Genomic DNA, 57671 nt, shown 5'->3' on the forward strand with positions numbered 1-57671 from the left:
GTCGGCCGCTCCGGTCGGCTCGAAGAGGGGTGGGCTCCCCGAAGCGGATGCTGCCGATTGGGGGTCCGAAGGCGCCTCCTTATCGGCGAGGGCGGACGTCAATGCGGCGAGGAGGGCCCGGCTGCGCGCGAGAAGCGCGGCCTTGTCGGCCTCGGCGCGGCGGACGGCGTCGGCGGCGGCCTCGCGGGCGCGGCGCCGCTCGTGCCAGGCGCGATAGTCGAGCGGCGGGAGGGCGATGCCGACGCTCCGCAAGCGCTCCGCCCAAGCCGTGGCGAGGCGCTCGTGTTCGGCGGCGAGAGCATCGCGCCGCACTGTGCGGCGGGCGACGAGGTGTTCGGCGGCGGCGACGTCGTCGGCCGCACGACGGGCCTCGATCAGCGCTTCGACATGGAGGAAGCGCTCGTCGGCGATCCCGTCGGCGCTCGCGACCGCCGCCTCGAAGGGGCCGCCAGCTTCTGCGAGCGGCCGGCCGGCACGGATCTCCTGCCAGATCGCATCGCGCTCGGCGCGGGCGGCGGCCAGGACCTCCGGCGTCGGGATGTCGGCGGACGTCGCCCGCAAGGTGCGTTGGGCGGCGACAAGGCTCTCCTGCGCCTCCGCGAGGCGTTCTTCCGCAGTGTTCTTCTCGCGCAGCGCTTCGGCGATGGCGGCTTCGGCGGCGCCGCCCTCCTCGGCGGCGGGCGGCGCCGTGGTGGCGACGGGATCGCCCTCTGTCGCCGCTGCGGCGGCGGCAAGGGCGCGGCGGGCCTCGGTGAGGGCGGCGTCGGCGGCCTCGAAGAGGGGCCGTGGCGCCCCGGCCGCCTGCGCCGCGGCGATCGCCTCCCGCAGCGCCTCCGATGGGCCCGCGACGAGCGGCGGAGGCGAGGCCGGACGCTCGGCGAGGGCGTCGACGGCGCGATCGAGCGCGGCCTCGCGCTCGCCCCGCTCCCCGGCGTGGCGCAGCATCGCCTTACGCTCGATCGCCGGCGGCAGGAGGCGGTCGAGCGGCGTCGTGCGATCGGCGGCGAGGCCGAGGCTCGCGGCCTCCTGCCATGCGAGATCCTCCGCCGCACTCCGATTGGCGAGGAGCGTGCGGCGGGTGTCGTGCTTCTCGTCGAGCCGGGCGAGGGCGGGGACGAGCCGCTCGATGTCGGGTGCGAGAGCGAGCACATCCTCGTCGAGGACGAGGCCTTGCAGGCGTTCTTCGGCGGCTCTCACGCGCGCCTCCGCCTGACGGGCGCGCTCGGCGATCACCGGCTCCTCCCGCGCCACGCCCAGCCGCTCCACCGCGCCGTCGGCGAGGCGGGGCCCGGACGGGGCGGCGAGCCGCTCTTCGCGCTCCTCGATCGTCGCGAGCAGCGGGACGGCGGCGATCAGCTTGTCGAGCTCGGCGGCCGCGGCGCCGGCCTCCTGGAGTTTGCGCCGCTGCTCGTCGAGGGCGTCCTTCGCGTCCTTGGCGGCGCGCTGCAGCCGGGTGTGGGTGGCGGAGGAAAGCTCGGCCGTGTCGTAGCGCTCGCCGGCCTGCTGCCAGAGCTTTTCGAGCTTCAGATATTCGACGTTGTTGGCGCGGCGGCGGTCGCGGTCGAAGAGTTCGCCCGCCTCCTTGCGCACGGTGTTGAGGAGGGCGACGGCGTGGGAGAGGCCGCCCGCATCGTGCATCAGCACCTCACGTAGCTCGCCGCGGCTGCGGTAGAGCATGTCGGCATGGGCGCGCATCTCGTCGTGGGAGAAGGCCTGGGTTGCGAGAAAGGTGTCGCGCGACATGTCGCCGAGCGCCGCGGCGAGCCGGGCGGCCGCCTCCTGCGGCACGAGGCCGGCGCTGCCCGTGGTGCGCTCCAGGCGCAGCGTCTCGCCGCCGAGCTCGATCTCCGCCTCGATGGCGATCTGCCGGCGCTGGTAGCGGAACGTATAGGGCGAACCGCGCGCGATGCCGAAGAGGAAGTCTACGAGCGCGCTCTTCAGCGTCGTCTTGCCGGCTTCGTTGGAACCGACCACGAGGTGAAGGTCGACGTCGCCCCGCCGGGGAAAGGCGAAGGCCGCCTCCTCGAACTGGCCATAGCGGGAGAGGGTGAGGGAGGCGAAGCGCATCACTCCTCCTCGCCGCCGGCAAGGGCGGTGACGGCCTCGGCGGCGTCGGCGAGAAGCGGCTCGATGCTGCCGGTCTCGTCAAAGGGGAGGAGGAGGGGCATGCGCGCCAGCACCTTCGCCTTGACGGGACCGGGCAGCAGCGACAGCACCTCGCGCACCTCGGCGGCGGCCTTCTGGGCGACCTCCTCGCTCGCGGCGGCGCGGGCGATGACCGCCTCGAAATTGTGCGGCAGGTGCGGGGCGGGGCGATCGACGGGAGGGCGCGTCTGAAGGTTCACCTCCTCGATGAGGAGGCGGTCGTCGATGCCGGCGGCGATCTGGCGGGCGGTGTCGGTGAGGGCGCGCAGCGAGTTGGCGAGGCTGAAGTGGCGCGCCGTCTCGCCGGTCACGCGCACGCGGATCACGGCGCAGCGCAGCGCCGGCGCAAGGCCCTCGGCGACGCGGCCGACGGCGCGGCGGATTGCCGGCTCGGGCGCCTCGCCGCGCGAGAGATCCGCCTCGGCCACGAACCAGGCGGCATGCGGCAGATCGATGGGCCGGAGGTGAGGCCCGTTCTCGTCGATGTGGCCGAGATAGGCGCCCTTCGGCCCGCTCTCGCCGATGTGGCGGCCTTGCAGCACGCCGCAGAAGGCGACCACACCGCCGTCGGCCGCCCGCCGCTCCTGCAGGATGCGGCGCTCATGGACGTGGCCGAGGGCCCAGTAGTCGTACTGGCGGGCGGCGAGGTCGGCGAGGGTGCAGGGCGCATAGCGGCCGTGGCCGAAGGAGCCGTCGAGGGCGGTGTGGAGGAGGCCGACATTGATCCGCCCCGGCCAGGCGCGCGGATAGCGGGCGGCGAGGTTTTCGGTGGTCGCCGCCTCGCGGTAGCTCTGGCCGTGGATCACGGCCGGGCCGCACTCCACCGAACTCGGGGCGTCGCTGCTGAAGAGGTGGAGCGCGTCGAGATGGCGGATGCGATCTGTGACGCGGCTTTCCGCATCGTGGTTGCCGAGGATCGCGAAGGTGCGGACGCCGGCCTTGGCGAGGCGGCTGGTCTCGGCCTGCATGAAGAGGCCGGCGGAGAGATCGCGCCAGTCCCCGTCCCACAGATCGCCGGCGATCAGCATCGCGTCGACGCGCTCTTCGATGGCGAGATCGACGAGATCGCGAAAGGCGGCGCGGCCGGCGCCGGCGACGATCTTCGCCTTGTCGCCGTCCTCGCCCTGATGCGCCGAAAGGCCGGTGAGGGGGCTGTCGAGGTGCAGATCGCCGGTGTGGATGAAGGTGAAGGCCATCGTTCGTCCCTTGGGCGGCGAGCCTCGCCCATGGCGTGCGAGGAGGAAAGGGGCGCGGCGGAGCGCTCAACAGCTCGGGCATCCCCGTCTGCGATAGGGCGTGCTAACACGCATGGCGCCGCAAGCGGGAGGGGATCATGCCGAGAGGCCGGTGGATGATGGGGCTCGCCGTGGTCGCGATGGTCCTCACGACCGCGACGGCGCGCGCCCAGACGCCGCTCGAGGGCACCTTCGTGGCAGGGGCGGAATGTCCCGCGCTCCAGTCGATCCGCCGCGGCACCAACCCGGGTGGCGTTGCGACCGAGCCCGGGTGGGCCTACCCGCTCGTGGGCGTCAACGGCGAGCGGGCGACCCATTATCAGATCGTGGTGGCGGAGGCCCCGGCGCCGCAGCGGCGCTGGGTTGCGATCGACTGCGGCACGCGCGCGGACGCCGCGGCCCGCTCGGCGCCGGCCGCACGGGCCGCGACCTCCACGCGCAACGTGTTGGCGCTGAGCTGGCAGCCGGCCTTCTGCGAGGTCCGGCCCGGCGTGCCGGAGTGCCGCCGCCTCAACGGCCCGGGCGGCGCGCGACTACCCGCAGCCCAGGCCTTCTCGCTCCACGGCCTCTGGCCGCAGCCGCACTCGCGCGAGTTCTGCGGCGTCGACGGCCGCGTGCGCGAGAGCGACGAGCGCGGCCGCTGGAGCGCGCTGCCGGCGCCGCGGGTCGACCGGGAGACCGCCGCGGCGCTCGACGTCGCGATGCCCGGCACGCGCTCCGCCCTCGACCGGCACGAGTGGATCCGCCACGGCACCTGCTACGGCGCATCCGCCGATGCCTATTTCGACGACAGCCTGTTTCTGCTCGAGGCGGTGAACGCGTCGGCCGTGCGCGCGCTCTTCGCTCGCTCGATCGGCCGCCGCCTCTCCGCGCAGGACGTGCGCGACGCCTTCGACGAGGCTTTCGGAGAGGGCGCCGGGCGGGCCGTGGAGCTCGGCTGCGAGGGGGGCAACATCACCGAGCTGAAACTTCATTTGAACGGCCGCATCGTGGTGGGCGAGAGCCGGCTCGGTGCGCTCCTGCGAGCCGCGGGTTCGGCGCCGCGCGGTTGCCGTGGGGGACGTGTGGACGCGGCGGGACGCTGACCCCGAGCTGACGCGCCGGAGGGGAAAAATCACCCTTCCTTTGTAATTGGCGTGGAACTTGTTAGTCTTCAAAAGAAAGGTGGCGAAGCAATTTGCATCGTGTGGATGTGTGCGCCGCCGGTGGCCGCGGCATCGGTCCAAGGAGGGGTGAGCCCGTAAGAGGGGCAGACGTGGGGCGCGTTTCGGTGGCCTGGAAGGGGCGGCAGATGAACGTCGTGAGCGACACGAAGGAGCGGGAGGCGCGCGGCTTGGCGACGCATGCGACGGCTTCATCCCACGGCCCACGGCGCCGCCGCTATCCGATCGCGGGTTACGACGGCCCGGTCGGGCCCCGCCGCTACGCCGCGCTCGATCTCGGCACCAACAACTGCCGTCTGCTCATCGCCGAGGCGCGTGGCTCCGGCTTCCGCGTGGTCGACGGCTACTCGCGCATCGTCCGCCTCGGCGAGCGCCTGGCGCGCGACGGCGTCTTGTCGGACGCCGCCATGGATCGCGCCATCGACGCGCTCAAGGTGTGCGCGCGCAAGCTCGACATGGCCGGCGTCGCGCGCGCCCGCCTGATCGCCACCGAAGCCTGCCGGGCTGCCCGGAACGGCGCCTCCTTCACCCGGCGCGTTCAAGAGGAGACCGGCCTCGATCTGGAGGTGGTCGACCGCGAGACCGAGGCGCGCCTCGCCGTCGCCGGCTGCGCCCCCCTCGTCGACGACGCGGCCGAGGGCGTCCTTCTCTTCGACATCGGCGGCGGCTCGTCGGAGATCGTCTGGCTCGACCTCACGAGCCGGTATCGCCTCGAGGGCACGGCGCTGGTGCGCTGCATCCGCGCCTGGACGTCGCTCCCTGTCGGGGTGGTGACGCTCGCCGAGCGCCACGGCGGCACCGACGTCGACGAGAACGTGTTCGCCGCCATGGTGGCCGACGTCCTGTCGCTGCTCGAGAAGATCGACCGTCGCGGCACGCTGAGCGAGGCGGTGGCGCGCGGACGTGTCCACCTTTTGGGCACGTCCGGTACGGTGACGACGCTCGCGGGCGTCTCGCTCGGCCTGAAGCGCTACGATCGGCGCCAGGTGGACGGCACCTGGCTGGAGCAGCAGCAGGTCGACATGCTGATCGCCCAGCTTCTCGGCATGGGGTTCGAGGAGCGTGTGGCGAACCCCTGCATCGGGGCGGAGCGGGCCGATCTGGTGCTCGCCGGCTGCGCGATCCTGGAGGCGATCCGCCAGCGCTGGCCGTGCGAACGCCTGCGTGTCGCCGATCGCGGGTTGCGCGAGGGCATGCTGATGGAGCTTATCGAGGGCGACAGGCTCGCCCGATCGCGGCGGCGCCACCAACGGGCCGCCGAACATGGCGCGCCCACGCACGCCTGAGGCGAGGATGACGAACACCAAGGGACGGGGGCCGGGCGGCGGCACCCGTGGCGGCGGCGGCAGGAAGCCGCGTGGCGACTCGGGCCGGGGCGGCACCCGCGGCCTCACTCAGCGGGTGAAGACGGCGAAGGGGCGCAAGCTCTCCTCCACGCGCTGGATCGAGCGCCAGCTCAACGATCCCTACGTGCACAAGGCGCGCGCCGCGGGCTACCGCTCCCGTGCCGCCTACAAACTGATCGAGATCGACGAGCGCTATCCGATCCTGAAGCGCGGCCAGACGGTGGTGGACCTCGGCGCGGCGCCGGGCGGCTGGAGCCAGGTGGCGGCGCAGCGGATCGGCGCCACCGACGGCGCGCCGGTGGTGGCGATCGACATCCTGCCGATGGACCCCTTGCCCGGGGTGCGCATCCTCCATCAGGACTTCTTCGAGGAGAGCGCCCCCGAGGCGCTGATCGAGGCGCTCGGCGGCCGGCGCCCGGACGTCGTCCTCAGCGATCTCGCGCCGGAGACCACCGGCCATCGGGCGACGGACCATCTGCGCATCGTCAATCTGGTGGAGATGGCGGCGGAGTTCGCGCGGGCGACCCTGGCGCCGGGCGGCACCTTCCTCGCCAAGGTCTATCAGGGGGGGACGGAAGGGGAGATCCTGACCGCGCTGCGCCGGGACTTCGCGCAGGTGCGGCACGTGAAGCCGCCGGCCTCCCGCCCCGAATCACCCGAGACCTACGTGCTCGCGACGGGCTTCCGCGGCACCGGCTGATCGCGCTGCGCCATCTCCGCCCCCGCGTCGGGCGACAGACGGACGTAGAAGAGGAGGCCCGCGACGGAGATCGCCCCGACCACGGCGAAGGCGATCACGAAATCGCCGGCCTCGATGATGTGGCCGGTTCTGAGTTCGCGCTGGAGCTCCACCACCGCCGCGGCGATGGCGACCCCCGCCGCTAGCGACACCTGCTGGGAGACGCTGTAGAGGCTCGTCGCGAGACTCATGCGCGGCTGCTCCACCTCGGCGTAGGCGAGGGAGTTGAGGCAGGTGAACTGGAGCGAGCGGAAGAAGCCGCCGAAGAGCAGCAGCGAGACGATGAGGATCGCCGGCGGGTCGTAGGCGAAGAGTGCCATCGCGGTGAGCGTGGCGCTGGAGACGACGCCGTTCCAGATCAGCGTGGCGCGGAAGCCGAAGCGGTGCACGATGGGCTGCGCCGTCGCCTTCATGAGGAGCGCGCCGACGGCGGAGAAGAACACGAGGCCGCCCGCCTGGAAGGCGTTCATGCCGAGGCCGACCTGCAGGGTGAGCGGCAGGAGAAAGGGCACCGATCCGGCGCCGACGCGAAACAGCGAGCCGCCGACGACGCCGGTGAAGAAGGTGGGAAGGCGCAACAGGGTGAGGTCGAGGAGCGGCTCGGAGACGCGCTTGGCGTGGACGAGATAGAGGCCGATCGACACCGCGCCCCCCGCCACCATCGCCAGCGTGACGGGGAAGGGAAGCATGTTCTGCCCCATCACCGACAGGCCGAAGACGAGGCCGGAGAGGCCGACGCCGGACAAGAGAAAGCCGAGCTTGTCGAGGGTACGGGGCGTCTCGCTGCGCACGTCGTCGATGAAGATGGTGACGAGCAGGATGCCGAGCGCACCCACCGGAATGTTGATCCAGAAGATCCACCGCCAGTCGATGTAGGTGGTGATGAAGCCGCCGAGGGGTGGGCCGATCAGTGGGCCGACGAGGGCCGGCACGGTGAGCCAGGCCATGGCGCTCAGAAGCTGCGCCTTGGGCGTGGTGCGCAACAGGACGAGGCGCCCCACGGGCGTCATCATCGCCCCGCCCGCGCCCTGCACGATGCGGGCGACAACGAAGTCGCCCAGCGTATCGGCCATCGAGCACAGGATGGAGCCGACGATGAAGACCGCGATGGCGGTGCGGAACACGAGGCGCGCGCCGAGCCGGTCGGCCGCCCAGCCGGAGATCGGGATGAACGTCGCCAGGCTGAGGAGGTAGGCCGTGAGGGCGAGCTTCAGGCGGATCGGATCGGACCCGATGTCGCCCGCGATCGTCGGCAGCGACGTCGCGATGACGGTCGAATCCATGTTCTCCATGAACAGCGCGGAGGCGACGATGAGCGCCGTCAGCTGGGGTCGTGTCACGAGGACTCGCTTTGGACTGACCGTCGGCGACGGCCGGGAAGGGTAGGATGCATTGGTATGCTGAAACAGAACTTAGCGCACCGTCGGCGTCGACCAGGGCACCCCGTTTCGCAAGTCTGCAATGCAGATCGTGGAGGGTGAGCCGACCGACATTGAAGTCCTATGCCGCACTGCGATATGACGCCCCACGGCGGACGGCCCGCCGGACCCGACGACTCCGCGTCGGGGAAGGGGGAACACCATGGCTGAATTCGTGAGCCTGTCGACGACGGAAGCGCTAACCTTCGACGACGTTCTGCTAACTCCCGGACATTCTGAGGTTCTGCCGGCCGAGACGACGATCGCGACGCGTCTGACCCGCGACCTTTCGCTCAACATCCCGATTCTGTCGGCGGCGATGGACACGGTGACGGAAGCGCGGCTCGCCATCGCGATGGCGCAGTGCGGCGGCATCGGCGTGATCCACCGCAACATGACGCCGGCGGAGCAGGCCGCCGAAGTGCGCAAGGTGAAGAAGTTCGAGAGCGGCATGATCGTCGACCCGGTGGTGATCGGCCCTGACGCGACGCTGCACGACACGCTGGCGCTGATGGAGCGCTACGGGATCTCAGGCATTCCGGTGGTGGAAAATGGCGAGCTCGGCGGTCACGTACGGGGCAAGCTGATCGGCATCGTGACCAACCGCGACGTGCGCTTCGCCTCCGACCCGAAGACGCCGGTGCGCGAGTTGATGACGAGCGAGCTCGTGACGGTGCGCGACGGGGCCGAGCAGGAAGAGGCGAAGCGCCTCCTCCACCAGCACCGGATCGAGAAGCTTCTCGTGGTCGACGAGGCGGGCAACTGCACCGGCCTCATCACCGTCAAGGACATGGAGAAGGCGAGGGCCTATCCGAACGCGGTGAAGGATGCGCAGGGGCGCCTTCGCGTCGCCGCCGCCACCAGCGTGGCCGACGCCACCAGCGAGCGGATGGAGCGGGTCGAGGCGCTGGTCGACGCCGGCGTCGACCTCATCGTGGTCGACACCGCGCACGGCCATTCCTCGCGCGTGCTCGACACCGTGTCGCGGGTGAAGCGGCTGTCGAACCAGGTTCAGGTGCTCGCCGGCAACGTCGCCACCGCCGACGGCACCAAGGCGCTGATCGACGCGGGCGCCGATGCGGTGAAGGTCGGCATCGGCCCCGGCTCCATCTGCACCACGCGCGTGGTGGCCGGCGTCGGCATGCCGCAGCTCACCGCGGTGATGGAGGCGGCGAAGGCGGCGTCGGGCTCCGATACGCCGGTCGTCGCCGACGGCGGCGTGAAGTTCTCCGGCGATCTCGCCAAGGCGCTCGCCGCCGGCGCCTCCTGCGCCATGGTGGGCTCGCTGCTCGCCGGCACCGAGGAAGCCCCGGGCGAGGTCTATCTGCACCAGGGTCGCAGCTATAAATCCTACCGCGGCATGGGCTCCATCGGCGCCATGGCCCGCGGCTCGGCCGACCGCTATTTCCAGGCCGAGGTGCGCGACACCATGAAGCTCGTGCCCGAGGGCATCGAGGGGCAGGTGCCCTTCCGCGGGCCCGTCAGCGGAATTCTCCACCAGCTCACCGGCGGTCTGCGCTCCGCGATGGGCTATGTCGGGGCGAAGAACCTGGAGGAGCTGCGGGACAAGGCCCGCTTCGTGCGCATCACCAACGCGGGCCTCGCCGAAAGCCACGTCCACGACGTCGCCATCGTGCGCGAGAGCCCCAACTACCCGTCCGCACGCTGAGCGTGACCGGACGGCGGGGGGCGAGGCGCTAGTGCGCGCGGCGGGACGGATCGCCGCCGCCATCGAGGTGCTGGGGGACGTGACCGCCCGGCACCGGCCGGTGGCGGACGCGCTGAAGGACTGGGGCCTCTCCCACCGTTTCGCCGGTTCGGGGGACCGGGCGGCCATCGGCAACCTCGTCTACGATGCGCTGCGCTGGCGCCGCTCGTCCGCCTTCCGGGCGGGTGAGGACACGCCGCGTGCGCTGACGCTCGCGACGCTGCGCTTCCGCTGGGGGGTGGGCGTCGCCGACCTCGAGGCGATGGGCGAGGAGCGCTTCGGTCCGGGTCCGCTGAGCGAGGCGGAGCGGGCGGCGCTCGCCGTCGACCGGCTCGGCGAGGCGCCCGCCGACGTCGTCGCCGACATTCCCGACTGGCTCGAGGAGGCGTTCGAGGCGAACTTTGCCGACGAGTGGATCGAGGAGGCGGAGGCGCTCGCCGCGCGCGCGCCGGTCGATCTGCGCGTCAACACGCTGAAGAGCGACCGGGCGCGGGTGCTGAAGGCGCTGTCGCGCCATGGGGCTACAGCGACGCCGATCAGCCCGGTGGGCGTACGGCTGCCGGCGCGGGCGGGCTGGGAGCGGGCGCCCAATATCTTGCGCGAGGAGATCTACCAGCGCGGCCACGTGGAAGTGCAGGACGAGGCGAGCCAAGTGGCCGCGCTCCTGCTGTTCGCCCGCCCCGGCGAGCAGGTGCTCGACATGTGCGCCGGCGCCGGCGGCAAGACGCTGGCGATCGCCGCCCACATGGAGAACCGGGGTCAGATCCACGCCACCGACGCCGACGCCGGCCAGCTCGCGCCGATCTATGAGCGGCTGAAGCGGGCCGGGGTGCGCAACGTCCAGGTCCACGGCGCGAGGAGCGACCTTTCCGCGCTCAAAGGGCGGATGGACCGGGTGCTGGTGGATGCGCCGTGCTCGGGCAGCGGAGTGTGGCGACGGCGGCCGGAGACCAAGTGGCGCCTGTCGCCGGAGGCGCTGGCACGGCGGGTGGAGGAGCAGGCCGCCTGCCTCGACGAGGCGCGCAGCTTCGTGCGGCCGGGCGGCTACGTCGTCTACGTGACCTGCTCTGTGCTGCCGCAGGAGAACGAGGCGCAGGTGGACGACTTCCTCTCCCGCGCTCCCGATTTCGCCCCCGTTTCGGCGGGGGAGGCGTGGGAGGAGCTCTTCGGCGTCGACGGGCCCAAGCCGTGGAGCGCCGACGGGATGAGCCTCACCATGAGCCCCGCCGCCACCGGCACCGACGGCTTCTTCGTCGCCGTGCTGGAACGCATGGCCGACTGACCGCCCCCCTCGTTGCCCGCGCCGGAGCATGGCCGGCGCGGGCGAGCGGTCAGGCGACGAGAATGTCGATCTCCGGGTTGAACAGCGTGGTCGCGTTGCGCACGACCAACGTCTGAATGTCACCGTCGACGTCGACGGTGATGACGGCGTCGTTTCCGTCCATCGTCGTCGAGATGTCGTCTTCCTCGATACCGTCGGTGAAGATGATCTGGTCGAAGTTCAGCTCGAAGTCGGTGATGACGTCGTTGCCGAACGCGCCAGAGAAGGCGAACGAGTCGATGGCGAAGTCGCCGCCGCCGCCGATGTCGTTGCCGGAGAGGGTGTCATCGCCGGCGCCGCCGTTGACGAGATCGGCGCCGGTGCTGGCGCGGATGATGTCGTTGTCGTCGCCGCCGTAGAGCTCGTCGGTGTCGGTGCCACCCACGATCGTGTCGTCGCCGGCGCCGCCGAAGAGGTAGTTCACGCCGCTGCCACCGGTGATCTGGTCGTTGCCGTCGCCGCCGTCGATGTCGTCGTCGTCGTCCTCGCCGAACAGCTTGTCGTGCCCCGCGCCACCGAGGATGGTGTCTTCGCCGGTCCCGCCGCGGATGCTGTCGGCGCCGTTGCCGCCGTCGAGAATGTCCGAATCGCTGTCGCCCCGGAGCCAGTCGACGCCGTCACCGCCCAAAATCGTGTCGGAGCCCTGGTTGCCGCGCAGCTGATCGTTGCCGTCACCGCCGATGATCAGGTCGTCGCCGGTGCCACCGGCGACCGAATCGTTGCCGGCGCCCGCATCGACGAAGTCGGAATCGCCGCCGGCGGCGATCTTGTCGTTACCGCCGCCGCCCTCGATGATGTCGGACCCGGAGCGGCCGAGGAGATGGTCGCTCGCCGCCCCGCCCTGAAGGAGATCGTCGCCCTCGTCGCCGATCAGCGTGTCGTGGCCGCCATCGCCGATCAGCGTATCGGGGCCGTCGAGGCCGTTGAAGAAGTCGTCACCACCGTAGCCCCGCGCGCTGTCGGCGAACGATCCCTCGATGTAGAAGTCTTCGCGGTCGGCGCCCACGTACGTATACTGGAGCGGAATGACGAGGAGCTCGCTGAATTTGACGTCGGGGTCCGAGGCAAGCGTATTCAGGCGATCGAGACTGGTCGACAGGCCCGTGAAGGTCCAGCGCTCGTCCGGCGTGTCCTTATAGAAGCCGACATAGGATGTGACGATGCCGGTGAGGCGGCCATTGGCATCGTATCCGAAGCCCTCGCCGGTAACGACCTGAACGATCGTCCGATCCGAGTGGAAGCCGGCCTGGAATTTGAGAACCGCCTTCGTATCGGAAATGATCTCGTATTCATTCGTCTGCTTCGCGAGACCGTTGACGAAGTCAGGTCCGTAGAAATAGTTCTCGATCGTAACGGTGACTTCTCGAAGATTGGTGCCGCTTGCCATGGTCTTCTCCAGAATGTGTCTTTTTTGGGGCGTATCGGTCAAAGGCTGCCCGCGGAAATTAGATCCTCTTCGGACGATTTGTAAAGCTATTGAAATTGAATATTTATCCGGAATGGCGATCAGTTCAAACGACTTGCTGATTGAAGAAACTATACTCGGCCGGCCATGTTAAAATAGGGCAAAAATGCGGCGGAAGGTGAGGCGGCGTCGTCACGACCCGCTCGAGCGTATCATTTCGTCTCGGTATGATTCGATCGGGCTTTGCGAAATTGATCTTCCCGTCGAAGGCGTTAGATCGGCCGCGACTTGGAGTGTTCGGCGCGGACCGAGGTCCGCGAGCGCGGCTTGCACCTCGGACGGTACGGCATCGCCGCCGTGTCGGGGCACCCTCCATCGCTCAAGTTCTTCAGAGGCGTAGACCTGATGGTCCGTCGCACCGGGGCGAGGAGCGTCGGGAACGGCCCAGCGGGCGGGCGTGGGTCCGGCGCGGTCCGCGGCGTCGCTTGCACGGACATATGGATAGGCGTCGGCTCACATTGGCGTGATGCGGTGCCGCATTGGCGTGACGCGGTGCCGCGACGGTCGGTCGATGCCACGCGCCAAGATGTGTGTCATGCGCGCGCGGGGCTCGCCTCCAACGGCGCCCTGTGGCAAGAGGCGACATGACGCACGACACCATCCTCATCGTCGATTTCGGCAGCCAAGTGACCCAGCTCATCGCGCGCCGCGTGCGCGAGGCGGGGGTCTTCAGCGTGGTCGCTCCGTTCCACGAGGCGGAGGCGGCCTTCAACGAGCATCGGCCCGTGGGCGTGATCTTCTCCGGCGGGCCCGCCTCCACCCACACCGAAGGCTCGCCGCGCGCCCCCCAGGCGCTGATCGACGCCGACGTTCCCAAGCTCGGCATCTGCTACGGCCAGATGGTGATGACCACCCAGATGGGCGGCCGCGCCGAGGCCGACGATCATCGCGAGTTCGGCCGCGCCGAGGTGGAGGTCGTCGCCGGCAGTCCGCTCCTCGACGGCATCTGGGCCCCGGGCGAGCGGCATACCGTGTGGATGAGCCACGGTGACCGCGTGGTGGAGCCGGCGCCGGGCTTCAAGGTGATCGCCCGCTCGCCCGGTGCGCCCTTCGCCATCCTCGCCAACGAGTCAAAGCGTGCCTACGGTCTGATGTTCCATCCCGAGGTGGTGCACACACCGGACGGTGCGCGGCTGATCGAAGCCTTCGTCCGTCGCATCGCCGGCGCCAGGGGCGATTGGACGATGGCCACCTTCCGCGACGAGGCGATCGCTTCGATCCGCGCCCAGGTGGGGGAGGGGCGCGTGATCTGCGGCCTCTCGGGCGGCGTCGATTCCACCGTCACCGCCGTGCTCCTCGCCGAGGCGATCGGCGATCGGCTCACCTGCATCTTCGTCGATCACGGCCTGTTGCGCCAGAACGAGGCGGCGGACGTCGAGGCGATGTTCGCCGGCCGCAACGACGTGATCTTCAACAAGGTGGACGCGGCCGACCTCTTCCTCGAGGCGCTCGACGGCGTTTCCGACCCGGAAGCCAAGCGCAAGACCATCGGCCGCCTCTTCGTGGAGGTGTTCGAGAAGGAGGCGCGCCGGGTGAACGGCGACTTCCTCGCCCAGGGCACGCTCTATCCCGACGTGATCGAGAGCGTGTCGGCGACGGGCGGCCCCTCCGTCACCATCAAGAGCCACCACAATGTGGGTGGGCTGCCGGAGCGCATGGGGCTGAAGCTCGTGGAGCCGCTGCGCCTGCTGTTCAAGGACGAGGTGAGGGCGCTCGGGCGCGAGCTCGGCCTGTCGGAGCTTCTGGTGGGCCGCCACCCCTTCCCGGGGCCCGGTCTTGCGATCCGCCACCCCGGCCCGGTGACGAGGGAGGGGCTCGACGTTCTGCGCAAGGCCGACGCGATCTACATCGAGGAGATCCGCGCGGCCGGCCTCTACAACGCCATCTGGCAGGCCTTCGCGGTGCTTCTGCCGGTGCAGACGGTGGGGGTGATGGGCGACGCGCGCACCTACGAGCGGGTGCTGGCGCTGCGCGCCGTCACCTCCACCGACGGCATGACGGCCGACATCTACCCCTTCGACATCAACTTCCTCGGCCGCGTCGCCGCCCGCATCGTCAACGAGGTACGCGGCGTCAACCGCGTCGTCTACGACGTCACCTCCAAGCCCCCGGGCACGATCGAGTGGGAGTAGCTTAGCGCATGTGATCACATATCGTGATGACTTTTGCGTCAACCTGAGCTACCACGCTCCCGCGGGGCTCGGTCGGGGCTGCCGGTGGGGGTGGGAAGAGGTCGATGGCCGATCTGCTGCTGAAGAACGCCAACATCCTCGACGTCGTCGAAGGTCGGCTCGTCGGCGAGCACGACGTCCTCGTGTCGGGCGGGCGGATCGTCGAGATCGACCGGACCATCACCTACCCTTCGGCGGACCGGCTCGACCTCGCCGGCCGGACCCTGATGCCCGGCCTGTGCGACGCCCACGTCCACGCCGCCGCGCCCATGAACTCCTTCGCCGAGCTCGAGTGGCTGCCGCCCTCCTACGTCGCCGTCCGCAGTGCCGCGGTGCTGGAAGGCATGCTGCAGCGCGGCTTCACGACGGTGCGCGACGGCGGCGGCGCGGACTTCGGCCTCGCCCGCGCCATCGAGGAGGGCTTCATCAAGGGCCCGCGGCTCCTTTATTGCGGCAAGGCCCTGTCGCAGACCGGCGGGCACGGCGACATGCGCCAGCCCGGGCGGACGCTCGCCGATCAGCATCCCTACGTGCCCGGTCTCGGCCAGATCTGCGACGGCGTCGATGCCGTCCGTCGGGCAGCTCGCGACGAGATCCGGCGCGGCGCCCACCACATCAAGCTGATGGTCGGCGGTGGGATCGCCTCGCCGTCCGACCCGATCGACCAGGACCAATATTCCGAGGACGAGATTCGCGCCGCGGTCGAGGAGGCCGCCAGCGCGAACCGCTACGTCATGGTCCACTCCTACACCAACCGCTCGGTCGCCCGGGCGGTCAGATGCGGGGCCCGCTCGATCGAGCACGCCAACTTCCTCGACGATGAGACGGCTCAGCTCATCCTCGCCCACGATGCCCGCGTCGTGCCCACCTTGGCGATCTTCCACACCATGGCGACGGAGGGGCTCGAGATGGGCATCTCGCCCCGCGTGCACGGGCTAAACAAGGAGATGCTGGCGCACGGCATGAGGGCGCTGGAGGTGGCGCGCCGCAACGCCGTGCCGCTCGCCTATGGCACCGATCTGAGCGGCAAGCTGCATCGTCATCAGTCGATCGAGTTCTCGTTGCGGGCGGAGGTGTTCTCGCCGGCGGAGCTGGTGCGCCAAGCCACCGTCGCCGCGGCCGAGCTCTTCCAGATGGGTGAACGCATCGGCCGCGTCGCGGTGGGGCTCGAGGCCGATCTGATCGCGATCGACGGCAACCCGCTGGAGCGGATCGACCTGCTGCAGGATCAGGGGCGGCACATCGACCTCATCCTGAAGGGCGGAGCGGTAATCAAGGCCGCGCTGGGCTGACCCCGCCGCCGGCGCTCCCCCGGGTCGGCGCGGTCGCCTCTCAGCGGACGGCGGCGAGCGCCTGGGCGACGGGCGTCACGTCGGGCATCGCGGCGATCGCCTCGAGGTCGCCGAGGAAGCGCTCCGCGGCCGACCCGTCCATGTGTCCGCTCGCGCAGTCGAGAAACTTGTCGCGGCGGGCGCCGTCGTCGAAGGGCTCGGCGATGGTGCCCTTCTGCATCAGCCGCTCGGCGGCGAGCGTGCGGCCGTCGGCGAGGCGGATCGCCACCTTGTGCGGCAGGTCCCGCGTCTCGCGCTCTTCGTCGGCGGTATAGGCGCACATCGTCACCCGCGGCATCAGGCGCTGGATGTCGGGGGCGAGCACGGTGTCGCGGGTGAAGTCGCCCACCCGCAGCTTGCCTTGGCGAAGGGCGAGGGCGACGCAGAAGTTCATCGAGAAGCGCGCCTGCGTCTCGTCGACCGGGCTCGTATAGGGCAGGTTGCCGGCGTTGATCGAACCGACCAGCGCGTCGACCGCCACCACCGCGTCCGCCGGGAAGTGGTGGACGGCCGCAAGGTCGAGCACCATGTCGAGCACCTTGTGGGTAGCGGCGCAGCAGGGGAAGCGCTTGGGCGTCAGCCCGACGGTCTCGATCGCCGGGGCGCCGCCGATCGCGGCGAGGATGGGGGCGGCGGGGGTGTCGTTGCCGGCGTAGAGGCGGCGGAAGCCGAAGTTGTGCTCCACGATGTCGCTGCGCCCGGTGAGCCCTGCGGCGGCCATCAGCGCGGCCTCGACGGCGTTGCACGCGCAGAGGCCGGCGTGGAGGGGCTTCGCGGGCGTGCCGAACTGGCCCTTGATGCCGCTCGTCATGCTGCAGGCGAGGCTCATGGCGCGGCCGATCCCGGCGCCGTCGAGCCCCAGCATGTGCGCAACCCCGGCCGCGGCGCCGACGAGGCCGACCGTGGAGGTGGCGTGCCAGCCCGCCGCGTAGTGGTCGGGGTTCATGAGTGCGCCGACTGTCGCCTGGGCTTCGAGGCCGACGACGTAGCCGTCGAGGAGGCGGCTGCCGGCGATCCCACGATGCTCGGCGGCGGCGAGGAGGGCCGGCACCAGCACGGCGGACGCGTGCCCCATCAGCGGGCGGAAGGTGTCGTCGAAATCCAAGGCATGCGCCGACGTCGCGTTGACGAGGGCGGCGTGCCCCGGCGCGGCGGTGCACCCGCCGACGACGGCGTGGCGACCGCTCTCGCCGCCGAAGGTGTCGCGGACCATGGCGGTTGCCGGCTCGGCGGCCCCTGCGACGATGCAGCCCACCGTGTCGACGACGGCGTCCCGTGCCCGCTGCCGCGCGAGGGGGCCGAAGGCGCGGGTCGCGTCGGCCCAGGCGGCGAGAGCGGAAATCACCGTTGGGCGGCCTGCGAGGGTATCGGCCATCATTCTCTCCTGCGAGGCGGGGCGCCGGACTGCGGCTCGGCGGGCCGCATTCTGCGCGGCGGCGGCGCGGTTGCGCTGCACCGGCGGGCCCGCCCAAGCAGCGGCGCCGTCGCAAGGGAGCGGGGTGTCGGGGTCGGGTCAATCTTGATTCGGAGAATCAATCCATCCGGCCGCGGCGGGGGCGCGAGTGGTGATCGTCATCTATTGATCACTAATCGTGATCACGATATGGTCGGAAGAACGGCGGAATAGAGGAGCGCCGCCTTACGACCATCAAGAACGGACAAGGGAACTCCGAATGATCGACAATCCGGGCTGCGCGTGCCGCCGGCAACGCATCCTCATTGGCCTTTCGTCTCTGTCGGCGCGTCCGGCGCGAAGCGAGCGGTTCGGAACTCGTTGCGGCGGCCGTGCGGGTCGGGTCGCAGGGGCGGACCGTTGATCGAGCAGAGCCAGTCTACGCCGAGCCGCGGCGTTTCGCTTCGGCTGACGGACGTCGATGTCGATTATGGCGCCGGCAACGTGATGTCGGGCTTCTCCCTCGCGGTTCATCCGGGCGAGTTCTTCGGCCTGCTCGGCCCCTCGGGGTGCGGCAAGTCGACGACGCTCGGGGTCATCGCGGGCTTCGTGGAGCCGAGCCGCGGCAAGGTGCTCCTCGACGAGCGCGACGTGACCGCGGCCTCGCCACAGCGGCGCGGGGTCGGCGTCGTCTTCCAGAGCTATGCTCTCTTTCCGCACATGACGGTCACCGAGAATGTGGGCTACGGCCTGCGGGTCGCGGGCAAGCCCGCCGACTATCGGCAGCGCGTCGCGAGCCTCCTCGAACTCGTCCGCCTCGACGGCAAGGGTCACCGCCTTCCCCGCGAGCTTTCGGGGGGCGAGCAGCAGCGCGTCGCGATCGCCCGCGCGCTCGCCGTCCAACCCGAGCTGCTGCTTCTCGACGAGCCGCTATCCAACCTCGACGCCCGCCTGCGCGCTGACATGCAGGCGGAGCTTCGGCGGATCCAGCGCGAGGCCAACGTCACCACCATCTTCGTGACCCACGACCAGGAGGAGGCGTTCGGGATCTGCGACCGCGTCGCCGTGATGAACCGCGGCCGGATCGAGCAGATCGGCAATGCGCGCGAGATCTACAAGCGGCCGGCGAGCCGCTTCGTCGCCCGCTTCGTGGGGCGGACCAATCATCTGACCGGCGAGGGGACCGGCGACCGAGCGATCCTGGTGGGCGGCCATCGGATCGCCGTTCCCGAGGCGGTCGCCGCCGGCAAGAGCTACGACCTCTTCGTGCGGCCGGAGGAGGTGATGCTCGCCGAGACGGCGGGGGAGGGCAACTCGCTCCCGGCCAAGGTGGTGTCCATCCAGGAGGCGGGACCGCACCGCTATTATCGGGTGGAGACGGCCATCGGCGTCCTCGAGGCCTGCCGCTCGTCGAAGGCGGACGTGGATTTCGGCTCCGACGACGTCTACGCGAGCTGGCTGCCGGAGGCCTCGACTCTGTTGGACGCGCCCCATGGCTAAGGCGCACCGCACGTCCCTTCTCATCACCCACGCGGCGATGCTGCTGCCGCTCCTCGTCATCCTGGGCTTCTTCTTCGTCCTGCCGCTCGGCATCGTGGCGACGACGAGCCTCAAGGAGGAGCAGACCTTCCCCTCGCTCGCCCAGTATCTGTCGATCTTCACCGACGGCTTCTATCTGGAGGTGATGGTGCGCACCCTGGTCATCGGCCTGGTGACCACCGTCGCGGCGCTCCTCGCCGGCTATCCGGCGGCGCTGCTCCTCGTCTTTTCGAGCAGCCGGTGGCGGCGCGTGTTCCTCTTCATCATCATCTCGCCGCTCTTCGTCAGCGTGATCGTGCGCACCTACGGGTGGATCGTGCTCCTTGGACCGACGGGGCCCATCGCCTCGCTGTTTCCCCCCGACATCCGCCCGCGGATGCTGAAGACGGAAGGCGCGATCGTCATCGGCCTGATGCACATCTACATCCCCTACATGGTCCTCTCCATCAACTCGGCGATGGCCAAGATCGACGTCCGTCTGCTGCGCGCCGCGGCGACGCTGCGGGCGAGCCGATGGCAGATCTTCAAGGACATCATCCTGCCGCTCAGCGCGCCGGGGGTTGTCGCCGGCTCCGCCATCGTCTTCTCGCTGTCGATGACCGCCTTCAGCACGCCCGTGCTCCTCGGCGGGGCGCGCAACAAGACCATGCCCTTCCTCATCTATCAGGAGAATCTCGTGCTCGGTGACTGGCAGTCGGGCAGCGCGCTGGCGATCGTGCTCTTGGCGATCACGACCACCGTCCTCGCCGTGGTGACGATCGCGAGCAGCCGCATCGTCAACAAGGTGGGCGGCTGATCATGGCGCGCCGGAACACTCTCGCCCGGGTCGGGCGTATCTATGGCGTGCTCTTCTCCGCCTTCATGCTGGCGCCGATGGTCGTGGTGCTCGCCGCTTCGTTCACCGGGGAGGGCTACATCAGCTTTCCGCCGGCGAGCCTCAGCACCCGGTGGTACGTGGAGGTGCTGCAGAACAACACCTTCATGAACGCGCTGAGCTTCAGCCTGCAGATCGCGGCGATCACCGCCACGGCGTCGGGGCTCGTCGGCGTGCTGAGCGCCGTCGTCCTCGTCAAGCCGAGCTTTCCGGGGCGCACCTTTCTGGTGTCGCTCGCGATGATGCCGCTCACCTTGCCGCACATCGTCCTCGCCATCGCTCTGCTGCAGCTCTTCGGCAGCCTCGCCATCCCGAGCGCGCCCTACGCGCTGCTCATGGGGCACATCCTCATTACCGTGCCGTACGTGCTGCGCCTCACCATGACGAGCCTCGGCGGTCTCGATCCGCGGCTCGAGCTCGCGAGCTTCACGCTCGGCGCGTCGCGCAGCTACACGCTCCGGCACGTCGTGCTGCCGCTCGGGCTGCGCGGCATTCTCGCCGGCATCCTCTTCGCCTTCCTCCTCTCCTTCGACGAGATCACCATCTCGCTGTTCACAGCGCTCCCCGGCAAGATGACGCTGCCGGCCGAGATCTTCAGCTACGCCTCGCAGGGCTCAGACCCGGTGATCGCCGCCGCGAGCGGGCTGATGATCATCATCAGCGCCGTCGTTGTGATCATCATCGAATGGTGGTTCGGGCTGCTCCGCCTGATCCTCGGCGATGAGCCGGCCAAGCGGGGGTCCCGGCCGGCCGGCGAGTAGACCGCCCGTATGCGGCCGCCCTCGCGCGGCCACGACGCAAGCCTGAACGGCCCGCGGCAGCGCTGTCGCGGGCCGTTTGCCGTCGATGCCCGGCGCGACGGCGCGGCGGCATGGCCATCCGGGCCCGCGGATCGGCGCATCGCCGCCGCACCGTGGAGAGGGGCGAGGAGGCGAGTTTCCCGGCTATTTCTGTATTGATCTCAAAATGTGATCACGATATTGTCGCACGCATGGAAGCACCGTGACATTCGCCTTGTCACTTCCTCAGCCCCGCGTGGGGCCCTCCAACCAGCCAGGGGACAACGTATGAGACGCTCGGACTTCCCTAAGTTCGCGATGAATCGACGGAAAATGGTCGCTCTCGGGCTCGGGGCGCTCGCCAGCCCCGCCGTTCTTTCGCGCCGATCCTGGGCGGATGCCGCCGGCGGCGTTGCCACGGGGCCGCTCGAGGACGAGCTGATCTTCGCCTGCACCGGCGGCGTCATGCAGAAGATCATGGAAGAGGACATCATCCCCCCGTTCGCCGAAAAGCACGGGGTGAACATCATCTACGTGCCGAGCCCGTCGTCGCAGAACCTCGCGAAGCTGCGCACGCAGCGCAGCAGTCCGTCGATCGACGTGATCTGGCTCGCCGGCGCCACCACCTTTCAGGCGATCGACGACGACGTCCTCGCCGACTACGATCCCGAGCGGATCCCGAACGCGGCGAACGTCTACCCCAACCTGGCGACCGAGTCGAAGGTGCTTCCCGTCGGCCAGAACGTCATCGGTCTCCTCTACAATGGAGACATCCTGAGCGAGAAGGGGTTCGACGCGCCCACCTCGTGGTGGGACATGTGGGATCCGAAGTACAAGCAGCACACCGGGATGCTGAACATCAACAGCACCAGCACGATCGGAACGGTGTCGCTGATCGCCAAGATCCTGTCGGGCGATCCCTACGACTTCGACGCGGCCTTCGCGAAGTTCGCCGAGCTCATGCCGAACGTCTACGACTTCTTCAGCGCGTCGGGCGAGATGGACGCCCTCGCCCAGGAGGGGCTGCTGTGGGTGTGGTCCCACGCCGCCGGCCGGGCGATGTTCCACCGGAAATCCGGCTTCCCGGTGCGCTTCGTGGCGCCGAAAGAGGGGGCCGTCGGCTATTCGAGCTCCGTCGCCGTCGTGAAGAACGGGCCGCATCCCAACGTGGCGCACGCGTGGGTGAACTACCTCCTCTCGACCGACGTGCAGGAGAAGATCGCGCTGAAGGCCGGCTATGCGCCGGTGGTGCCGGGCGTCACGATCCCCGCCGACGTCAAGGAGTTCTTCCCCGACCTCGATACGATCTTCTTCCCGGACTACCGAAAGCTGACCGCGGTGCTTCCTGAACTCGTGGATCGGTGGAATCGGGAAGTCGAGCGGTGAGCTTCTAATCATCGCCGACAACGGGAGCACCGACCGCTCCCGCGTCGCGTGCCGCCGGACCCCCGCCCGGCGGCACGCTTATGGGGACGCGTGGGCAATCATCATCGACCACGATCGCGGGCGCGCAGCATTCGAGCGAGTTGCGACCGTATGTGACAAGTCGTTGAAAAGTGACCATCGTGCGGAAAGCGTTCGACGTTCGTTTTCGCGTATGTTGATTGCCACTATCTATGTTGACCGGCGCCGGCTCGCCGCGGTTTTGTTGAGCGAAACAAACCAAAGTGTCACATGATGTCTGTCCAGCCCGTCTCCGCTTCCGTCGCGGACCCCGACCCGTTACCGCCGGAACGGTTCCGCACCATCGCCGCCGCGTGGCCGAGCGGGGTGGCCGTCGTCACCACCGTCGACCGGCACGGCCGGCCCAAGGGCCTCACGATGACCGCCGTCACGGCGCTGTCGCTGGAGCCGCAGCAGTTTCTGATCTGCGTCGACGACGGCTCCTCGACGCTCGCGCCACTCCTCGATGCCGGGCGCTTCTGCATCAACTTTCTCGGCAAGGGGCAGGAGGACGTGGCGCGCCTCTTCGCCTCCAAGCGCGAGGACAAGTTCGGCGCACTCGGCTGGTCGCTCGACGCGATCGGCATGCCGGCGATCCACGGCGCCGTCGCGCAGGCCGGCTGCGACGTCGTCGCCGTCCATGACGGCGGGGACCACCGCATCATCATCGGCGGCCTGCGCGCGGCGGCCATCAGCGGCGGCGCGCCGCTTCTCTACCATTCGGGAAGATTTCTCGACGTGAACCAGGGGCAGTAAGACAATGGACGTCACCCGAAAAATGCGTCTCGGCCTGTCGATGCGAGGCGTCGGATATCATCCGAGCGCGTGGCTCGATCCGGCCGTTCCGGCGGACGGGGCGATCAACTTCCCCTACTATCTGGAGGTCGCCCAGAAGGCCGAATCCGGGCTGCTCGATCTGGTATTCCTCGCCGATCAGAGCGCCATCACCGTCTCCGACGAGCCGCGCGGGGCGTTCGGCCGCACCCCGGTGGGGGCGGAGTTCGAGCCGATCACGCTCCTCTCCGCGCTCAGCCAGTTCACCACCCACATCGGCCTCGTGGCGACGGCCTCCACCACGCTTCACCAGCCCTTTCAGCTGGCGCGTCAGTTCGGCTCGCTCGACCATCTGAGCGGGGGGCGCGCGGGGTGGAACGTCGTCACCTCCTCACGCGACAGCGAGGCGCAGAACTTCAGCGAGGAGAGGATCCTCCCCAAGGATCAGCGCTACCGGCGGGCGCGCGAGGCCCTCGATGTCGCCTTCGGCCTCTGGCAGAGCTGGGAGGAGGACGCGTTCGTACGCGACCGGGCGCGCGGCGTGTTCGTGGAGCCCGCCAAGATGCACCCGATCGATCATGTCGGCGAGTTCTTCCGCGTGAAGGGGCCGCTGAACCAGCCGCCCACGCCGCAGGGCCGGCCGGTGATCGTGCAGGCCGGCGCCTCGGCCGACGGCATGGACTTCGCCGCGCGCTACGCCGAGGTGGTCTATGCGGTGCAGAACCGCTTGGCGGACGCCCAGACCTTCTACGCCGCGATGAAGGCGCGGGTCGCCGCCAGCGGCCGCAACCCCGACGACGTGAAGATCATGCCCGGCATCCTCCCCGTCATCGGCCAGACCCACGCCGAGGCGGAGGATCGCTACCGCGCGATGCAGAACGAGATCGACCCGCTCGTGGGCCTCGAGAAGCTCGTCCGCTTCTTCGGCGACCTCAGCGACCGCGACCTCGACGGGCCGCCGCCGGAGCTGCGGACGGACATGCCGGTGATCAGCCGCGGCGAGCTTCTTCTCAACCTCGCGCGGGAGAACGGCTGGTCGATCCGTCAGCTCTACCAGTACACCTCGATCGGTAACGCCCACCACGTCGTCGTGGGCACGCCGTCCGAGATCGTCGACGTCATGGAGACGTGGTTCACCGAGGGCGCGGCCGACGGCTTCAACGTGCTCCCGGCGAAGCAGCCGGCCGACATCCACGGCTTCGTCGACCACATCGTGCCGGAGCTGCAGAACCGCGGCCTCTTCCGCACCGAATATGAGGGCAAGACGTTGCGCGGCAATCTCGGCCTTCCAGCGGTCGCGTCGCGCCACAAGCACCCGCAGGAGATGGCCGCGCAGCCAGCCTGACCCGCGCTTTCCGTTGCCGAGGGGCCGCCGTTCGGCGGAACCCTCGGCGGTGTGGACGAGTCCCACGAATGCGTTGGAATGGAGCCGGCGCGGGCGACGAGGGCGCCTGCGCCGGCGCTCCTATGCGCCGCGCACCTTGCGAAGCAGGCCGTCCCGGTCGAGGCCGGCGATGCCCATCGCCTCCGCCGTGCGGCCGTGGACGCGGTAGTCGACGCCGACGGCGGCCTCGGCGAGCGTCAGCAGCGAGCGGGCGACCGGCGTCTCGACGCCCGCGATCTCCGCGAGGGCGAGGAAGGGGAGGACGCCGTGCCCGAAGTCCTCTCGATAGTAGCGGTGGGTCAGCGAATCGGGCGCCTTGATGTTCTTGTTGGCGCCGCCGCCGGCGACCGCCGCGGCGTAGTCCGTCGGGTCGGCGTCGGGCTCGACCGTCCCGATGAGCTTCATCTCCTCGATGAGGTGGGGCATCTCGTGGCCGAACGCCCGTGCGACGCGGCAGCGCTCCTCGTCGAGCGCCTGCATGGTTCGAGCGACGCCGGGCGTCATCGCGTCGACGTAGAAGGTGAAGTCGCCCTGGCGTGCCTCCACCCAGGCCGCGGCGAGGACCGAGCCGGGGGGGTGCAGCACCAGATTGGCGTTCGCGAGCGAGGAGCAGAGAACGTCCGGCACGGCGGTCGCGCCGGGAAACAGCGCCACCGCGGCCTCGAGAGCGGCATCGCCGCCGGGGAGGGCGGCGGCGCGCACGCTCTTGGCGCGGCAGGTGACGGTCACCGTCTCCGGCGCGTACTTGCGCGCCACGTAGGTGAGCGTCGAGAGCTCGGCGACGGGCGGCGCCTGCCGCCCCGTCCGCGCGAAGGCGGTCGCGAACTCCAGCGCCCCGCCGGTGTGGCCCGGATTGAGGACCACCGGCTTGTCCGACGGCCAGTCCGCCTCGGCGAGGAGCTTTGCGACCGGGGCGTGCGAGAATGTCGGCAGGCACACGACGGCGACGTCGGCGGAGCGGATCGCCTCGGCGATGCTGCCCGTGATCATCGGCAGCTCGACGAAGCCCTCGCCGATCACGCCGCTGAAGCGCACCCCGCTCTGGGCCTTGAGCGGCGCCAGCGTCGCCTCCGAGCGGTTCCAGAGAGCGACGTCGTGGCCGGCGGTGGAGAGCTCGGCGACGGCGGCGATGCCACCCGCCCCGGCGCCCAGGACCGCAACGCTCATGTTCATCGGAACGAGGTGCCCGGCCAGAGTCTGACCTGGAGGGGAAAGCCGCATGGGGTCCATCGTGCTCAGAAGTAATGAATCACATTTTGTGATCACAATTGCCGACTGTCAAGCATACGAGACCCGGCGGAGCCGGCGGTCGGCCGGCATTCGCTGTGGGGCTTGCGGGCTGGATGGGGGCGTGGATCGGCGCGGCTCGAAGCGGGGGCGTCGGCCCGGCGGCGTGGGGTCTCTCGGCGGCGAGGCTCAGAGGCCGCGGTCGAGGCGGAAGGCGTTGGAGAGCGACGCGAAGGGGCCCGTTTCCGGCTCCCTCTGGGCCTCGGCGATCAGATAGGCGCCGGTCTTCATGATGTCGTCGACCATCGCCGTCTCCGCGGCGCCGGTGTCCTTGGCGCGGAACGCGTCGAGGAGGCGCAGGTGCATCGAGGTGTCCCACAGGTTGCGGGGCGAGTTCATCGAGAAATACATCGTCGGCCCGCAGCGCAGCCACAACGACTCGATGAGCGGCATCAGGATATCGGAGTTCGCCGCGCGATAGATGGCGAAGTGGAACTCCTTGTTGGCGATCAGCACCTGGCCCATGTCGTTCTGCGCATGGGCGGCGAGAAGGCGATCGTTGATCTCGCCGAGCTCTTCGATCAGCTCGTCGGTGACCCTCTCGCATGCGACGCGGGCTGCCATGCCCTCGATGAGGGTGCGCACCTCGAAGAGCTCGATGAGACCCCTCGCGGAGAGCTTCGGCACGCGGACGGTGCGGTTCGGCAGCTCTTCCAGCGCATGGGCCGCCACGAGCCGGCTCACGCTCTCGCGCACGGGCATCAGGCTGGTGTCGAGGTTCGCCGCGATCTTGCGCAGGCTGAGCACCTGGCCGGGCAGGAAGAAGCCGGACATCAAGCCGTATTGGAGGCTCGCCAGCACCTTGTCGTGCATCGTCACCCGACCGCCTTTGCCGGGAGTGGAGGAGGCACCTTTAGGTTGCTCGTCTTCCTTGTCGTTCTTGTCCATCTTGGCTCTCGAGACCGTTGCGGTGGTGGCGTCACCGTAGTGTGATGACATTACGTGATCAACTTTGGGTCCTAGCAGGCGCGCCGTGCTCCGCCCAGCCTCGCGACGGCTCGGGTCGCATCCGCGAACAACTTTCCCGATACCGAGTGTACACGATCGACCCGCCGCGATGGGGCGTCAAAGGTCGCTCTGCGGGCCGGTGTAGCGGGCGCGCGGGCGGATCGGGCGGTCGCTCGCCTGCTGCTCCAATGCGTGCGAGATCCAGCCGACGCAGCGGCCGAGGAGAAACAGCGTGATGGCCGCGTCGGGCGGGAGGGAGAGCGTCCGCCGCATCGCGACGAGCGCGATGTTGAGGTTCGGGTGCTTGCCGAGATGCCCCGCCATGGCGTCGACGACGGCGAGGCAAGGGGAGCCCGATGGCAGGCGCTCCAGGATCGCGCGGGCCCGCGGGTCACCGTCCTCGTGGAGCTGCAGACCGAAGATGGGCGGCGCCTCGCTCCGTTCCAGCCGCACCCGGAGCGCGCCGGCGTCATCTTCGGTCTCGGCCTCCTCGAACACGCGTTCGATCAGCGCCATCTGCCCGGCGTGGAACGGCGAGCCGTAGGCGGCGAGGCCGGCGCACACGCAGGCGGCCAGCGAGGCGCCGGTGGAGGCGACGACGCGCACGCCGAAGGTCGCCGTGTTGAGCTCGTAGTCGGCGGAGAGGGAGAGGGCGAGGCGGCAGAGATCGGCGGCGTCGGCCCCGAGCCCCCAGTGCTCGCTCAATTGCATGTGGACGGGCCGCGCGTCCGCCCGCCGCCCCAAGACGACCGCGAGCATCGTGCGAAGCACCGCGGCCGCGTCCGCGAGATCGGATTGCCGCGCATGCGGATGATCGGCCGGGGCGTTCGCCGCGAGCCGCGCCATCGCCACGAGACAGCGTCGCTCGACCCGGCCCTCGCGCAGCGCGCCGACGCGCGGGGCGGGCTCGGGCCCGTGTGGCGCGGCGAAGATGTCGGCGGTGCAGTCCCACAGCAGCGCCGCCGTCTCCTCGAGCGTCGCCCCGGCGGACCACGCCACGATGTCGTGCCCCCGATAGAGGATGCGCCGCTCGTCGATCGCGGAGATCTCCGACGACATCACCGGCAGGCCGAAGTCGAGCGCCGAGATGGCGGCCTCGTTGGGGCGCTTCGCGAGCCGCTTGCGGCGCACGAGCGCCTCGAGGTCCTTCAGGTTGTAGGTGCGCTTGCGCGGGTCGGCCGGATCCGTGCGCGTGCGCACCAGGCCACGGCTCACATAGGCGTAGAGCGTGGCGCTGCGCACGCCGAGAATCTCGATGGCGAGCGCCGACGACACGTACGGCTCGCGCGCGGGGAGGGGAGGCTCGCGCGGGGGGACAGGCGCCATCGCATGCGGATCCACATCAACGCGTGTGCCGGATTGACACCCCATAAGTGTGATGACAATTTGTGATCAAATCAAGCGTAGAAAGCAGGTTGCCTTGTCCGCCAGAGCGCCCGTCAACGTGGACGACTATCGATCGATGGCGCGCCGCGTCCTCCCGCGCATGCTCTACGACTTCGTCGACGGCGGCGCCCTCGATGAGCGGACCTCGGCGCGCAATCGCGAGGGCTTCGCGTCGTGGTGGCTGCGGGGCCGGAGCTTTCGCTCGTCGAGCGAGATCGACACCAGCCTCACCCTGCTCGGCACGCCGTGCTCGATGCCGGTGCTCACCGCGCCGACCGGGGCGAGCGGGCTCCTGTGGCCGCACGGCGAGGAGGCGACGGCCGCCGCGGCCGCCTCGCGCGGCATCATCATGGAGGTGAGCGCCGGCTCGCTCGCTCCGATGGAGGAGATCGCCGCCGCGAGCAGCGGTCCCAAGTGGCTGCAGCTCTTTCTCTACAAGGATCGCGGCTTGACGCTCGAGTTCCTCCAGCGGGCGAAGGCCGCCGGCTACACCGCCGTCTGCGTCACGACCGACTGCCCGGTCCACGGTCGGCGGGAGAGGGACGAGCGCAACGGCTTCACCATCAACCAGACGCTCGGGCTGACGACGATCCTCGATGCGGCCTTCCATTGGCGCTGGTGGCGGCGCATGGCCGGCAGCGGCCGCTTCTCGATGCGCAATTTCGAGGGGAGGGCGACGGGCGGCATGAGCGACATGGCCGCCTACATCGCGAGCGTGCTCGATCCCTCGGTCGGCTGGGACGATCTCTCCTGGCTGCGCACCAACTGGGACGGTCCGCTGGTGGTGAAGGGCATCTGCGATCCCGACGACGCCGACGAGGCGATCGCGCGCGGTGCCGACGCCATCCAGATCTCCAACCACGGCGGCCGTCAGCTCGACGGCACGCTCGCCAGCATCGACGCCCTGCCGGGCGTCGCCGAGCGCGTCGCCGGCCGCGTCCCCGTCCTGCTCGACGGTGGCGTGCGGCGAGGCACCGACGTCATGAAGGCTCTCGCGCTCGGGGCGACCGCCTGCGTCATCGGTCGCAGCCACCTCTGGGGCCTCGCCGTGAACGGCCAGGCCGGCGTTGAGGCCGTCCTCGACATCATCCGCGCCGAGCTCGTCAACGCCATGACGATCGGCGGCTGGGCCTCGCTCGACGCGCTCGACCACACCGCCGTCCGGCGCCTCTAGCCCACTTTCCGCCTCGACGATGCCGCGGGTCGCTCGCGGCATCTTGACGTCCAATCATATGTCATCACAATAAGTGATCACATAATCGGAATGAGCCACTGATGGTCCAAATCGCATCCATCGAAACAATGCTGGTCCGCCTCCCCACCCGGCGGGTGCACAAATGGACCGGACTGACCGAGCCCATCGGCCAGTATCTCCTGGTGAAGATGACCGGCAGCGACGGTTCGGTGGGCTGGGGCGAGGCGCCTGCGCTGAAGGATTGGGGCGGCGAGTTCGGCCGCTACTTCGGCGAGAGTGCCGCGGTCGTGGAGCTCGTCATCGAGCGCTATCTCGCGCCGACCATCGAGGGTCTCGAGATCGCGCGCCCGGCGGAGCTCCACCGGCGGATGGACGCCATGGTGAAGGGCTATCCCTACGCCAAGGCGGCGCTCGACTTCGCCTACTACGACCTGACCGGAAAGGTGCTCGGACTGCCGGTGCACGCGCTCCTCGGTGGGCTCCTGCGCGAGAACGTCGCCGTCACCCACTCCATCGGCCTTCTCGGCGTCGACGAGGCCGTCTCGGAGGTGAAGCAGGTGGTGGCGGACGGCATCCGCACCATCAAGATCAAGGTCGGCGTCGATCCCGACCGCGACGTCGCCATCGTCACCGCGATCCGCGAGGCCGTCGGCCCCGACGTCAATCTCTGCGTCGACGCCAACGAGGGCTACAAGACGCCCGGCCAGGCGATCCAGACCATTCGGCGCATCGAAGAGTGCGGCCTCATCTACGTCGAGCAGCCGGTGATGGGGATCGAGCGGATCGCCCGCGTCGCCGAAGCGATCGACATTCCCGTGATGGCCGACGAGTCGGCGTGGAACGCCCACGACGTGATCCAGATCGTGGCGCAGAAGGCCGCCCAGATCGTCTCGATCTACACGACGAAGCCCGGCGGCCTTTATAAGGCCATGCAGGTCTCGGCCGTGTGCGAGGCGGCCGGCATCATCTGCAACGTCAACGGCTCCGTGGAGACCGGCGTCGGCAACCTCGCCAACGTGCATCTCGCCGCCGCGGCGCCCGCCGCCGTCTTGTCGAACGTCATTCCCGTGTCGGTGCCGGCCGAGCACCTCAACGGGCGGATCGGCGGCATCTACTACGCCGACGACCTTCTCGCCGAGCCGATGACGTTCGCCGACGGCGGGGTGCGCGTTCCCACCGGCCCCGGCATGGGGATCGCGGTGGACGAGGCCAAGGTCGCGAAATACCGGATCAATCTCTGAGGAGCCGCCGATGCGCACGCCAATTGTGGAGCGGATGACGGGGCTCCTGGCCCGCAAGGGGCTCGACGCGATCGTCACGAGCTCGCCGGAGAATTTCGCCTATCTCACGGGCTTCGTCGTGCCGACGCAGCCGTTGATCCGGCACCGCCACGCGATGGCGATCGTGACCGCGTCGGGCGAAGAGGCCGTGTTCGCGGTGGACATGGAGGAGAGCACCGTTCGCGGGAAGCTGCCCGAGACGCCGCTCTCGGTCTGGCGCGAGTTCCACGACGACCCGATGGAGGTGCTCGCCGAGACGCTCAAGGGGCTGGGCCTTGCCGCCGCATCGATCGGCCTCGAGTTCGATTATCTCCCGGCCGGCGACTACGCCCGCCTCGTGGGGTTCATGCCCGACGCGCGCTTCGTGCCGGTGGAGAAGGACATCGCGCTGCTGCGCCAGATCAAGACGCCGGACGAGGTCGCCCTCATCCACCGCCTCGCGCGCATCGCCGACGAGGCGATCTGCGACAGCTTCGCCGCGGTGAAGGCCGGCGACACCGAAATGGACATCGCCGCGGTGCTGACGCGGCGGATCTACGAGCTCGGCGCCGAGGACTTCAAGCTGCTCATCGTGGCGACCGGCGAGCGCAGCCAGCTGCCCAATGTCGGTCCCTCGCTGCGTATCCTGCAGCGGGGCGACGTCTGCCGGGTCGAGATCTTCGCCGTCATCGCGGGCTATCAGGCGGGCGTCTGCCGCACCGCCTACGTGCAGGAGCCGCCGCCGATGGCGGAGGAGATCTGGAAGCTGATGGTCGAGTGCAAGTACGCGATCCTCGACCAGATCCGCCCCGGCGCGAGCTGCCTCGCCGTCTACAACGACTTCATCCGCCGCCTGGCGACGATGAACCTGCCGCCCATCTCGTTCGTCGGCCATGGCATCGGCCTGCACCTTCACGAGGACCCTTATATCGGGGCGACGCCGATCCTCGGCTCGCCGGCCGGCGATGCCACGATCGAGGCGGACATGGTGCTCGGCTTCGAGCCGCTCTGCTACCGCACCGGCTACGGCTTCGGCGTCCAGAACAAGGACGTGCTGCACGTCACCGCGAACGGCTCCGTCCTCCTGTCGGACAAGGCCGATACCGACACCATGATCCGCATCGCCTGAGGGGCTAAGCGCCATGACACAGCAGCCACCGGCCTGCGACATCCTCCTTCTCGGCACCGGCTTCTTCGCCGAGGTGATGCTGACGGACCTTTCCGCCACCGCGACGACACCGCTGCGCGTGGTGGTGGGCGGGCGCAACGCGGCGCGCATGGGATGGCTCGTCGACGCCTGCCGCTCGCGCGCCGTCATCCACGACACGCCGATCCGCTTCGACTGGCGGGAGGTCGACTTCACGTCGGCAGAGACGCTCGCCGAGGCGATCGGTGCGCTGCGGCCGAAGGTGGTGGTGCAGGCGGCGTCGCTCCAGTCGCCGTGGAAGGTGGACATCGGCGACAGCGCGTGGAGCCACCTCGTGGCCCGTGCCGGCTTCGGCACCACCATCGCCTTCAACGCGATGCTCGCCTGGCGGGCGGCGGAAGCGGTCCGCCTCCTCGGCGATCGCTGCCATTTCGTCAATACCTGCTACCCGGACGGGGTGAACCCACTCCTCGAGGCGGCGGGCCTTCCGATCACCACCGGTGTCGGCAATATCGGGATCTTCCCGGGCCTCATCGGTGGCCGTCTCCCCGCCGAAGACCTTGCGGACTTCCGCGTGCTCGCCCACCACCGCCATCTGGTCGAGTGGCGCAAGCCGGGGCCGGAGCGGGCGGGCGCGCCGGTGCGCGCCTGGTGTGGAGCAAAGGAGCTTGAGGGCATCAACGCCATGACCCTCGACATCCAGCTTCCCTACCGCGATCTCAATCTGATCTCGGCGGCGAGCGCCGTGCCGGTGCTCCTCGCTCTCGCCGGGGAGGGGGCGCGGCGCTGCCACGTGCCAGGCCCCTATGGCCTCCCGGGCGGCTATCCGGCGACGGTCGACGAGACGGGCCTCCGTCTCGACCTGCCGCCGGGGCTTTCCGAAGCGGAAGCGATCGCCTGGAACCGGCAGTTCGAGGAGGCCGACGGCGTGTCGGTGCGCGACGGGCGCGTCACCTACTCGGCGAACGCGCGGGCGGCCCTCGCCGAGCACAGCGTCGAGATCGCCGAGGGCTTCGCCGCCGCCGACCTCGAGGACGCCTTTGCCGCGGTCACGGCGCTGCGGGAACGGCTCGGCGGCTGATCGCGTCCGGCCCGGCGGGTCGCCTCAAGGCTCGCCGGCGGGGTGGGGCGACGTCAGCCTCGCCGGAAGAGGCGGCTCAGCCAGTCCTTGACGGCGGACAGGAGGAGGGCGCCCGCGCTCAGTTCGCCGGCGCCTTCGGCCGGGGTGCGGCCGGCGAGGGCGGCGTCGAGATTCTCGGCGAAGGCGCGGGTGAGGCGGGCGGCGAGGTCGCGGGCGATGCCGCCGCGGCTCACCTGCGCCAGCGCGCCCACGAGCATATATTCCACCGCCACCGAAACGCGCGTCGTGCCCGGCGCAGGCTCGCTCAGCGTGTAGACCACGCGGCCCGACGCGCGGGTGGCGCTGCCCTGGTCGGTGCCGCGCCCGGTGATGGTGCCGGTGTGGGTGGCGGCGTCGTTCGCGATCTCGCCCTCGCCGGCGAAGCGGGCGCCCATCGGGCCGAGGCGAATGCGCATCTCGCCCTCGAAATGGTCGTCCGACAGCGCGGTGAGGTGCGCGCCCGGCATCGCGGCGACGACCTTGCGCGGATCCTCGAAGAAGGCCCACACGCGGGCCCGCGGAAAGGCCACGGTGAAGGCCTGGTTGATGCGCGTCGCCCCGTTCTCCGCCTCCTCGAAGGTGATCGGCTCGAGGCGCGCGGTGGAGGCGGGGCCCGCCTCGTCGGCGAGCGTCACCGCGAGCGGGCGAGCGGGGCTCACGAGCGGGGCGAGGGTCACGGGATCGTTGGCGGCGGCCTCGGCGCAGGTCGCCTCGATCGCCTTCACGATGCCCACATAGCCGGTGCAGCGGCACAGGTTGCCGGCGAGCTCCTTGCGGATGGTGGCCGCGTCCGCCCCGGGCAGGCGCATGACGATGTCGCGCGCCATCATCATCATGCCCGGCGTGCAGTAGCCGCACTGCAGCGCGTGCTCGCGGGAGAAGGCCTCGCGCAGCTTGACCGCCACCGGGTCGGCGTCGATCCCCTCGATGGTGGTGATCTCGGCGCCCTCGAGCGTCGCCGGAAAGGTGATGCAGGAGCGCGCCGGCACGCCGTCGATGAGCACGGTGCAGGCGCCGCAGATGCCGTGCTCGCAGCCGATGTGGGTACCGGTCAGGAGCTGCTGCTCCCGCAGGAAGTCGGCGAGGTGCGTGCGCGGCTCCACCTCGCAGGAGACGGGCGCGCCGTTCACGGTGAGGTTGACGAGCGTCATGCGGCAATTCCTGTCGTCGCCTCGGCCATCGCGCGGCGGGCGGCGGTCCTGTGGAGGCGCTGGCGCACCGGATCGGCGCCGAGATCGAGGGTGGCGAGGCGGGCGTCGAGGTCGGCGAAGTCGCCCTCGAGGAGCTGCGGCGGTGCCTCGGTGGCGCCCACGGCGAGGCGGGTGACGCCGGTGTCGGGGTCGTGGAAGGCGGCGGCCATCGCCTCGGCGAACTCGCCCACCTTGCGGCAGAACTTCACGTAGCCGAAGCGGGCGGCGGCGGACGCCTTGGGCACCTCCACGGCGACGATCACCTCGCCCTCGCCGAGCGCCGGGGCGAAGGCGCCCCGCACGAAGCCTGCGACGGGTGCGCGCCGCACGCCGCGGGGGCCGGCGACGCGCACCTTGGCGCCGAGCGCGGTGAGGGCGGTGGGCCAGTCGGCGGCGGGGTCGGCGTGGGCGAGGCTGCCGCCGATGGTGCCGCGATTGCGCACCGCGCGGTAGGCGATGCCGCTCGCAACGCGGGCAAGAGCGCCGCCCGCCGCGTCGGGCACCCTGCCGTCCTCGATGGCCGCGTGGGTGACGGCGGCGCCGTAGACCACCATGTCGGCCGTCTCCTCCACCGCCGACAGCTCCGGGATGCGGGTGAGATTGACGATCAGCCGGGGCTGGGCGAGGCGCAGGTTCAGCATCGGGCCGAGCGACTGGAAACCGCTCGCCGCCTTGGCGTCCTCCGTCTGCAGCGCCTTGACCGCCTCGCCGACGTCCTTGGCGAGGAGGAGATCGAAGCGGCCGGCCTTCATCGGGCGGCCTCCGTCTCCGCCGCCATGATGGCCGAGAGCAGACGGTGCGGCGTGATCGGCGACACCGTCATCTCCACGCCGCTCTCCTTCAGCGCGTCGTTGATCGCGTTGGCGATCGCCGCGGGCGGGGCGATGGCGCCGCCCTCGCCGATGCCCTTCTGGCCGAAGCGCGTGTTGGGGGAGGGGGTCTCCATGTGACCGACGCGCACCGCGGGCACCTCGCCGGCGCCGGGCAGGATGTAGTCGGCGAGGGTCGAGGCGAGGGGCTGGCCGTTCTTATCGAACGGCATCTCCTCGTAGAGGGCGGTGCCGATCCCCTGGGCGGTGCCGCCGTAGATCTGGCCGTCGACCACCATCGGGTTGATGAGAACGCCGCCGTCCTCCACCACCACGTAATCGAGGATCTCGACGAAGCCGGTGTCGGTGTCGACCGCCACGAGCGCGGCGTGGGTCGCATAGGAGAAGGTGCCGGTGTCGACCTTCGGGCGATAGCCGGCGGTGAGCTCCAGCCCGTCCGGGTTGACGTCGCCGGGCAGATGCTGCGGTGCCAGATACCAGGTGGCGGCGATCTCCTTGAGCGTCACCGCGCCCGTCTCGCTGCGCACCTCTCCCTCGCCGATCCTCACGTGGTCGGGGCTCGTCTGGAGGAGATGGGCGCCGATGTGCTTCACCCGCTCGGCGAGCTTCTCGCACGAGGCGGCGACCGCGCCGCCCACCATCACCGCCGAGCGCGAGCCCCACGTGCCCGTGGAATAGGGCGACATCGCGGTGTCGCCATGGATCACGTTCACCTTCTCCGGGTCGACGCCGAGCACCTCATTGGCGACCTGCGCCAGGGTGGTCTCGAGCGACTGGCCATGGCTCTGGTTGCCGACGCGCACCTCCAGCGTGCCGTCGGGCGTCAGCCGCACCTGGGACTGCTCGAAGCCCGGCACCATCGGGATGCCCCAGCCGTGATAGACCGACGTGCCGTGCGCGCCCTGCTCGCAATAGGTGCTGTAGCCGAGGCCGACCTTGCGCCCGTCGGCCTCCGCGCTCTTCTGGCGCTCGCGGATCCGGTCGTGCCCGATCATCTCGGCGGCGCGGCGCAGGCTCTCCGGATAGTCGCCCATGTCAAAGTCCTTCCCGGTGATGTTGCGGAAGGGCATCTGCTCGGGCTTCACGAGGTTGATGCGGCGGACCTCCATGGGATCGAGGCCGGCCGCGCGGGCGACGGCGTCGATCATCAGCTCCATGGCGAAGCACACGCCGGTGCGCGCCACGCCGCGATAGGGCAGGATCGGAGCCTTGTTGGTGCACACCGCGTAGGTCTTGCAGCGGTAGGCGCCGAAATCGTAGGGGCCGGGGAGAATCGACCCCACCTGCGCGGCTTCGAGGCACGCGGAGAAGGGGTAGACGGAGTAGGCGCCCGAATCGACGTGGGCGACGGCGTCGAGACCCAACAGCCGCCCGTCCTCGGTGGCGTAGGCGGTGAGCTCGTAGTGGTGCTCGCGGCAGTTGGAGGCGGCGACGAGGTGCTCGCGCCGGTCCTCCAGATATTTCACCGGCCGGTCGAGGTGCATCGCGAGCCAGCTGACGCACACCTCCTCGGGCTGCAGCATGCCCTTCCAGCCGAAGCCGCCGCCGACGTCGGGCGCAACGACGCGGATCTGCCGCTGATCCATCCCCAAGGTGTCGGCGAGGCCGTTGCGCACGATGTGCGGCATCTGCGTGGCGGTCCACAGGTGGAGCTGTTCGAGCTGGCGGTCCCACACGCCGATGCAGCCCTTGCCCTCGATGGGTGCCATGCACTGGCGGCTCGTCGACACCGTGCGCGACACCTTGATCGCGGCCTCTTCCATGGCGTCGAAATTCTTGTCGACGAGGCCTTCCAGGAAGGCGTTGTCGGGCCACTCGTCGTGGACGAGCGGGGCGCCGGGCTTCATCGCCTCGCGCATGTCGTAGTTCGCCGGCAGCTCCTCGATGTCGAGCGATACGGTGGCGGCGATGTCCTCCGCCTCGGCCCGCGTCGCGGCGTAGACCATGGCGACGGGCTCGCCGGCGAAGCGCACCTTGTCCTTGGCGAGGGGGAATTGCTTGGAGATCTTGAAGCCGGGGATGCCGCACTTGGCGAGGATGCCGTCGCAGCCCGTCATGTCCTCCATGGCGAACACGTGGTCCCGGAATTCCTCCGGGGCGGTGACGGAGCGGATGCGGCCGTGGGCGACGGGGCTGCGGACGAAGGCGACCTCCACCTGCCCGGTGAAGCGCATGTCGCCGATGAACCGGCCGCGGCCGCGCAGCAGGCGGTCGTCCTCCTTGCGGCGGATCGAGGCGCCGACACCCTTGCCACTCATTGCGCCGCGTCCTCGCGGGCTCGTGCCCTGTAGACAGTCATGGTCCTAAACGCTTGTCCAGGCTGAAGAAGCTTTCGAAGTGGTTCTAACGTCGCACAGATAGGATCTTCAAGGAAGGCGGTCCCTCCGGAAGGCCTCGCCGTGCGGCGGCGATCTTAGGGGCTCGGCCGGTCGATGGGAGAGGGGCGTCATCGGCGTAGGCGCTGCTCCACGTCGAGAAGGATCGCCGCCAGCGCCTCGGGGGCCGACAGGAAGGGCGAATGGTCGGTATCCATCGGAAACACCGCCTCGCACGGCGTCGCGGCGATCATCGCGTCCTGATAGGTGGGCGAGACGGCATTGTCGCGCAGTCCCTTCACGTAGAAGCGGCGGACGCTGCCGAACCGTTCCGCCGTCAGCGCCAGTGGCTCACCGTAGACCTTCGTCGCCTGCGGCCGCAAATGGCCTGCGGCCCAGGCGGCGTCCTCGGTGGTAGAGGTGTTGTAGAACACCTCGGCCGCCTTCTCCTCGGGGAAGGTGGCGCTGCGCCCGTCGGCGGCGACCTCCATGTTCTTCAGGACGAGATCCTCGACCGCGAGGCTTGCCGCCGCACCGTCGAGGAAGCTTGCGAGCGACTGGCCGTCCGCGAGCATCAGCCCGCAGATGTAGACGACGCCCTTGAGCGCCTCCGGCATCGCTTCGGCGAGGCTCGAGGAGACGAGCCCGCCCATCGAATGGCCGACGAGGACGACGGGCTCGCCCGCCGCCGCCACCGCCTCGCCGACGCGGGCGGTGTAGCTTGCGAGGTCGGCCGCTTCGAGCGGCGCGGGATCGTCGCCGCTCGCCGGCAGGTTGGGGGCGACGACCCGGTGGCCCGCGGCGTCGAGATGGGGGATCAGCTTCTCCCAGCACCAGGCGCCGTGGAAGGAGCCGTGCACGAGAACGAATGTCGCCATGAAGGATCTCCGGAAGGCTCGGGCCGTCGGGGTCGGGTATCGGGGGGGCGCGGCGGGGCGCCGCCGCCCCGCCCGCCGGACGGCGTCAGATGGCGGCCTTCGCCAGCACCGTATGAATGCCTTTGTTGCCGTCAACGAGCTGCGTCACGCGCATGTCGGCGGCGAGGCTGCACAGCATGTAGGCGTCTTCCCGGCTCATCCCGTGCTCGCTGGCGAGCAGGGCGATCATGTCGCGCAGCGCCGTCTTCGCCGCGTCGTCGAGATCGGGGTCGAAGGCCATGGTGATGAGCTCGCTCGCCGATTCGGCGCGCGGCCGGGTGAGGCTCATGTCCTTGCGCACGATCAGCTCGAAGGTGCCTGAAAGGGCGGTCTCGAGCGCGGTGAGGCAGACCTCGCCGTCGCCCTGCACGCCGTGTCCGTCGCCGACGGAGAAGAGGGCGCCCTCGTTGAAGACGGGGAGATAGAGGGTGGTGCCCGCGACGAGCTCCTTGTTGTCCATGTTGCCGCCATGCTCGCGTGGCTCGACGGAGGAGACGCGGCCCCATGCGGGCGGCGGGGCGACGCCCATCACGCCGAAGAAGGGCTTCAGCGCCAGCGTCGTGCCCCACGGTGGCGTGCAGGTGCCGGCCTCGATGTCGATGGGGATGTGGACGATCTTGTGTTCGGGGAAGTCCTCCGGCAGCGTGCCGAGGAGGGGGGCGATGAGCGTCCACCCCCAGTTCTGCCGCGGCACGATGCGCTTGATGCGCACCTCCAGCACGTCGCCCGGCTCGGCGCCTTCCACGAACACCGGCCCGGTCATGAAGTGGGGGCCGAGGCTCTTGCCGTCGTGGGCGTGGACGTCGAGATGCTCGGGCAGCACCTCGAGCTCGGGCCGGCCGTGCGGCATATCGGCCGGCTCGCCGGACAGGGTGTCGATGGTGACGGTGTCGCCCGAGGCGACCCTGAGAAGCGGCGCGCGGGTGGGGTCGAAGTAGCCCCAGTGCACCGTTTCCGGCATTGCCGCGAGATAATGCTCTGCCATCCGACTATCCTTTCACTGCACCCATGGTGAGGCCGCGCACGATGTGACGCTGCAGCACGAAGACGACGATCATCACCGGGATCGTGCCGACCATGCCGATGATCGCCATCTCGCCCCAGCGCACCCCTTGCGTGGTGATGAGGCTCGGGATCGCGACCGGCAGCGTCTTCACATTCTGCCCGCCGAGGAGAAAGGCGTACATGAACTCGTTCCACGCGAAGATGAAGCACAGCACGGCGGTGGCGGTGATGCCGGGGCGCAGCAGCGGCAGCAGCACCTTGAGGAAGGCGCCGAGGCGCGAGTAGCCGTCGGTCATCGCCGCCTCTTCGAGCTCCAGCGGCAGATCGCGGCAGAAGCTCGACAGCACCCAGACGTAGAAGGACAGGTTGAACGTCAGATAGACGATGACGAGGCCCGCATAGGTGTCGAGCATCCCGAGCTTCGAATAGATCAGATAGAACGGGATGACGAGGCAGACCGGCGGCGCCATGCGCGTGGCGAGCACGAAGAGGAAGAGATCGTCGCGTCCCTTCATCTTGTAGCGCGCGAAGGCGTAGGCGGCGGGCGTGCCGAGGACGATCACGAGCAGCGTCGACAGCCCCGACACGATGATCGAGTTGATCAGATAGTGGTGGAAGCCGTTGTCGATCAGGTAGCGGAAGTGGTCGAGGGTCGGCTCGAACAGCCACACCGTCGGCCGCGCGAACATGACGGTCTCCGGCTTGAAGGCGAGGAGCCACATCCAGAAGACCGGAAACAGGATGAGGATCGCGTAGCAGATCACGAGCAGCGTGAAGGTCGGGCTGTAGCGACGCTTGGGCTTGGTCTTGGGGGCCGGCAGCGGCGCGGTGACGGTTGCGTTCATGGGAATTCCCTCGCCGTCAGAAGACGTTCAGCCGCTTCTTCGCGACCTGATAGAAGATGTTGCAGAAGATGAAGAAAATCAGCCAGATGACCACGGCGAGGGCCGACGACTGGCCGATGTTCCAGAAGTCGAACGTATACTTATAGCCGAGCACCGACGGGCTCTCGGTGGCCGTGCCCGGCCCGCCGTTGGTGAGGATGAAGATGGTGTCGTAGACCTTGAAGGCGTCGATGAGGCGCAACAGGCCGATGACGAAGAGCAGCGGTGCCAGCATCGGCAGCGTCAGCTTGAAGAAGATCTGCACCGGATTGGCCCCGTCGACGGCGGCAGCCCAATAGGGGTTCACCGGAAGCGCCTGCATGCCGGCGAAGAAGGTCAGCATCATGAACGGCGTCCACTCCCAGATGTCCACGAAGATGATGCCGTAGAGCGCCAGATCGGGAGACGCGAAGATCGAGGTTTCCTTCAGGATGCCGAAGTTCTCGAGGATGTTGTAGGAGACGAAGCCCCAGGATCCCGCGAGCATGGTCTTCCAGACGAGGCCGACGATGATCGGCGCCATCATCGAGGGGATGAACAGCAGGGGGATGAGGACGTTGCGGAAGCGGATCTTCTGGCTGAGCAGCAGCGCGCCGATGAGGCCGAGCATGAATTCGATCGGCACCGCGATGCAGACGAACACCAGCGCCACCCACATCGAGTTCCAGAAGCGCGGGTCGGCGAGCAGGGTGGCGAAGTTCTGGAACCAGATGAAGTCGCGCAGCTGCCCGTATCGCGCCTCGTGCAGGCTGATGTAGCCCATGTAGAGGAACGGGATCAGCGCCACCACGGTGAGGGTGATCATCGTCGGCGCGATGAGGGCGTAGGGGTACCACCGCGACTCGCGATGGTGGGCGAGGCGAGGAGGCGAGGCCGAGGCGGCGCCGGCGGGGGGAGTGTCGGTGGCGGTCATCGCATCACTTCGGTGGCTTTGGACAACGCGGCGGCCGGCGCCCCGGAGCGGAGCGCCGGCCGAGCCCGTCGCGGGCTTACTGCAGGAAGCAGGGGTTGCAGATGGCGGAGACGCCGGCCTGCATCGCCTTCGCGCCCTCTTCGGGCGTCATCTGGCCGAGGCCGACCTGCTGGGCGTTGCGGTTGAAGACGTCGAGGATCTCGAGCATGCGCGGGGCCTTCGGCGCCGCCGTCACGCCCTCCAGGGATCCCTTCATCGCCTCATAGAGGGGGGCGAGACGGTTGTCCGGCGTGATGAGCTGATCCCAGGAGGAGTCGCGGATCGGCACGCCGATGCCGCCCGACAGGAACGTCTTCTGGGTCATCTTGTCGATGGCCCACTGGAAGAACAGGAAGGTGGCTTCCGGGTTCTTGCTGGCGGAGCTGATCACGTAGGCGGAGGGCTCGCCGGCCGAGGAGTAGGTGCCGTCGCCGGTGCCCGGAGGGGCGGCGTAGAGGAAGGAGCCGGAGAGCGCCGAGGCGCCGGGCTGGTCGATGCCGAGCACGAAGTCGCTCCACGCGATGGTCTGCGCGGCGATGCCGTTGCCCATCACGGTCGGCACGTCGATCAGCGAGTATTCGGCCTGGCCCGGAGGGGCGAACTTCCACAGCGCCGACCACTGCTTGAGGCCTTCGATCACCTCCGGCGTATCGAAGGTGGGCACGCCCGCCTCGTCGAAGATGTTGCCGCCGAGGTTGCGGATGAACACGTACCAGAGCGGCGCATAGGTGGTGCCGCCGTTGATGCCCTCGAGCACGATGCCGTAGAAGTCGTCCGCCAGCGTCTCGCCAGCGAGCGTCTCGCCGGCCGAGCGGGTGAAGAACTCGGAGATGTCGTAGAGTTCCGACAGCGTCGTCGCCGGGGCGAGGGGGTAGCCGTACTTCTCCTCGAACGCGGCCTTCTCGGCGTCGTTGCCGAGCAGATCCTGCCGCGCCCAGTAGACCATGTTGTAGTTCCACAGGAGGAAGCCGTAGAGCTTGCCGTCGAACTTCGACAGCGACTCGAAGGCCGGGCTGATCAGGTCGTCCAGGTCGAGATCGGGATTCATCAGCGCCGCGTCGGCCATCATGTCGTCGATCGGCTCGATCACGCCGGCGTCGAGGAGCAGACCGTACTGCACGCCGTGCGCCATCACGGCGTCATACTCGCCACGGCCCGACAGCATGTCGGCCTGGCCGCGGTTGATCACCTCGAAGTGGTTGAGGAGCTGGTAGTTCACCTTGATGCCCGTCTCTTCGGTGAACTGGGGGATGATCGTGGCGAAGATCTCCTGCAGCGGCGTCACCTCGTCGAGGATCGAGATGGTGGTGCCCTTGTAGGGCTCGGCGGCCTCCTTGTAGGACCACGCGGCGGCCGGCGTGACGGCGGCGCCATAGAGGGCGGCGCCAACGGCGAGCGCCGAAGCCGAAGCTCGGACGTCCCGCAACGGACTGGAAATGACGGTCTTCATGTGTCGCTCTCTCTCTTGAGGGTCGTTGTCGCGCGCGCCGCCCGGAGCCGGCACACGGGTTGCGGGGAGGCGGTCAGAGCGACCGCCGGGTGGTGCCGTCGAAGACGACGAGCGAGGTCGGGTCGAGGGTCACCGCGATCGGCTGGTTCGCGGCGAAGCGCTCGGTGCGATGGGTCTTGATGCGCACCAGATCCTCGCCGAGCTTGGCCGTCACGATGGCGTACTTGCCGAAGGGCTCCCAGGCGTAGACGCTCATCTGAAGGGTGCCCGGCCCGCCGCCGTCGCGAATGTCCATGGCATTCGGGCGCACGCCGAGATAGAGGCCGTGCCCCATCACCGGCTCGATGCGCTTGGCGATCGGCTGGGGCAGCGCCAGCGACACGCCCTCCCGCTCGAAGAAGAGCGCTCCCTCGCGCGCGGCGACGGCGCCCGGCAGCAGGTTCATGGCCGGGTCGCCCACGAGGCGGGCGACGGAGGTGGTGGCGGGGGAGAAGTAGATCTCCTCGGGCGTGCCGAGCTGCTCGATCCGCCCGTCGATGAGGACGGCGACGCGGTCGCCGATCGACAGGGCCTCCATGGCGTCGGGCGTCGACCACAGGGTGGGGGCGTCGACCTTGGTCTGGCGGCGGCGGATGTGGCCGCGCAGCTCGTTGCGCAGCTTGGCGTCGAGGTGGGAGATCGGCTCGTCGAGGAGGTAGCAGGCGGCGTCCTGCGCCAGCGCGCGGCAGAGGGCAACGCGCTGTTTCTGGCCGCCCGACAGCGCGCCGGGCAGGCGGTGCCGCAGATGCTCGATCTGGGTGAGACGGGTGAGCTCGACCACCTTCGCCTCCACGTCCGCCCGCTTGTAGCGCCGGTTGCGGGCGGGCGAGGTGAGCGGAAAGGCGATGTTCTGCGCCACGTTGAGGTGCGGGTAGAGCGCGTAGGACTCGAACATGTGCGCCACGTGCCGCTTGGAGGCCGGCAGCGCGGTGAGCTGGGTGTCGCCGAGGAAGATCTCGCCCTCGTCCGGCATCTCGAGGCCGGAGACGAGGCGGCACGTGGTGGTCTTGCCGGCGCCGGACGGGCCGGTGATGGCGAGGATCTCGCCCGGCGTCACCGCGAGCGAGATGTCGTGCAGCACGCGGGTGCCGAGAAAGTCCTTGGCGATGGACTGGAGATGGAGGCCGCTCGTCATGCCGCCCTCGCGGTCAGGAGGTTGGTGCCGGTCTCGGCGTCGAACAGGCTGAGGCGGCGGTCGTCGAAGGCGAGGGCGACAGACGCGCCCTCGCGCAGCGCCGTCGGACCGGCGATGTCGGCCGACACGCGCGCGGTCGTCCCGTCCGCGGCGATGTCGACGAGGAGCACGTCGGTATCGCCACGGTGCTCGCGGAAGAACACCTCGCCACGCATCACCGCCTGATGCTCGAGGGGCGTCTCGGGGGCGAGGGCGATGTGCTCCGGCCGCAGCCCCATGATGACGTCGGTGGTGTTGGTCGCCGTGAGGGCGGCGCCCTTTTGCGCCGAAAGGGGAAGGGTGAAACCGGTGCCTTCGAGGAACAGCACGTCGCTCTTGCGGGCGAGGCGGGCCGGCAGGAGGTTCATCGGCGGCTCGCCGATGAAGGTGGCGACGAAGGTGTTCGCCGGCGTCTCGTAGAGCTCCTGCGGCGAGCCCACCTGCTGGAGCACCCCGTGGTCCATCACCGCGATGGCGTCGGACATCGCGATCGCCTCGGTCTGGTCGTGGGTCACGAGGATCGAGGTGAGGCCCTGGGTCTGCTGCAGCCGCTTGATCTCGGTGCGCAGCTGCACCTTCTGATCAGCGTCGAGATGGCTCAGCGGCTCGTCGAACAGGATCACGTCCGGGTCGCGCACCAGGGCGCGGCCGATGGCGACGCGCTGCTGGGCGCCGCCGGAGAGCTTGCGCACCTTCTCGTCGCGGATGTCGCCGAGGCGCAGGAGGTCGAGCATTCCCTCCACCCGCTCCTCGATCACCCTCTTCGGCAGATGACGCAGGCGCAGCGGAAAGGCGATGTTCTCGAAAACGGAGAGGTGGGCGTAGAGGGCATAGTCCTCGAACACCATGGCGATGTTGCGCGCCCCCGGCGGCAGCGCCGAGACGGGGCGATCGCCGAACCAGATCTCGCCCGTCGTCACCTCTTCGATGCCGGCGATCATCTTGAGCGTGGTGCTCTTGCCGCAGCCCGACGGGCCGAGCAGCGCCAGCATCTGGCCGGTCGGGCACTTGAGGTCGAGCTCGCGCACCGCGACGACCTCGCCGCCATAGGTCTTCGATACCCCGTTGAGAAAGATGCTCATCGCTCGCCTTCGGTCCGCTGCCCAGGCGAGGCGAGCATGGTTCTATGTGATGGTGGTACCATAGTCCGACCTATTCGGGGTGTATCGGGAAGCTCGCAGGGCTCCGGAGCTCCGCGGCCGGTCTCGGCCTGAGTGACAGGGAATGGCGACGTCTCGCCGTTTGCCGAGCGCAAATGCAAGTCCGTTGCCAACGGTCGAGGGGACAGCGGAGGGCGTGGTCGAATGCGATGGGGGCGGGCGCAACGGCGCGGCGCACGGGATCTGCGGCGACATGGGTGTGACGAGACGCCCCACCATCGCCGGACGGGGGACGGGCAGCCGGTCTGACGACGGCGGCGTCGAGCGTGCCGCGCGATTGCGCAGATGGTGCTCGTTAACTGGTGATTGTATCGGTGGCGGGCGCGCAGCGGCCCGCGGGCACGCCACCTTAGGCGGCGGCCCGGAGCTCGGTCAACCCGGTCGCGGGGCCGGGGAGAGCGGGGGCAAGGTCCACCACGCGGATCTGGGGCCTTGCCTCGATGAGCGATCGCGTCGCCTCGGTCTCGCGGGCGAGGATGATCATGTCGACGTCGCAGAGCGCGTCCGCGGCGGTCGGCCGGATGATCTCGTCGAGCACGAAGGCGAGGGCGCGCAGGTCGCGGCTCGAGTGCTTCATCACCGCGATTTCCCGCGCGAGGGCACGCGTGTCGGTCACCGCGGGGTCGTGCGCTGCAACGAGAATGCCGGCACCGCGCAGTTCGGCGATGATGTCGAGAACCGCCGCCATCCTGAGGTCGTCGAGCCGATTGGCGAAGTCGAGCCCGAGCACCGCGACCTTGCGCGGGCGGGCGGCCTTCACTTCCGCGATCACGTCGAGAAGCCGCACCTCGCTGAGCGGAACGAGCGTGTCGTAGAGGTCGCAGCCGTTGGCGCAGTCCTCGTGCGAGGGGGCGAGATGGGGCGGCGGCGACACGCTCGGGCTGAGATAGGCGGCGAGGACGGCCGTCAGGGGGCGCGCCGGCGGCCCTTCCGCCGGCGTTGTCGACGAGTGCGCGGCCGGGACCTTGGTGAACCACTCGGCGGTCGCCTCGCGCATCGATTCGGCCGCGTCGAGGCTCGTGATCATCGGCGTCGTATCGATGGCGGAGAAGAGCCGGCGCATGATCTGCTCGCTGCGCGGGTCGCTCACGCCGATGACGGTCTCGAACGGGCGCAGCATGCTCTCCACCGCCTTGCCGCAGACCATGAAGTCCGGCATCACGCAGATCCCGAAGTCCACCCCGGCGCGCTTGCCGGAGGCTCGCTCGATTGCGGGAACGATGATCGCTTCCGTGGTGCCTCGCGGCACGGCGCTGCGCAGGGCGATCACGTGGAAGCCGGCGGTCTCGCGCAGGCCGATGCCGATCTCGCGGGCGACGGCGCGGATCGGCCCGCCGTCGTAGCCCCCGTCGTCGCGCAGCGGAGTGCCGATGGCGATGATCGTGACGTCGGTGTCGGCCACCGCGTCGGCGATGACGGTGGTGGTGTCGATCCGGCCGGCGGCGATGCCCTCGCCGAGGAGCGCGTCGAGGGAGGGCTCGTAGAAGCTGGCATGGCCGTGGGTGAAGCTGGCGATCTTGGCGACGTTGCAGTCGACGGCCATCACCCGATGGCCGAGGCTCGCGAGGCAGGCGGCGGACACCGCGCCGACGCGCCCGAGGCCGATCACCGCAATCGCGGGAAGATCTGCGAAGAGTTCGGCCGCGATATAGGTATGAGGCGTTGTAACGATGTTCATATCTATCCTCCATGTCAGGAAGCTGACGAGAGGAGGGTACGAGACCTGTCGCTTTAATTCATGCTTCAGGAAGAACAGTCCGCCGCATCATTGGAACATCATCTGTATCCTTCCGGATAGGTCGCGCCTGCGCCGAGCGGCGCTGGCTTATATATGTCGGTGCGCACGTCGGGTATAGCCGGTCAGGATGTATGATGATGTGTAAGGTGCAGCGCAGTAGGTAGAAATATAATCTTCCTCGACTCTGATTTGGAATGAATAAAAAGAAAGCACAAGGATAGCAAAGGAATTTCCGCATAGATTTATTTGATTTTTGGCTAAATATAGCATAAGAATTGTCAATTTACCTCTAGGGAAAGGTATATTTTAGAGGTAAATGTAAGAATATATTAATAATACAAATATACTATTTCATCGCATATCCAAAATATTTAAAATCGATTTGATATTTATCATTTATAAATTCTATGTCTTCTCGAGAAAGAGATTTGAAATTTAGATTATTACGTGACTTGTTTATATGAGGCAGTGGGGCGTTTATATTAAATATTTTTTTTGAAAGAGAATTCCATTCCGATTTAAGATCTTCGTATTTGATTAATTTATCAACAATAATTTTTTCTTTAAATTTATCCATAAGAAAATAGTGTTGAGGGCAGATATGTCGCCAATAGTCACTATACATGTCATCTTTAATATTAGATATATATTCAGAAATACTTGTGCAATTGTGGTTTTTTCTGAAATTAAATTCAGAAATAGCTCTATCATACGGATTTCTAACTATAGAAAATTTAAAGAATTGACTAAATTCATAAAATGAAACATAAGAAAAAAAATAATATTCCCAAGCGAACATGTGAGCAAGGCGTTCTGGGCCGAAATTCCTATCTGGGTTGTATCGAAGTAGTAATGGGGCGCGATTCTGCCAATTTAAACCGAGAGAATTCAAAAATGCTACTTCAATACTTTGTCCTGCTGTCTTTGGGATGTGAACAAAGATAGTTTGATGAAAGCGTGACAGCATCTGATGATTCTATCTCCATTCAAGAACTTGCGCTTAGTTTCTGAATGAAAATCCCTTATCGGAGCAAGTTAAAACTACCTCTTGAACTTGCTATCCACAATTTCAGGAGCGGTTCTGATTCTACGACGATGCTTCGCGCTGGGCGTGCATACCGGATGTCCCTTTCGTCTACCATCGCGTATGCGCTTGTTTGAACCAGTTCGCCGCCAGGCAGCCGTTCGTTCAAGGCGCCGATCCCCGCTCCCGGATGCGCAGCGAGAGGGCGATGGCGAGGCCGAGGGCGGCGGCGAGGCTGCCGACCAGGAAAACGCTGCCGTAGCCCGCGCGGTCGGCGAGAAGGCCGGCCAGCGGGCCGGTCAGGCCGTAGGCGAGGTCCTGGAAGGCGGCGAAGCCGCCGAGCGCGGTGCCGCGCAGATGCGGGTCGACGAGACGGATGACTTCGCGCCCCATCGCCGGAAAGATCATCGAGCACCCGAGCCCCGTCATGAAGGCGCCGAGGAGGGCGAGGGCGGGGTTGTCGGCGCTCCAGATCAGGATTTGACCGATCGTTTCGACCGCGAGGGAGCCGATCGCCACCCGAAGGCCGCCGATGCGGTCCGGCAGGTGACCGAAGAGCACGCGCACCAGAACGAAGCCGCCGCCGAACGCGGTGAGGCCGAACCCCGCATAGCTCCACTCCCGGTGATGGAAATAGAGGACGAAGAAGGCGCCGATCGCGGCGAACCCGATGCCTTGCAGGCAGACGATCAACCCGTGTGCCTTGATGCGGTTGATCACCGTCAGGAAGGACGGGCGCGCCGCATGCGGGTGCGGCGGCACGCCGACGATCCGCAACGCGACGACGAGCCCCACCAGCGGCAGGAGGCCGCTGACCGCCATCGCGCCGACGAAGCCGAGCGCGTCGTAGAGCGCCAGGCCGAGCGGGCCGCCGACGGCGAGGGCGCCATACATCGCGGCACCGGCGAGCGCCAGGACCTTGCCGGCGCGCGCCGGGCCGACGACGCCGACCCCCCAGGCGATCACGCCGACGCCGACGAGGCTCTCGCCGAGGCCGAGGAGGAGCCGGCCGGCGAGGAGAACGAGAAAGGCCGTCGTCGGCGCGCCGACGGGCACGGCGGCGGCGAGCGACACCAGCGCGCCGAGGATGTAGAAGGCCAGCCCGCGCGCCACGGCGATCTTGGCGCCCTGCCGATCCGACAGGCTGCCGGCATGGCCGCGGGTCACGATGGTGGCGAGAAAGGCGACGCCGACGGCGAGCCCGGCCCACACGTTGCTGAGCCCGAGTTGGGCGGCGACGTAGACCGGCACGATCGGCAGAGGGATCGCGACGCAGAGATAGGAGATGAACAGGACGGCGGTCAGCAGCAGAAGACGCGCGAACGCCGGATCACGGCTCGATGGAGAAGTCATACCAAAATCCGGGTTGTTCCCCGAACGGCGGCGCACAAAAAAACGCACTCCGACCGACGAGGATCGTTGAGTGCGTTGGTTGACGTTAGACGCTTACGGTCAGGTTGTGCTGACGCCGCACTCCTTAGAAAGTTCGGACATGGGAGTCAATCCGCAGACCGCCCCGTGCGATCGGGTGCTATGCGGCGACGGCTTCGAAGAGGTCTCGCAGGGCCTCGGCGTGGACGGCACCGGGCCCGTCCTCCTGCACGGCGATGCTGAGATAGCGCTCCAGCGGGGGCGCATCGAGGGCGGCGACATGGGCGGCGCTCGCGTAGCGGCGCGCGTCGGGCTCGGGCAGCACCGCGAAGCCGAGGCCGCGGTTCACGCAGCCCATCACCGCCTCCACCGAATCGAGCGTCACCGTCTCCCGGACGGGGCCGGCATGGTGGCGCAGATAGTTGTCGACGATCAGCCCGATGCCGGTCGAGGGCAGGAAGCGGATGAAGGCGAGCTCGGCGCAGCAGCGCACGAGATCGCGCTGGGGGGCGTCCTGCGGACAGGCGAGGGCGAACGCCTCGCGCCGGAGCCGATGGATGCGCACGCCGAGCGGCATGTCCGGGCTCTCGGTCACCACCGCCGCGTCGAGCTCGCCGCGGGCGACGCGGCGCAGGAGGTCGGTCGATAGGCCGCTCTCCACCTCAAAGCGCGCCGCCGGCTGCCGGAGGGCGGCCGCGCTCAGAAAGTCCGGTAGGAGGCGCACGCTCGCCGTCCCCACGAAACCGACCCGCAGGACGCCCTTCAGCGCGCCCGGCTCGTCGCCGAGGCCTCGCACGGCATCGACCTCGGCGAGGATGGTGCGCGCATGCACGGCCACCTGGCGGGCCGCCGGCGTCATCTGTGGCGGACGATGCCGCCGATCGAACAGGGCGAACTGCAGTTCGTCCTCGAGCGTCTTCATCTGCACGCTGAGGGTGGAGAGCGTCATGCCCAACCGCTCCGCCGCGGCGGCGAAGGAGCCGATGCGATCGATTTCGACGAGGGTCCGAAGCGCGCGCAAATTCATGATTTCTGAAGATAAGAAGAATTTTTCTTCAATTGACCAGCGATGCGCGCGACGGAAGGATCACGAAACCGTTATCGGGAGGCCGTGATGACATCAGACCCCTCGCCGCGCGAGGTCGCCCGGCAGCTCGCCGCCACCTGTTTCGCCGCCCGCGCCGCGATGTGGGACCGCACGCGCGACTATTGCTGGCAGAACGTCGCCGAGCTCGCCGAGGCCGGGCTGATGGGCATGACGATCCCGACGGCGTACGGCGGGCGGGGTGCCAGCTTTCTCGAAGTCTGCGGGGTGATCGAGGAGGTCGCCAAGGCCTGCACGCTGACCGCGCGCGTGGTGGTGGAAGCCAACATGGGGGCGATCAGCGCCATCATGGCCTACGGCTCGGCGGCGCAGAAGGAGCGCGTCGCTCCGCTCGTTCTCGCGGGCGACAAGCCGGCGATCTGCATCACCGAGCCGACCGCCGGCAGCGCCGCCGGGGAGATGGTGACGACGGCGCGACGGGTCGCCGGCGGCTATCGCCTCGCCGGCCACAAGCACTGGATCACCGGCGGTGGGGTCTCGCGGGTGCATCTGGTGTTCGCCCGCGTCCACGATGCGCGGGGGCGCGAGGAGGGGATCGGCGGCTTCATCCTCATCGCCGACCCGCGGAAGGGGGAGTGGCCGGCGGGCTTCACCGTCGTGCGGCGCGAGCGCACCATGGGGCTCTGCGGTATGCCCGAGGCCGAGCTGCGCTTCGACGACGTGTTCGTCCCCGACGAGATGGTGCTGTGCCCGCCGTCGGGCTTTGCCCGCGGGTTCGCCGATCTGATGAGCGCCTACAACAGCCAGCGCGTCGGCGCCGGGACCATCGCCATGGGGGTCGCGGCGGGGGCGCTCGACCACGCCCGGCGCTATCTCCTGGAGCGCCACCAGTTCGGCCGTCCGCTCGCCGAGTTCCAGGGCCTCCAGTGGATGCTCGCCGACATGGACACCGGGGTTCACGCCTCCCGTCTGATGCTGGAGGCGGCGGCCGCGTCGGCGGCGACGTCGGGCACCGGCTTTCCCGACAAGACGATGGCCGCGCGGGCGAAGCTGTTCGCCTCGGAGACGGCGATCCGGGTCGTCAACGACGCGCTGCAGATGTTCGGCGCCCGCGGCTACGGCGACGCGGAGCCCTTGGAGCGCATGGCGCGCGATGTCAGGATGTTCACCATCGGCGGCGGCACGGCGCAGGTGCTGCGCACCCAGATCGCGGGTGCCGTGCTCGGCATGAAGACGCCGCAGACGCGCGACGGCTACGCGCGCCTTGCCCGCGCCGAGGCCGCGCAGGCCGCCGCCGAGTGAGGCGGCACGCGCGACTGCGGCGCGTGCCATAAGAAACGAGGAGCTCCCGCCGTGAGTGCAGCCGCCCACCCCATCAGCCGCTTTCCGGTGCCCGACCTTGCGGACATGTCGGACGACATCCGCGAGCGCATTCTGGCGGTGGAGGAGAAAGCGGGCTTCATCCCCAACGTCTTCCTGGTGCTGGCGCACCGGCCGGACGAGTTCCGCGCCTTCTTCGCCTACCACGACGCCCTCATGGAAAAGCCCGGCAACCTCACCAAGGCCGAGCGGGAGATGATCGTGGTGGCGACGAGCGGGCTCAACCAGTGCCAATATTGCGTGGTGGCGCATGGCGCCATCCTGCGCATCCGCGCCAAGGACGGGTTGGTCGCCGACCAGGTGGCGACGAACTACCGCAAGGCCGACATCACCGACCGGCAGAAGGCGATGCTCGACTTCGCCGTCAAGGTATCGGCCGAGGCCTACGGGGTGGGCGATGCGGATTTCGAGCGGCTGAAGGCGCACGGCTTCAGCGAGGACGACGCTTGGGACATCGCCGCCATTGCCGCCTTCTTCGGCCTCTCCAACCGCATGGCCAACGTCACCAACATGCGCCCCAATGCCGAATTCTACACCATGGGGCGGGACATCGGCTGAGGCCTCGACAAATCGACGGGAACTGTCGGGGCGATGCTAACCATTCCCGCGAAGGCCGATTTAAGGAGGGGGGCGTACCCCCTTCCTCATGTGCACACGTTGGCTGACCCTCCCGGGGATCGTTGCGGGCCTGCTCCTGTTGGCGGGCTGCGGCTCCACGCCGCCGACGAGCATCAACGACGTGTGCTCCGTCTTCTCCCAACGTAGCGGCATGTTCGACAACTGGTATGCCGATGCGAAGAAGGCCGAGCGAAAATACGGCATTCCCGTGCACATATTGATGGCGACGATGCGCGTGGAGTCCGGCTTCCAGGGCAACGCTCGCCCGCCGCGGCGCAAGGTGATGGGCTTCATTCCCGGCAAGCGCCAGTCGACCGCCTACGGCTACTCGCAGGCGCTCAATGGCACCTGGGCGCAGTATCGCAAGGAAACCGGTCAGTCGATGGCGCGGCGGGGCGACTTCGGCTCCTCCGTCGACTTCGTCGGCTGGTACTATGCGAAGACCATCAACCTCTACGGCGTTCCCCGCGACGACGCCTATTCGCTCTATCTCAGCTACCGCACCGGCTGGAGCGGCTATGGGCGGGGGAGCTGGCAGGACGACGCCGGCATCCGCCGCACGGCGGCGCGGACGGCGAACTTCGCCCAGTCCTACCAGGCCCAGCTCGCCGATTGCCGCCTCTGATCTGCGGCCCCCGCGCCTTGGCGGGCGAGGTGCGTGCGGCCGGCCACTGGCACGGCTCTTGCCGTAAGTCTCCGTAGAAACAACGGGGAGGGCGGCCGATGGTGGAAGAGAGCGAGCCGACGAGGCTGCGCCTCGTCGAGGAGTGGTGCGCCGATCCCTACGGCAAGAAGGGGCCGGAGCTGCAGGCGCTCCTCGATACGCTCCGCCTCGTGAGCGTGGAGGGCGGCAAGCCGCTGCTCGTCGAGACCGAGCGGGGAGCGACGTGGCACCTCGCCGTGCTCGAGGGCGAGCCGCCGCGCCCGCGTCTTCTCGCCGATCCGCCCTTCCATAGCCAGCTCGCGGCCGAGTGGGTGATCTTCCGCCGCCGCTGGGCCTCGCTCTACGGCACCTCGCTCGATGGGCTCTCGGGTCCGGAGGCGACCCATGAGTAGCCCGATCCGCCCGGACACGGAGTTGATGGCCTACGCCGGGGAGACGAGCGTCGTCGCCGGCGGCAGAGTGCCGCTCAAGGTGAGCTGCCGGGGTGCCGAAGAGTGGCGGCTCGACGTCGTCCGCCTCCATGCCCCGACCACCGCGCCCGCGCCGCCGGGGTTCCGCGAGAGCCCGGTCGCCTCGTCCGCCGCGGGCGACTACCCGGCGCGCTGGCAGCCGATCGACATCGGCTCCTGCGCCGTCCTGCCGGCCCCGGTGCGCGGCCTCGAGGCCTTCAGCGTGAGCGCCTTCGTCTGGCCGACGCGGCTTGCGGCGGGGCGACAGGCGATCCTCTCCGCCTGGCGGGACGACAGAGAGGCGGGCTGGTCGCTGGAGATCGACGAGGGCCGGCCGACGCTGCGCATCGGCAACGGCGGCGAGAGCGTCGCCCTCACGGCCGACGGGGTGCTCGCCGAGCGCACCTGGTATTTCCTCGCCGCCACCTTCGACGGCGCGACGGGGGCGATGGCGCTCTACGTGCGTCGCCTCGAGGGTCACCGCGTGCAGCCGGGGCCGGGGCGGGCGGACGCCACCGCCACGGCGACGGTGCGGCCGACGCCCGCCGCCGACGAGATGCTCGTCGCCGCCTGGCGCGGCGAGGGCGACCGCCGCGGCGGTTTCTTCGACGGCAAGATCGAACGACCGCGCCTCGCCGGCCGCGCGCTCGACGCCGAAGGACTGACGGCGCTCGCCGCGCCCCGCGTTCCGGCGGGTCTCGCCGACGCGCTGATCGGCGCCTGGGACTTCAGCGCCGAGATCCCCACCGATCGCGTGGTGGATCTCGGCCCCAATCGGCTGGACGGGTTCGTATATAATCTGCCGATGCGCGCCGCGACCGGGGTCGACTGGGACGGCAGCGTGTGGGACTGGCGCCTCGACCCCGCCCACTACGGCGCCATCCACTTTCACTCCGACGACATCTACGACGCCGGCTGGCAGACCGACGTCACGATCCCCGTTCCCGCCGACTGGCCGAGCGGCGTCTATGCCGCGCGCCTCACGGCGGGGGACGCGGAGTGGTACGTGCCCTTCGTCGTGCGTCCCGCGCCGGGTGCGGCGGCCGACACCGTGTTCCTGCTGCCGACGGCCACCTACATGGCCTACGCGAACATCCGCGTGCGCATCGTCTCGCCCTATACGGACCGGCTGATCGGGCGCCTCACGGTGGTCGATCCCACCGATCTGATGATGTTCGACCAGCCCCTCGGCCGCTCCACCTACGACACCCACGCCGACGGCAGCGCCGTGCACTATTCCTCGATGCGGCGGCCGGTCACCAACTTCCGCCCCACCGAGTCCGATCTCGGGATGGCCTACAACAACTTCGCCTGCGACCTCCTGGTGATCGACTGGCTGGAGCAGCACGGCCCGTTCGACGTGCTTACCGACGAGGATCTCGACGCCGACGGCCTCGCCGCCCTCGCCGGCGCGCGCGTGGTGGTGACCGGCGCCCACCCCGAGTACTACTCAAAGCCGATGCTCGACGCGCTCGCCGCCTTCACGCGGCGGGGCGGGCGGCTGATGTATCTCGGCGGCAACGGCTTCTACTGGCACGTCGTCTTCCGCCGCGACAAGCCGGGTGCGATCGAGCTGCGCCGGGCGCGCCAGAACATCGCCCGCTGGAACCCCGGGCCCGGCCAGGACCATCACAGCTTCAACGGGGCGCACGGCGGGCTGTGGCGCGACCTCGGGCGCGCGCCGCAGGCGATCAGCGGCGTCGGCTTCGTCTCCCAGGGCTTCGACCGGGGCGAGCCCTATCGGCGTCGCCCGGCCGCCGCCGACCCGCGCGCCGCGTTCATCTTCGAGGGCGTCGAGGGGGACGTCTTCGGCGACTTCGGCGTGATGCTGGGCGGTGCGGCCGGGGTGGAGATCGACGCCGTCGACCCGCGGCGGGGCACCCCGCCGCACGCGCTGGTGGTCGCCTCCTCGAGCGGTCACACCAACGTCTACGAGGAGTCCGAGGAGCTCTTTCCGAACGACCCGCTCGATCCCGAGGCGCCCGACCCCGTGCGGGCCGACATGGTGTTCTTCGAGGTGCCGGGGGGCGGGGCGGTGTTCTCCGTCGGGTCGATCGGCTACGCCGGCTCGCTGGCGCACGCGGGTTACGACAATCCCATCGCCCGCCTCACCGGCAACGTGCTCGCCCGCTTCCGCGACCCGACGCCCTTCAAGATGCCGCCGACGGACGCGGTCTGAGCCTCACTCCGGCCCGGCGCTCGCGACGGCGCCGGGGGCGGCCCCCATCGCCGGGGCGGCCGGGACGAAGCGCGTCGGCAGCGCATCGAGCTTCAGATGGCAGGCGATGGCGTGGCCCTTCGCCGGCGTGCGGCGGGGCGGGGGGAGCTCGTCGCACGTCCCCTCGATGCGCGAGGGGCAGCGGGCGAAGAAGGGACAGCCGTCGCCGTCGGGCGCGCCGGCCCCGGGCGCGGCGTCGCGCAGCAGCGCCGAGCGGTCCGGCATCGCCGATCCGTCGACACGCGGGGCCGAGGCGAGAAGCACCAGCGTGTAGGGATGGAAGGGCGGCGACAGCACCTGATCGGCGGTGCCGGTCTCGGCGAACGTGCCGCGATACATCACGGCGATGCGGTCCGAGAGCTGCGCCACCACGGCGAGATCGTGGGAGATGAAGAGGTAGGAGAGGCCGAGCTCGTCGCGCAAGTCGGCGAGGAGGTTCACCACCGCCGCCTGCACCGAGACGTCGAGCGCCGACACCGGCTCGTCGCACACGATGAATTTCGGCTCGGTGGCGAGGGCGCGGGCGATCGCCACCCGCTGCTTCTCGCCGCCGGAGAGCTGGTGCGGATAGCGCGTCGCATAGGCGCGCGGCAATCGCACCATCTCCAGGAGGTCGCCCACCCGCTTCGCCCGCTCGCGCGCGGGCACGATGCCGAAGAGGGCGAGCGGACGCCGCAGCGTCTCGCCCACGGTCTTGCGCGGGTTGAGCGAGGAATCGGCGTTCTGGAACACGATCTGCGCCTCCTTGCGGAAGGGGCGCAAGGCGCGCTGGGGGAGGCGCTCGATGGCGAGCCCGTCATACTCCACCGCCCCCTCGGTGGGGTCCTCGAGGCGCAGGAGGAGGCGGCCGAGCGTCGACTTGCCGGAGCCCGATTCGCCCACAAGGCCGACCACCTCGCCCGGGCGGATCACGAGGTCGATCCCCGCGACGGCCTTCACCACCGGCGGCGCGTTGACGATGCGCGGCGGCAGCCCGGGCTTGAGCTTGATGCCGGCGAAGAGGCCACCCATGCGGAAGCGCTTCTTGAGCCCGACGACGTTGACGAGGGCGTCGCCGAAGCCCTTGCGACTGAAGTCGTGGCCGAGGCGGGCGCGGCTCGGCCACGCTTCGCCGGCGATCTCGGCGTGACGGTGGCAGCGCGTCATCTGCCGCACGCCGGCCACGCGGATGGTCTGCGGCCGATCGCAGCCTTCGGCGGAGAAGGGACAGCGCGCTTCGAAGATGCAGCCGGGCGGCGGGGCGAGGAGGTCGGGCAGCTCGCCGGGGATGGTGGAGAGGCGCTTCACCCGATGCGGCGGCTGAAGGCGGGGCAGCGAGGCGAGCAGGCCGCGCGTATAGGGGTGGGAGGGGCGGTCGAAGAGGGCGTCGGTGTCGGCCCGCTCCATCAGGCGGCCGGCGTAGAGCACGTAGACCTCTTCGCACACCCGCCGCACCACGCCGAGATTGTGGCTGATGAAGAGATAGCTCAGCCCCTTCTCGGTCCGCAGCCGCTCCAGGAGGTCGATGATTTGCGCCTCGATGGTCACGTCGAGCGCGGTGGTGGGCTCGTCGAGGATGATCAGCTTGGGCTCGCAGGCGAGGGCGGCGGCGATCAGCGCGCGCTGCTTCATGCCGCCGCTGAGCTGGTGCGGATAGGCGCCGGCGATCTCGGCGGGCCTTGCAAAGCCCATCTCGTCGAGGCGCTCCAGGGTCATCGCACGCGCCTCGCTCGCGCCGACTCCGAGGTGCACCATCATCGGCTCGGCGATCTGGTCACCCACCTGGATCGCCGGGTTGAGCGAGGTGAAGGGGTCCTGGAACACCGAGCCGATACGGCGGCCGAGGAGGGCGCGCCGCGTCGCCCGGTCGTGGCTTGCAAGGTCGGTGCCCTCGAAGCGGATGCGGCCGCCGTCGATGGCGGCGCCGGGGGCGAGGAGGTCGAGGACCGCACCCGCGACGGTGCTCTTGCCCGAGCCGCTCTCGCCGACGAGGCCGACCGCCCGCCCCGGGCCGATCGCGAGGCTGAGGTCGTCGACGGCCGTCACCGGACCCGCCAGCGTGTCGTAGGTGACGGTGAGGTTCTCGATGGAAAGGAGAGCGTCGTCCATCAGCCCCTCCGTGCCGACATGCGGGGGTCGAGATATTCGCGCAGGCCGTCGCCGAAGAGGTTCACCGCCACCACTGTGACGCACATCGCGAGGCCTGGCGCGAGCACGATCCAGGGCGCCCGCTCGATGTAGCCGCGCGCCTGGGCGATCATCAGCCCCCAGTCGGCGGCCGGCGGCTGGATGCCGAAGCCGAGGAAGGAGAGCACCGCCGCCAAGAGGATGGCGAAGGTGACGCGCAACGAGCCCTCCACGATGATCGGCGGCCACGCGTTGGGCAGGATCTCGCGCAGGAGGATGTAGCTCGCCCCTTCGCCGCGGGCGCGGGCGGCGAGCACATATTCCTCGCCCGCAAGGTCGAGGCAGACGCTGCGCATTAGCCGGGCGATGGCGGGCACGAAGAGAAAGCCCACCGCCACCGACGTCTTCCACAGGCTCGGCTCGGTGAGGGTGATGATGAGAAGGACGAGCATGATCGGCGGAAATGCCATCATGATGTCGAGGATGCGCATCACCGCCTCGTCGACGGCGCCGCGCATGTAGCCGGAGAGGAGGCCGAGGGGCACCCCGATGACGAGGCTCACGAGCGTCGC

The 57671-nt window shown here is 69.0% G+C and carries 46 protein-coding genes (2 of these 46 cut by a window edge); 22 read left to right on the plus strand and 24 right to left on the minus strand.

The window, feature by feature from the left end:
- On the minus strand, positions 1-2067 hold the 5' portion of the coding sequence (locus JCR33_RS13480) for an AAA family ATPase (RefSeq protein ID WP_198882603.1). It extends 1455 nt beyond the left edge of the window; 2067 of the gene's 3522 nt are visible here — the first part of the coding sequence; the start codon lies at positions 2065-2067; its stop codon lies beyond the left edge, outside the window.
- Positions 2067-3341, minus strand: coding sequence for a metallophosphoesterase family protein (locus JCR33_RS13485; RefSeq protein WP_198882604.1), 1275 nt, complete (start codon positions 3339-3341; stop codon positions 2067-2069). The genes JCR33_RS13480 and JCR33_RS13485 overlap by 1 nt, the downstream gene beginning before the upstream one ends.
- A 137-nt stretch (positions 3342-3478) precedes the next feature.
- On the opposite strand from JCR33_RS13485, the gene JCR33_RS13490 reads away from it, so the two are divergent.
- The 3 genes from JCR33_RS13490 to JCR33_RS13500 all read left to right on the plus strand — a co-directional run bounded on the left by JCR33_RS13490 (position 3479) and on the right by JCR33_RS13500 (position 6589).
- Entirely contained in the window at positions 3479-4465 is a 987-nt protein-coding gene (locus JCR33_RS13490) for a ribonuclease T2 family protein (RefSeq protein WP_198882605.1), read from the plus strand.
- A gap of 206 nt (positions 4466-4671) precedes the next feature.
- Positions 4672-5829: a Ppx/GppA phosphatase family protein gene (locus JCR33_RS13495; RefSeq protein WP_198882606.1), complete on the plus strand. Its 1158-nt coding sequence runs from the start codon at positions 4672-4674 to the stop codon at positions 5827-5829.
- Positions 5830-5836: 7 nt separating this feature from the next.
- Positions 5837-6589, plus strand: a complete 753-nt coding sequence (locus JCR33_RS13500) for an RlmE family RNA methyltransferase (protein ID WP_198882607.1) — start codon at positions 5837-5839, stop codon at positions 6587-6589.
- Here JCR33_RS13500 and JCR33_RS13505 read toward each other — a convergent pair.
- Positions 6553-7968: an MFS transporter gene (locus JCR33_RS13505; protein WP_332461187.1), complete on the minus strand. Its 1416-nt coding sequence runs from the start codon at positions 7966-7968 to the stop codon at positions 6553-6555. The genes JCR33_RS13500 and JCR33_RS13505 overlap by 37 nt on opposite strands.
- Before the next feature lie 241 nt (positions 7969-8209).
- Here JCR33_RS13505 and guaB point away from each other — a divergent pair, with 241 nt between their 5' ends.
- Together guaB and JCR33_RS13515 are read left to right on the plus strand one after the other, a co-directional pair.
- The gene (gene guaB / locus JCR33_RS13510; protein WP_198882608.1) at positions 8210-9715 is read left to right on the plus strand and encodes an IMP dehydrogenase; all 1506 of its coding nucleotides are present in this window, start codon (positions 8210-8212) and stop codon (positions 9713-9715) included.
- Between the two features lie 31 nt (positions 9716-9746).
- The gene (locus JCR33_RS13515) at positions 9747-11036 is read left to right on the plus strand and encodes an RsmB/NOP family class I SAM-dependent RNA methyltransferase (RefSeq protein ID WP_198882609.1); all 1290 of its coding nucleotides are present in this window, start codon (positions 9747-9749) and stop codon (positions 11034-11036) included.
- Between the two features lie 49 nt (positions 11037-11085).
- On the opposite strand, the gene JCR33_RS13520 is transcribed toward JCR33_RS13515, so the two are convergent.
- Positions 11086-12462, minus strand: coding sequence for a calcium-binding protein (locus JCR33_RS13520; RefSeq protein ID WP_198882610.1), 1377 nt, complete (start codon positions 12460-12462; stop codon positions 11086-11088).
- 662 nt (positions 12463-13124) lie between these two features.
- Here JCR33_RS13520 and guaA point away from each other — a divergent pair.
- The gene (gene guaA, locus JCR33_RS13525) at positions 13125-14672 is read left to right on the plus strand and encodes a glutamine-hydrolyzing GMP synthase (RefSeq protein ID WP_198882611.1); all 1548 of its coding nucleotides are present in this window, start codon (positions 13125-13127) and stop codon (positions 14670-14672) included.
- A 104-nt stretch (positions 14673-14776) separates the two neighbouring features.
- Positions 14777-16003, plus strand: a complete 1227-nt coding sequence (locus JCR33_RS13530) for a metal-dependent hydrolase family protein (protein WP_198882612.1) — start codon at positions 14777-14779, stop codon at positions 16001-16003.
- A 40-nt stretch (positions 16004-16043) separates the two neighbouring features.
- Here the strand turns inward: JCR33_RS13530 and JCR33_RS13535 are convergent, their stop codons facing one another.
- Positions 16044-17417, minus strand: a complete 1374-nt coding sequence (locus tag JCR33_RS13535) for an MmgE/PrpD family protein (protein WP_198882613.1) — start codon at positions 17415-17417, stop codon at positions 16044-16046.
- A 438-nt stretch (positions 17418-17855) separates the two neighbouring features.
- On the opposite strand from JCR33_RS13535, the gene JCR33_RS13540 reads away from it, so the two are divergent.
- The 6 genes from JCR33_RS13540 (at position 17856) to JCR33_RS13565 (ending at position 24189) form a co-directional block, all read left to right on the plus strand.
- Entirely contained in the window at positions 17856-18935 is a 1080-nt protein-coding gene (locus JCR33_RS13540; protein WP_198882614.1) for an ABC transporter ATP-binding protein, read from the plus strand.
- Positions 18928-19770 (plus strand): ABC transporter permease, encoded by an 843-nt coding sequence (locus JCR33_RS13545; protein WP_198882615.1) that lies wholly within the window; start codon positions 18928-18930, stop codon positions 19768-19770. Before JCR33_RS13540 ends, JCR33_RS13545 begins: the two co-directional genes overlap by 8 nt.
- Before the next feature lie 2 nt (positions 19771-19772).
- Positions 19773-20609 (plus strand): ABC transporter permease, encoded by an 837-nt coding sequence (locus JCR33_RS13550; protein WP_198882616.1) that lies wholly within the window; start codon positions 19773-19775, stop codon positions 20607-20609.
- 351 nt (positions 20610-20960) lie between these two features.
- On the plus strand, positions 20961-22013 hold the full coding sequence (locus tag JCR33_RS13555) for an ABC transporter substrate-binding protein (protein ID WP_211110278.1): 1053 nt from the start codon (positions 20961-20963) through the stop codon (positions 22011-22013).
- A 291-nt stretch (positions 22014-22304) separates the two neighbouring features.
- Entirely contained in the window at positions 22305-22826 is a 522-nt protein-coding gene (locus tag JCR33_RS13560) for a flavin reductase family protein (protein WP_211110279.1), read from the plus strand.
- A gap of 4 nt (positions 22827-22830) precedes the next feature.
- The gene (locus JCR33_RS13565; protein WP_198882619.1) at positions 22831-24189 is read left to right on the plus strand and encodes an LLM class flavin-dependent oxidoreductase; all 1359 of its coding nucleotides are present in this window, start codon (positions 22831-22833) and stop codon (positions 24187-24189) included.
- 120 nt (positions 24190-24309) lie between these two features.
- On the opposite strand, the gene JCR33_RS13570 is transcribed toward JCR33_RS13565, so the two are convergent.
- From JCR33_RS13570 to JCR33_RS13580, 3 genes are all read right to left on the minus strand, one after another.
- Positions 24310-25395: an NAD/NADP octopine/nopaline dehydrogenase family protein gene (locus tag JCR33_RS13570; RefSeq protein ID WP_198882620.1), complete on the minus strand. Its 1086-nt coding sequence runs from the start codon at positions 25393-25395 to the stop codon at positions 24310-24312.
- Positions 25396-25644: 249 nt separating this feature from the next.
- The gene (locus tag JCR33_RS13575; RefSeq protein WP_198882621.1) at positions 25645-26403 is read right to left on the minus strand and encodes a GntR family transcriptional regulator; all 759 of its coding nucleotides are present in this window, start codon (positions 26401-26403) and stop codon (positions 25645-25647) included.
- A gap of 177 nt (positions 26404-26580) precedes the next feature.
- Complete coding sequence (locus JCR33_RS13580) at positions 26581-27789, minus strand: citrate synthase (protein WP_198882622.1); 1209 nt, start codon at positions 27787-27789, stop codon at positions 26581-26583.
- Positions 27790-27883: 94 nt separating this feature from the next.
- Between JCR33_RS13580 and JCR33_RS13585 the strand changes: the two genes are divergently transcribed.
- From JCR33_RS13585 to JCR33_RS13600, 4 genes are all read left to right on the plus strand, one after another.
- Positions 27884-29023 (plus strand): alpha-hydroxy acid oxidase, encoded by a 1140-nt coding sequence (locus tag JCR33_RS13585; RefSeq protein ID WP_211110280.1) that lies wholly within the window; start codon positions 27884-27886, stop codon positions 29021-29023.
- A gap of 101 nt (positions 29024-29124) precedes the next feature.
- Complete coding sequence (locus JCR33_RS13590) at positions 29125-30285, plus strand: mandelate racemase/muconate lactonizing enzyme family protein (protein WP_198882624.1); 1161 nt, start codon at positions 29125-29127, stop codon at positions 30283-30285.
- Between the two features lie 10 nt (positions 30286-30295).
- Positions 30296-31432: a M24 family metallopeptidase gene (locus JCR33_RS13595; RefSeq protein WP_198882625.1), complete on the plus strand. Its 1137-nt coding sequence runs from the start codon at positions 30296-30298 to the stop codon at positions 31430-31432.
- A 13-nt stretch (positions 31433-31445) separates the two neighbouring features.
- Positions 31446-32531: a hypothetical protein gene (locus JCR33_RS13600; protein ID WP_198882626.1), complete on the plus strand. Its 1086-nt coding sequence runs from the start codon at positions 31446-31448 to the stop codon at positions 32529-32531.
- Positions 32532-32584: 53 nt separating this feature from the next.
- On the opposite strand, the gene JCR33_RS13605 is transcribed toward JCR33_RS13600, so the two are convergent.
- The 14 genes from JCR33_RS13605 to JCR33_RS13670 all read right to left on the minus strand — a co-directional run bounded on the left by JCR33_RS13605 (position 32585) and on the right by JCR33_RS13670 (position 49640).
- Entirely contained in the window at positions 32585-33721 is a 1137-nt protein-coding gene (locus JCR33_RS13605; protein WP_198882627.1) for a xanthine dehydrogenase family Fe-S subunit, read from the minus strand.
- Positions 33718-34512 carry an FAD binding domain-containing protein gene (locus tag JCR33_RS13610; protein ID WP_198882628.1) on the minus strand — a complete coding sequence of 265 codons (795 nt, stop codon included), beginning with the start codon at positions 34510-34512 and terminating at the stop codon, positions 33718-33720. Before JCR33_RS13610 ends, JCR33_RS13605 begins: the two co-directional genes overlap by 4 nt.
- Positions 34509-36848, minus strand: coding sequence for a xanthine dehydrogenase family protein molybdopterin-binding subunit (locus JCR33_RS13615; protein ID WP_211110281.1), 2340 nt, complete (start codon positions 36846-36848; stop codon positions 34509-34511). Before JCR33_RS13615 ends, JCR33_RS13610 begins: the two co-directional genes overlap by 4 nt.
- 188 nt (positions 36849-37036) lie before the next feature.
- Positions 37037-37783, minus strand: coding sequence for an alpha/beta fold hydrolase (locus tag JCR33_RS13620; RefSeq protein ID WP_198882629.1), 747 nt, complete (start codon positions 37781-37783; stop codon positions 37037-37039).
- An 85-nt stretch (positions 37784-37868) separates the two neighbouring features.
- Positions 37869-38807, minus strand: a complete 939-nt coding sequence (locus tag JCR33_RS13625; protein WP_198882630.1) for an acetamidase/formamidase family protein — start codon at positions 38805-38807, stop codon at positions 37869-37871.
- Between the two features lie 4 nt (positions 38808-38811).
- Entirely contained in the window at positions 38812-39672 is an 861-nt protein-coding gene (locus JCR33_RS13630) for a carbohydrate ABC transporter permease (protein WP_198882631.1), read from the minus strand.
- A gap of 16 nt (positions 39673-39688) precedes the next feature.
- Positions 39689-40624, minus strand: a complete 936-nt coding sequence (locus tag JCR33_RS13635; protein ID WP_198882632.1) for a carbohydrate ABC transporter permease — start codon at positions 40622-40624, stop codon at positions 39689-39691.
- A 76-nt stretch (positions 40625-40700) separates the two neighbouring features.
- On the minus strand, positions 40701-42113 hold the full coding sequence (locus JCR33_RS13640; protein ID WP_198882633.1) for an extracellular solute-binding protein: 1413 nt from the start codon (positions 42111-42113) through the stop codon (positions 40701-40703).
- A gap of 73 nt (positions 42114-42186) precedes the next feature.
- The gene (locus JCR33_RS13645; RefSeq protein ID WP_198882634.1) at positions 42187-43287 is read right to left on the minus strand and encodes an ABC transporter ATP-binding protein; all 1101 of its coding nucleotides are present in this window, start codon (positions 43285-43287) and stop codon (positions 42187-42189) included.
- Entirely contained in the window at positions 43284-44408 is a 1125-nt protein-coding gene (locus tag JCR33_RS13650) for an ABC transporter ATP-binding protein (protein WP_198882635.1), read from the minus strand. Before JCR33_RS13650 ends, JCR33_RS13645 begins: the two co-directional genes overlap by 4 nt.
- A gap of 427 nt (positions 44409-44835) precedes the next feature.
- Positions 44836-46164 (minus strand): UDP-glucose/GDP-mannose dehydrogenase family protein, encoded by a 1329-nt coding sequence (locus tag JCR33_RS13655; RefSeq protein ID WP_198882636.1) that lies wholly within the window; start codon positions 46162-46164, stop codon positions 44836-44838.
- 406 nt (positions 46165-46570) lie between these two features.
- On the minus strand, positions 46571-47191 hold the full coding sequence (locus JCR33_RS13660) for a sulfotransferase family 2 domain-containing protein (RefSeq protein WP_198882637.1): 621 nt from the start codon (positions 47189-47191) through the stop codon (positions 46571-46573).
- Positions 47192-47413: 222 nt separating this feature from the next.
- Entirely contained in the window at positions 47414-48601 is a 1188-nt protein-coding gene (locus tag JCR33_RS13665; RefSeq protein ID WP_198882638.1) for an MFS transporter, read from the minus strand.
- A gap of 178 nt (positions 48602-48779) precedes the next feature.
- On the minus strand, positions 48780-49640 hold the full coding sequence (locus tag JCR33_RS13670) for a LysR family transcriptional regulator (RefSeq protein ID WP_198882639.1): 861 nt from the start codon (positions 49638-49640) through the stop codon (positions 48780-48782).
- Between the two features lie 93 nt (positions 49641-49733).
- On the opposite strand from JCR33_RS13670, the gene acdA reads away from it, so the two are divergent.
- From acdA to JCR33_RS13695, 5 genes are all read left to right on the plus strand, one after another.
- On the plus strand, positions 49734-50966 hold the full coding sequence (acdA, locus tag JCR33_RS13675) for a 3-sulfinopropanoyl-CoA desulfinase (protein ID WP_198882640.1): 1233 nt from the start codon (positions 49734-49736) through the stop codon (positions 50964-50966).
- Between the two features lie 51 nt (positions 50967-51017).
- The gene (locus tag JCR33_RS13680; protein ID WP_198882641.1) at positions 51018-51602 is read left to right on the plus strand and encodes a peroxidase-related enzyme; all 585 of its coding nucleotides are present in this window, start codon (positions 51018-51020) and stop codon (positions 51600-51602) included.
- 88 nt (positions 51603-51690) lie between these two features.
- The gene (locus JCR33_RS13685) at positions 51691-52287 is read left to right on the plus strand and encodes a transglycosylase SLT domain-containing protein (protein WP_198882642.1); all 597 of its coding nucleotides are present in this window, start codon (positions 51691-51693) and stop codon (positions 52285-52287) included.
- Between the two features lie 98 nt (positions 52288-52385).
- A complete protein-coding gene (locus JCR33_RS13690) occupies positions 52386-52718 on the plus strand; it encodes a hypothetical protein (RefSeq protein WP_198882643.1) in 333 nt (110 codons plus the stop codon).
- Positions 52711-54954, plus strand: coding sequence for a LamG domain-containing protein (locus tag JCR33_RS13695; RefSeq protein ID WP_198882644.1), 2244 nt, complete (start codon positions 52711-52713; stop codon positions 54952-54954). Before JCR33_RS13690 ends, JCR33_RS13695 begins: the two co-directional genes overlap by 8 nt.
- A 3-nt stretch (positions 54955-54957) precedes the next feature.
- Here JCR33_RS13695 and JCR33_RS13700 read toward each other — a convergent pair whose 3' ends face one another.
- Together JCR33_RS13700 and JCR33_RS13705 are read right to left on the minus strand one after the other, a co-directional pair.
- On the minus strand, positions 54958-57081 hold the full coding sequence (locus JCR33_RS13700) for a dipeptide ABC transporter ATP-binding protein (protein WP_198882645.1): 2124 nt from the start codon (positions 57079-57081) through the stop codon (positions 54958-54960).
- On the minus strand, positions 57081-57671 hold the 3' portion of the coding sequence (locus JCR33_RS13705) for an ABC transporter permease (RefSeq protein WP_198882646.1). Its footprint extends 291 nt past the window's final position; only the last 591 of its 882 coding nucleotides appear in the window; the start codon falls outside the window, past its right edge; the stop codon is at positions 57081-57083. Before JCR33_RS13705 ends, JCR33_RS13700 begins: the two co-directional genes overlap by 1 nt.

The sequence above is a fragment of the Acuticoccus mangrovi genome, assembly GCF_016411865.1.
Lineage (GTDB): Bacteria > Pseudomonadota > Alphaproteobacteria > Rhizobiales > Amorphaceae > Acuticoccus > Acuticoccus mangrovi.

Bases quoted from the DNA above. Each gene is read 5' to 3' on its own strand.
- JCR33_RS13520 (WP_198882610.1), bottom strand. From the start codon at position 12,462: ATGGCAAGCGGCACCAATCTTCGAGAAGTCACCGTTACGATCGAGAAC.
- JCR33_RS13595 (WP_198882625.1), top strand. From the start codon at position 30,296: ATGCGCACGCCAATTGTGGAGCGGATGACGGGGCTCCTGGCCCGCAAG.
- JCR33_RS13685 (WP_198882642.1), top strand. From the start codon at position 51,691: ATGTGCACACGTTGGCTGACCCTCCCGGGGATCGTTGCGGGCCTGCTC.
- JCR33_RS13550 (WP_198882616.1), top strand. From the start codon at position 19,773: ATGGCGCGCCGGAACACTCTCGCCCGGGTCGGGCGTATCTATGGCGTG.
- JCR33_RS13635 (WP_198882632.1), bottom strand. From the start codon at position 40,624: ATGACCGCCACCGACACTCCCCCCGCCGGCGCCGCCTCGGCCTCGCCT.
- JCR33_RS13600 (WP_198882626.1), top strand. From the start codon at position 31,446: ATGACACAGCAGCCACCGGCCTGCGACATCCTCCTTCTCGGCACCGGC.
- JCR33_RS13630 (WP_198882631.1), bottom strand. From the start codon at position 39,672: ATGAACGCAACCGTCACCGCGCCGCTGCCGGCCCCCAAGACCAAGCCC.
- JCR33_RS13620 (WP_198882629.1), bottom strand. From the start codon at position 37,783: ATGGCGACATTCGTTCTCGTGCACGGCTCCTTCCACGGCGCCTGGTGC.
- JCR33_RS13625 (WP_198882630.1), bottom strand. From the start codon at position 38,807: ATGGCAGAGCATTATCTCGCGGCAATGCCGGAAACGGTGCACTGGGGC.
- JCR33_RS13530 (WP_198882612.1), top strand. From the start codon at position 14,777: ATGGCCGATCTGCTGCTGAAGAACGCCAACATCCTCGACGTCGTCGAA.
- acdA (WP_198882640.1), top strand. From the start codon at position 49,734: ATGACATCAGACCCCTCGCCGCGCGAGGTCGCCCGGCAGCTCGCCGCC.
- JCR33_RS13650 (WP_198882635.1), bottom strand. From the start codon at position 44,408: ATGAGCATCTTTCTCAACGGGGTATCGAAGACCTATGGCGGCGAGGTC.
- JCR33_RS13610 (WP_198882628.1), bottom strand. From the start codon at position 34,512: ATGAAGGCCGGCCGCTTCGATCTCCTCCTCGCCAAGGACGTCGGCGAG.
- JCR33_RS13580 (WP_198882622.1), bottom strand. From the start codon at position 27,789: ATGGCGCCTGTCCCCCCGCGCGAGCCTCCCCTCCCCGCGCGCGAGCCG.
- JCR33_RS13565 (WP_198882619.1), top strand. From the start codon at position 22,831: ATGGACGTCACCCGAAAAATGCGTCTCGGCCTGTCGATGCGAGGCGTC.
- JCR33_RS13500 (WP_198882607.1), top strand. From the start codon at position 5,837: ATGACGAACACCAAGGGACGGGGGCCGGGCGGCGGCACCCGTGGCGGC.
- JCR33_RS13555 (WP_211110278.1), top strand. From the start codon at position 20,961: ATGGTCGCTCTCGGGCTCGGGGCGCTCGCCAGCCCCGCCGTTCTTTCG.
- JCR33_RS13535 (WP_198882613.1), bottom strand. From the start codon at position 17,417: ATGGCCGATACCCTCGCAGGCCGCCCAACGGTGATTTCCGCTCTCGCC.
- JCR33_RS13645 (WP_198882634.1), bottom strand. From the start codon at position 43,287: ATGACGAGCGGCCTCCATCTCCAGTCCATCGCCAAGGACTTTCTCGGC.
- JCR33_RS13490 (WP_198882605.1), top strand. From the start codon at position 3,479: ATGCCGAGAGGCCGGTGGATGATGGGGCTCGCCGTGGTCGCGATGGTC.
- JCR33_RS13695 (WP_198882644.1), top strand. From the start codon at position 52,711: ATGAGTAGCCCGATCCGCCCGGACACGGAGTTGATGGCCTACGCCGGG.
- JCR33_RS13495 (WP_198882606.1), top strand. From the start codon at position 4,672: ATGAACGTCGTGAGCGACACGAAGGAGCGGGAGGCGCGCGGCTTGGCG.
- JCR33_RS13660 (WP_198882637.1), bottom strand. From the start codon at position 47,191: ATGCTGTCACGCTTTCATCAAACTATCTTTGTTCACATCCCAAAGACA.
- JCR33_RS13700 (WP_198882645.1), bottom strand. From the start codon at position 57,081: ATGGACGACGCTCTCCTTTCCATCGAGAACCTCACCGTCACCTACGAC.
- JCR33_RS13575 (WP_198882621.1), bottom strand. From the start codon at position 26,403: ATGGACAAGAACGACAAGGAAGACGAGCAACCTAAAGGTGCCTCCTCC.
- JCR33_RS13590 (WP_198882624.1), top strand. From the start codon at position 29,125: ATGGTCCAAATCGCATCCATCGAAACAATGCTGGTCCGCCTCCCCACC.
- JCR33_RS13605 (WP_198882627.1), bottom strand. From the start codon at position 33,721: ATGACGCTCGTCAACCTCACCGTGAACGGCGCGCCCGTCTCCTGCGAG.
- JCR33_RS13485 (WP_198882604.1), bottom strand. From the start codon at position 3,341: ATGGCCTTCACCTTCATCCACACCGGCGATCTGCACCTCGACAGCCCC.
- guaB (WP_198882608.1), top strand. From the start codon at position 8,210: ATGGCTGAATTCGTGAGCCTGTCGACGACGGAAGCGCTAACCTTCGAC.
- JCR33_RS13640 (WP_198882633.1), bottom strand. From the start codon at position 42,113: ATGAAGACCGTCATTTCCAGTCCGTTGCGGGACGTCCGAGCTTCGGCT.
- JCR33_RS13665 (WP_198882638.1), bottom strand. From the start codon at position 48,601: ATGACTTCTCCATCGAGCCGTGATCCGGCGTTCGCGCGTCTTCTGCTG.
- JCR33_RS13570 (WP_198882620.1), bottom strand. From the start codon at position 25,395: ATGAGCGTTGCGGTCCTGGGCGCCGGGGCGGGTGGCATCGCCGCCGTC.
- JCR33_RS13690 (WP_198882643.1), top strand. From the start codon at position 52,386: ATGGTGGAAGAGAGCGAGCCGACGAGGCTGCGCCTCGTCGAGGAGTGG.
- guaA (WP_198882611.1), top strand. From the start codon at position 13,125: ATGACGCACGACACCATCCTCATCGTCGATTTCGGCAGCCAAGTGACC.
- JCR33_RS13615 (WP_211110281.1), bottom strand. From the start codon at position 36,848: ATGAGTGGCAAGGGTGTCGGCGCCTCGATCCGCCGCAAGGAGGACGAC.
- JCR33_RS13655 (WP_198882636.1), bottom strand. From the start codon at position 46,164: ATGAACATCGTTACAACGCCTCATACCTATATCGCGGCCGAACTCTTC.
- JCR33_RS13560 (WP_211110279.1), top strand. From the start codon at position 22,305: ATGTCTGTCCAGCCCGTCTCCGCTTCCGTCGCGGACCCCGACCCGTTA.
- JCR33_RS13545 (WP_198882615.1), top strand. From the start codon at position 18,928: ATGGCTAAGGCGCACCGCACGTCCCTTCTCATCACCCACGCGGCGATG.